Below are 55,925 nucleotides of genomic sequence, written 5' to 3'. Positions count from 1 at the left end.
CATCCTCGTCGGGCTTTCGGCGAAATTCATCCAGCCCGTCCTGCGCGGTGAAGTGGTGAAGCTCTCTGGCCGCGTGCTGCGCGCGTCAGAAAGTGAGATTTTCGTCCGCCTCTTCGCCCATGGCGCCGCGCGCGCGCCGGGAATCATCGGCGAGGCGACGCTGCGCCCTGTCGACAGGACCTCGCCCAGATGATGTTCTCACATTCTCGTCATTGCGAGCGGAGCGAAGCAATCCAGAGCCGCGCCCGCTGCTCTGGATTGCTTCGTCGGCTTCGCCTCCTCGCGATGACGCGTGAGATAGGAACCGGCTTATGACCCCGCGCCTCCTCATCACCGGCGCGTCCTCCGGCATCGGCCGGGCGCTCGCCATCGCCTATGCCAAGGACGGCGCGAGCCTCTATCTGCTCGGCCGGGACGAAGCGCGCTTGCAAGCGACGGCGGAAGCCTGTCGTGCGGCGGGCGCCTCGGAGGTCGAGACCCGCGTTGCGGACGTGCGCGACCGCGAGGCCATGGCGCGCATTGTCGAAACCGCCCACGCCACGCGGCCAATTGACATTCTGGTCGCCAACGCCGGCATCGCGACGGGTCTCTCTCCTGGACAGATTCTCGAGACGCCTGAAGCCGTGCGCGCCACTTTGGCGATCAATGTCGCGGGCGTCTTCAACACGGTGGAGCCCGCCATTCCCTCCATGGCCCGCCGCAAGAAGGGCCAGATCGCCATCGTCGGCTCCATGGCCGGCGTGCGGAGCCTGCCCTATTCGCCCGCTTACTGCGCCGCAAAGGCCAGCGTCCATATGTGGGCCGATTGCCTGCGCGGCCAGCTCGCGCCCCATGGCGTCAAGGTGAGCCTCATCGTGCCGGGCTTCGTGAAGACGCCCATGTCGGCCCGCACCAAATCCTGGCAGCCCAGCGCCATCTCCGACGCGCGCGCGGCCGAGATCATCAAGCGCGGCCTGGAGCGGCGCCGGCCCGTGATCGCCTTCCCGCCATACATGTATTACGCCTTGCGCTTCTTCTCCTTTCTGCCGCCCTCGCTCGTCGACGGCGTGATGCGGCGTTTCCACGTCATCGTGCCCGAATCCCCAGAGCGCGGCGAGGGCATGTGAATCTTGGCGTTTCTCTGAGCTGGATCGCCGCCGTCTATTGGGTGGGCGCCACTACAATCCTGGTCACCTCGGTCGCCGCAACGATCCTGCAGCCATACATCGTGGGCCGCCGCGCGCGCCGGCGCGACCAGCCGCCGGTCTCGATCGTCCTGCCGTTGAAGCTTCTGGAAGACGGCTTCGAGCGCACGCAGGAATCCGCCTTCGCGCAGAATTATCCGCAGTTCGACGTCACCGCCTCAGCGGTCGAGACCGACTCGCCGGCCGTGCGAAAAATCCGCGAGATATTCGGCCGCCACACTGAGAGGCCCACGCGCCTGCTCGCCTCGACGGCGCGTTTTGCGGCGAGCCCCAAGGTCGACAATCTCTACGCGCCCTTCATGCAGGCGGAAAACGACGTAATCTTCATGAAGGACGCCAATGTCCTTCTGGAGCCGGACGCCCTCGCCGAACATGTCCGCCAGCTTGGAGACGACGTCGGGCTGGTCTGCGCCATTCCCTATTGCGCGCGGCTCGAAAACTTTCCCGCCCATGTCGAAGCGGCGATCATCAACGGCCCGCATGCCCGTATCCTGTTTCTCGCTTCGTGCCTGGGGCAAGGACACGGAATAGGAAAGATCATGCTCTTCCGCCGCTCGGACTTCCTCCGGGCCGGCGGCTTCGACGCCATCTCGCATACGGTAGGCGAAGACAATGCGCTGGCCAAGGCCATGCGGCGAATCGGCCAACGTCCTGTTTTTTCTCACCGCCCGGTGCGACAGGAACTCGGCGCGCGTTGCTTTTACGATGTTTATCAACGGCAATTGCGCTGGAGCGTCACGCGCCGCAACGACGAGCTGATCTCCTTCCTGCTCGAGATGAACACCCAAGCTTTTCCGTCACTTGTAGCAGGATGGCTGGCGGCCCCGCTTCTCGGCGTGGCGCCGCTCTGGGGCGTCGCCGTTACCGCGGCCCTCTGGTTCACGCTGGAAACATTGCTTTCCTTGGCGAAAGGATGGCAATTATCCTGGACGGCGCCTGCGGTTTTCATTGTCCGCGAGGCGGTCATGCTCGCAGTCTGGGTGAACGCCTGGATGACCAATCAGGTGGTCTGGGCCAACGGCAAGGTCCACGCGCGTGCGGCGGCGCGGCCCGCGCCTGAAGAAGGATAACCCTTTGCTTATCGGACTCGTCACCTTCCTCGTCGACGCCGTCGCCTATCTTTGCGCCGCAATTCTGGTCGCCATCGGGCTCGGCTATCTCGTCGTCATCGGACGTTTCCTCTACGACTGGCTGCGCGGCGCGCGCGATCCGGACGCGCCGGCGACGCCGGGCGCCGACCTGCCGCATGTGCTGTTGCAAATCCCGGTCTTCAACGAGCCGCTGGTCACCGAGCAATCGCTGCGCTGCGTCGCTCAACTGGATTGGCCGAAGGACAAGCTGCGCATTCAGCTTCTCGACGATTCGACCGACGAGACGACCGAGCGCGCCGAACGCGTGGCGCAGGAGCTGCGCGCGCAGGGCGCAATCATCGACCATGTGCGCCGCACGGATCGCTCGGGCTTCAAGGCCGGCGCCTGCGCCCACGGCCTCACGCTGACGAACGAGCCCTTCATCGCCATGCTGGACGCCGATTTTAGGCCGCCGGCCAATTGGCTCAAGCGCACGGTGCCGTTGTTTCTGACCGACGATCGCGCCGGCTTCGTGCAGTCGCGCTGCGAGTTCCAGAACTTCGAGACCAATTGGCTGACCCGCGCCCAGGGGCTCGTGCAGGACGGCCATTACATGGTCGAGCAGCGCTCGCGCGCCTTGGCCGGCTGGCTCTTCCAGTTCAACGGCACGGGCGGCATCTGGCGCCGCGCCACAGTCGAGGACGCCGGCGGCTGGTCGGATTATTCGCTTTGCGAAGACCTCGACCTTACGGTTCGCGCGGAATTGCGCGGCTGGCATGGGCTCTTCGTCTCCGAGCCGCCGATTCCCGGCCAGGTGCCGGATGGCATCCGCGATTTCCGTCGCCAGCAGCGGCGCTGGTCCAATGGCTTCGTGCAAGTCGCGCAGAAGACGATCCTGCCGATCTGGGAAGCGCCCTGGCCGCTTGCGAAGCGCGTGCTCGCGATCTCGCTGGTCGCCCATCAGGTCTTCTTCCCGGCGGCGGCGATCGGCCTGATCGCCTTCGCGCTCGGCGCGCTGCTGCATGGCTCGCTCGCGCCCTATTGCGGGCTGCTGGAGCTGATTTTAGTCATGACGGCGATGGTGGCGCTCGGCATCACTTTGCCCCCTTACCTCGCCTTGAAGCGCGGCACGGTTGTGGATTTCGCCAAGACGGTCGGCTCGCTCCCGCCGCTGTTCATTTATCTCGCCTTCGCCAATGGCGCGAAGATCCTGCAGACTCTGCGGGGCCGCAAATCGACCTTCAAGCGCACGCCCAAGCAGGAGACCGCAGCGGTCGAAGCGACCCCGGCGGAAGCTGAGTTGGAATAAGCACGCTCGCGCGGATGGCCATCTCACGCCGACGCGCCCTAATTTTCGACCCATGAGCGATAGTAAGCCTCCTTATCGCATTGTCCCGGGCTCTCTTGGACCCCGGCGCGATTTCCGCATTACGGTCGGTTTGCGAGAAGGCTGGGACCCGGAGGGCCGGGTCTATGACATTTCGGAAGCCGTTCGCACGGCGCGCAGTTGGATGCGGCGGCGCGTCGAGGCGGGCAAGCCCGCGCTCTCGGGCATGTTCACCCGCGCGGAAGTGACCTACGCTTGGCCGAAGGACGACGGCACGGCCGGCTCCGATCGTGAGCCCGTCGCGATCTTCAACGGCGAAGCTGTGCACGCCTATCTCGGCCACCTGCCCGAAGACGAGATCGAAGCCATGCTCAACGAGCTGGCGAATGAGCTTGGACATGCGCTCGGGCAGGAGCGCATTTACGTCGCCTTCTGTAGCCGCACCTGGATTTTGAGCTGCGAGCCTGACGGCGCTTGAAAGATGGCTGCGGCGTCCCGATATCCGGCGGGGCGCGGCAAGGAAGCCGGCCTGGCTTCCGCCTTCTTGCGGGTCTCTATGTTAATGTGTATAACATTAACATCGGCCGCCGGGAGACCGGGGCCGACCATCAACTGGAGCCAAACATGAGCTGCGATCGTGATTCCCGCATGCACTCCTCCGCCTGGGGGCGTCAGGGAGGATGCGCGCATTGGAGGCCGTTCGAAGTCGCGGCCATCGTCATCGGCTTTATGATCTTCTGGCCGATCGGTCTCGCCCTGCTGTTCATGAAGCTATGGGGCAAGAGCTTCGGCTATGAGGGCGATCTCTTCTCCTTCGCGGCCGAGCAGGGCGCGAAAGTGCGCAGCGCCTTCGGCGACGTCTCCAAGGAGGCCTCGCGCGGCTGGGCTGGCCCCTCCTTCATGCGCTCGACAGGCAATGTCGCCTTCGACGAATGGCGTGAGGGCGAGCTCGCCCGTCTCGAAGAGGAGCGCCGCAAGCTCGCCGAGGCCGAGCGCGAATTCTCGGAACATATCTCCGAGCTGCGCCGCGCCCGCGACCGCGACGAATTCGAAAGCTTTATGCGCGCCCGCAAGGGAAGCGCACAGTAAGAAATCGAAACTGTAAAACTGCGGCCGGCGGAAACGCCGGCCGCAGCCGTTTGGGGCAGCCGCGCCACACGCCTGGAATATCGCGCTGTTAACTAAACTTTTCGACGCCCGGTTAACGAAGACTTCGTAACCCTAGGCGGCATGCTCCGCCGCGCCACACTCCTCCTGCTTCTGGTCGCCGCAACGCTTGGCGGCTGCTCCGGGCCGTTCAGACCGCAGCGCCCGGCCTGGCGCACGCACGCCGAAAACGCCTGCATCGCGCAGCGCCGCGTGCAGCCGACAGAATTCATCGCTCTGGCGAATGAGCTCGAAGGCCCCGGCATTTGCGGGCTCACCAAGCCGTTCAAAGTGACCGCGCTGCAGGGCGGCGCCGTCGCCTTCAATTCCACGGCGACGCTCGACTGCCCCATGGTGGCGGAGCTCGAATCCTGGGTCGCCGACACGGTGCAACCCGCCGCGCAGGCGCGTTTCGGCCAACGCGTCGTGCGCATCGACTCCATGGGCTCCTACGCCTGCCGCGGCATGAATAATCAGAGCGGCGCGCAGCTTTCCGAACATTCCTTCGGCAATGCGCTCGATATCGGCGGCTTCGTGCTGGAGGACGGCCGCAAGATCACGCTGGTGAGCGATTGGTGGCGCGGCGAGGAGCAGACGCGCGCCTTCCTGATGGACGTGCATCGCGGTTCCTGCGCGCATTTCTCGACAGTGCTGTCGCCGGGCTCCAACGCCTTCCACTACAACCACATCCACGTCGATCTGGCGCAGCACGGCCGCTCCCGCACGATCTGCAAGCCCGCGCCCGAGGAGACCCTGCCGCCGCCCGACCAGTCGCCGCTCGTCGCCATGCGGAACGCCAGGCCCATGGCCGGCGAGGAGACGGATAATGACACGACCGGCCGTCCGCCCGCCGCAGCCTTCGACGGCGGCGACAGCCTCGGGCCGATCAACGCGCCGGATGCGCCGCTGCCGCCGCGACGCTACGATCCGGACGATCTGACCTCGACAATAAGACGGCGATAGACCGATTGGCTTCACCGCGCGGTCGCCGCGCTATCTGGGAAAAGCATGGTCCGTGATACCGTTTCCGTTTGAATAGCTCGCATGGGGACTTGTCATTCCCGGCGGGCTGAAAGCCCGACCGGGAATCCAGAGCCCGAAAAGCGCTGGTGTTATTCAGCGCCCGTCATTGCGAGCGGAGCGAAGCAATCCAGAGCAGCGATGCGGCCCTGGATTGCTTCGTCCGGCTCCGCCTCCTCGCAATGACGGCGGTGATTTCCTCTGTGTCCAAACGACGCGAGCGTCGGGAATGACAGCGAACCAATCAAGCGGATCTCGTACGAGGCTTCGCGGACGAGCAGGGCTTCTGAGAGGCCAGCGCCTACCGCCGCCCGCCCATATTCATCAGCCGCAGCACGAGCCACGCCGGCACCACAAACACCGCGCCCGCCAGCACATAGCTGAAAAGCTCCTTCACAGCGCCCAAGCCCAGCGACGAAATGCGGTCGATAAAAGCCTGCACGCCATGCAGAATGTCGATCGGCCGCAATTCCAGCCACATCAGCAAAGCGCCGACGACAAGCGAGATAAAGAAAAGGCGGACGACCACATTGAGGGGCGAGCCGCCGAGAAAATTTTCGAGCCCGTTATTCGACGCCATGTGCAAGGGTTCCGTAGTGCGTTCCGCTTCGGCTGCGCCGGGGAGGATCAAATATTCGCGCTCGGGGCGCGGCGGTTTCTTATCGAGATGGGGCCAGTTGGAGAAGGGGCTCTCATCGGTCATCGGCGCATGGCTCCTGCGCTCATAGCGCGCCTCCCGTCGGCGCTTCCTCCTTGAAGAGCCGCATTATGCGTCTCAGAAACCGCTCGGTAAAGGAAAGCGCCTTTTCGAACTCCTGTTCATCGGGCAGCGTCGAGGGCCTGCGCGGCGCGACGCCCGCAGCCTTCAGCCGCGTGTTTTCGGCGCGCAGACGCTCGATCTCGGCTTCCAAAGCCGCGCGGTCGTCGGCGCCCATCCGGCAGACGGAAACGCCGTCCTTCACCGAGCAGAAGGAAACCGCGCCCGTGTCCTTGTTCATGCGCAAAAACCCGCCATCGGCGGGCTGGAGCGTGAAGCGTTCGGTTTCCGGCGCGATAATGGACGGCGGAGCGTCGTCGGCGCGCGCGGCAAAGGGCGCAAGGGCCAAAACCAGAAGCGCCGAGCGGACGACAACAGAGGGCATGACGGCGGGGATGCGAGGGCGCATGGCCCGCAGATGGGAAGCGGCAAGGCCCGCGTCAATATCGCGACCTGCGCCCGATGGCGGCGAGGCTCCCATGGTCACGGTAGCAGTCGCCTTCTCGGCTTTTATATTCACGCGAACAAAAAAGGGTATTATGCACTTTACATAACACCGTTGTTCCGGTAGAGTTCTTGTCATTGGAGCTAAACAATGACGAATCTGACCGATCCCATTTTCACTGACGAAGCTGCTGCCCGCGCGCATTTCGAGCGCATCCGCTGGCCAGACGGCAAACCGGTTTGCCCGCACTGCGGCGTTGTGGATCAGGCGACGCGCCTTGAAGGCAAGTCTCATCGCCCCGGCCTGTTCGTTTGCCGCTCGTGCCGAGAGCATTTCACCGTGACGGTTGGGACCGTCATGGAGTCGTCCCACGTCCCGTTGAACAAGTGGGCGCTCGGCTTCCACCTGATGGCGTCCAGCAAGAAGGGCATTTCAGCTCATCAGCTTATGCGCAATCTCGGCTTGGGCTCCTACCGCACGGCTTGGTTTATGGCGCATCGCATCCGCGAGGCGATGGCCGATCGCGACCCTGAGCCGCTTGGCGGTGAGGGCAAGACCGTTGAGGTCGATGAAACTTTCATCAGCAAGCCTGGCCAGCGCTTTGTGACCGGCAAAGGCTGGCAGGGCCATCGCGGCGCCGCGACCAAGCAGAAGGTTTTGACGATGGTTGAGCGTGGCGGGCGCTCTGTCTCAATCAAGGTAGACGATCTGACGATCTTGACGATCAAGAAGGTTCTCGGCGCTCACGTCGTTCTCGACTCGACGCTGAACACCGATGAGGCCCAGCATTACAAGAAGCCCGGAAAGGCGTTCGCCGCGCATGAGTCGGTCAACCACGGCAGCGGCGAGTATGTTCGCGGGGAGACGACCACGAACACCGTTGAAGGCTACTTCGGGATTTTCAAGCGCGGCATGCGCGGGGTGTATCACCACTGCGGCGAGCAGCATTTGCAGGCGTATCTGAACGAATTCGATTTCCGTTATTCGAATCGTTCCGGCCTTGGCGTTGACGATACGGAGCGCACGCATCGCGCCATTCGCGGCGGCGAAGGCAAGCGCCTCAAATATCGTTGACCTAGTTCAACGCGAGCGGGCGAAACGCACTCTTAAGAAGCTTCGCCGCCTTTTGTCTTGGCTTGAGGCTTTTTAGGGGCCTTCCTCGCGGGCGGCTTTTTCACCTTCGGGGGCGCTGGTGTATTGAGCGCGCGGCGAATGGCACCGTCGCGCCGCTTTACGATTTCCTCATCAGATAACTGTTCGTCGGTCATCGCGTCGCTTACTTCGTGACTGGGGTTGATCCGTCCCGCACCTTCTGTAAGGCGGCATTGAAAGCGGCGGTTTTCCTCTCGCGCTCTGCCGCCAGAGCGGGGATGTTGAGCAACTCTAATATCTGCCACGCGGGAATAACGCATCCTGTGCCACTGAGTTCGCTACCGGGGGCGCCCGCCTGCTCAGGGAACCTTCCCCAATAAATCCCCAATAACTTTAGCATGCCGTTGTAGTTAATTGTTCCCCTGGAACCACGCACGCGGCCACTGGTTCGTCCGCCCGGACGCCCAAGATCGTCAACCTGAATCGAATCGATTTGTAAGTCCAGACCATTGATGCTTTCCCCGAATTTTTGCTTCAGGTCGGAACCAAATGTTCTGTAGACGTAAACGGGAGACCCTGAAAATCCAGCCCTTGAGTGGATGTCAATCAAGTAGCTTACGCCGTCATATGTGGTCGGCTGCTTAATTAAGGCCCGCTCATCTGGTAGCATACTGATGTGACCAAAGCGTGCACTTGGTATATTCACGCCTTTTCCGAAATGATCTATAAATAATCCGATCATGAATACGTCTTCACCAATTCCAACATCTGACTTAATGCGCGTCTGAGTGCTCTGCCGGATAACGAAATCTCCTATGTTTACGGCGGAAACGTCGTGAATGCTACTAAATTGCAATCGGACGGCGGCTAAGTCATATCGACCAGGGATGAACTCCCACTGTTCTGGGAATATTTCAATAATGTCTGTGCCGCCATCTTTTGTATTTAGCCTTATAACGGAGCACCCTCCTTCACAGGCGACATGCCAATTCGTCACGCCATAAAACGCCGTCTCGGCCGGGAATAGCGGGCTGTCCGAATAAGCAACTATGAAGCCCGTCCCGCCCGGTCTTTCCCCCGATTTTGCGGATTCAACGCTGTCGTAGAGAAAGAACACGCTATTTGTGACGGAAGGCGGAATCTGCGGCATGCCAACCCTAACCCAATGATTCTGTGGCACCCCGCGTTCTGAAAGGAACGGCAAAGCGATCATTTCAAATTCGAGGTCTCGCCAGTTGACCGAGTGTATCAAACCTAGTTCCTTTCGTCTGTTATGCAAAGTGCATAATTGGGACAAAAAATGAACTTGGCTTCGAGAACAAATCATGCACAATTGCGTCAGAGTTGTTGTTGCCCCCGCCATTGAAATCATGCCAGAAGGGATTTCAGCCGTGAGCCAAGCTAATCTCCGCCTCGTGGAAGGATCGTCCGTGGACAAGACCAAGGCGTTGGACGCCGCCCTGTCGCAGATCGAGCGCGCCTTCGGCAAGGGCTCGATCATGCGGCTCGGCAAAAATCAGAAAGCCGTCGAGATCGAGACCATTTCCACCGGCTCGCTGGGCCTCGACATCGCGCTTGGCGTCGGCGGCCTGCCACGCGGTCGCATCGTCGAAATTTACGGCCCCGAATCCTCGGGCAAAACCACGCTGACCCTGCATGTCATCGCCGAGGCGCAGAAGCTCGGCGGCGTCTGCGCTTTCGTCGACGCCGAACATGCGCTCGATCCGGTCTACGCCCGCAAGCTCGGCGTCAATCTCGACGAGCTGCTGATTTCTCAGCCCGACACGGGCGAGCAGGCGCTGGAGATCACCGACACGCTGGTGCGCTCCGGCGCGGTCGACGTGCTCGTCATCGATTCGGTCGCCGCCTTGACGCCGCGCGCCGAGATCGAAGGCGAAATGGGCGAGGTGCAGCCCGGTCTCCAGGCCCGCCTGATGAGCCAGGCGCTGCGCAAGCTGACCGCCTCCATTGCCCGCTCCAACACGCTCGTCATCTTCATCAACCAGATCCGCATGAAGATCGGCGTCATGTATGGCTCGCCGGAAACGACGACGGGCGGCAATGCGCTGAAATTCTACGCGTCGGTGCGTCTCGACATTCGCCGCATCGGCGCGATCAAGGAGCGCGACGAAACCATCGGCAACCAGACGCGCGTCAAGGTGGTCAAGAACAAGGTCGCCCCGCCTTTCAAACAGGTGGAATTCGACATCATGTATGGCGAAGGCGTCTCGAAGCTCGGCGAACTCATCGATCTTGGCGTGAAGGCCGGCGTTGTCGACAAATCAGGCGCCTGGTTCTCCTACGACAGCCAACGCCTCGGCCAGGGCCGCGAAAACGCCAAAAGCTTTTTGCGCCAGAACCCGGAAGCCGCACAGCGCATCGAGCAAGCGATCCGCGAAAACTCGGGCCTTATCGCCGAGAAAATTCTGGATGCCGGCGACGGCGACGACAAGGAATAGGCGGACTGACCCTCCCTGCTCGTATCTCCCGGTTTTCAAAGGCCCGCCCGCGGGCCTTTTTCATTGCCGAAAAGCTTGCGGACTGGCATATCGCCCGGCGACAGATACGCGCCTCGTAAAGCCGGGGCGGCACGACCCGTCGGACACGCTTTCGTCCGGCTTACCAATCACCATATGATCGGGGGCATCCCGGTCGCGCCCGAGAGAGACGCATAATGAGCAGCGTCAACCAGATACGCTCCACCTTCCTCGATTATTTCGTCCGCAATGGCCATGAGAAGGTCGCGTCCTCTCCGCTCGTTCCCCACAATGACCCCACGTTGATGTTCACCAATGCGGGGATGGTGCAGTTCAAAAACGTCTTCACCGGCGTCGAGAAGCGCCATCAGGCGCGCGCGACATCCGCGCAGAAATGCGTGCGCGCCGGCGGCAAGCATAATGACCTCGACAATGTCGGCTATACTGCCCGGCATCACACCTTCTTCGAAATGCTCGGGAATTTCTCCTTCGGCGATTATTTCAAGGAAGGCGCGATCGAACTCGCCTGGGGGCTGATCAGCCGCGAGTTCCAGCTTCCCATCGACCGCCTCCTCGTCACCGTCTACCATGACGACGACGAGGCCTATGGCCTCTGGAAGAAGATTGCCGGCTTCCACGACAGCCGCATCATCCGCATCTCCAGCTCCGACAATTTCTGGAGCATGGGAGACACAGGCCCCTGCGGGCCCTGCTCCGAAATCTTCTACGATCAGGGCGAAGCCTTGGCCGGCGGCCCCCCCGGCAGCCTAGATGAAGACGGCGACCGCTTTCTGGAATTCTGGAATCTGGTCTTCATGCAATATGATCAGGTTGCGCCGGGCCAACGCGCGCCGCTTCCCCGTCCGTCGATCGACACCGGCATGGGGCTCGAGCGCATCGCCGCCCTGCTCCAGGGCGTCACTTCCAACTATGAGACCGATCTTTTCCGCACGCTAACGGGCGCCGTCGCGGATTTCACCAACGTGCCTGTAAATGGCCCGCAGGCGGCAAGCCACCGCGTCATCGCAGATCATTTGCGCGCCGCCTCCTTCCTCGTCGCCGATGGCGTCACGCCTTCGAATGAAGGGCGCGGCTACGTGCTGCGGCGGATCATGCGCCGCGCGATGCGCCACGCCCAGCTCCTCGGGGCGCAAGAGCCGCTGATGTGGCGCCTTGTGCCGGCGCTCGTGGCGGAAATGGGCCAGGCCTATCCCGAGCTCCTGCGCGCCCAGGCGCTCATCGTCGATACGCTCAAAACCGAAGAAACGCGCTTCCGCGCCACGCTCGCGCGCGGCCTCGCCATTCTCGACGAGGAAACGGCCGGTCTGAACCAGGGCGCGAAATTCTCGGGTGAAACCGCCTTCAAGCTCTACGATACCTATGGCTTCCCGCTCGACCTCACCGAGGACGCCCTGCGGCCGCGCGGCATCGCCGTGGACAAGGAAAGCTTCGACGCCGCCATGGAGCGCCAGCGCGCGGAAGCCCGCAAGGCATGGGCCGGCTCCGGCGAAACCGCGACCGAAACGCTTTGGTTCGCCCTGAAGGAGCGCGTCGGAGCCACGGAGTTCCTCGGCTATGACGCGGAGAAGAGCGAAGGCGTCGTCACCGCGCTCGTCCATGACGGGGCGGAAGCCTTCGTTCTCCAAAAGGGCCAGCGCGGATCGGTGATCCTCAACCAAACGCCCTTCTACGGCGAATCGGGCGGCCAAGTCGGCGACATTGGCGTCATTCGCGGCAAGGGCCTGCGCTTTCGCGTCGAGAACACAGCGAAAAAGCTCGGCGACCTCATTGTCCATGATGGCGTCGTCGAAGAGGGCGAAATCGTCCCCGGGCTCGCGCTGGAGCTCGACGTCGATCACGAACGCCGCAAAGCAACGCGCGCCAATCATTCCGCGACCCATATTCTTCATGAGGCGCTTCGCCAGGTTCTCGGCGATCACGTCGCCCAGAAGGGATCGCTGGTTGCGCCCGAGCGTCTGCGCTTCGATTTCACCCATCCAAAGCCCCTCACGGAGGAAGAGCTTTCCCGGGTCGAAGTCCTCGCCAATGAAATCGTTCAGGACAACGCCCCCGTCGACACCCGCGTCATGGCGCAGGACGAAGCCATTAAATCTGGCGCCCGGGCGCTCTTCGGCGAGAAATATGGCGATGAGGTGCGCGTTATCAGCATGGGTCGGCCCGACCCCGGCGCGACTCACGCTTTCTCGGTGGAGCTCTGCGGCGGCACGCATGTCTCGCGCACCGGCGACATCGGTCTGATTTCGATCATTGCCGAGAGCGCCGTCGCCTCCGGCGTGCGGCGCATCGAGGCGCGCACGGCCGAGGGCGCGCGGACCCATCTCGTCGCCCAGGCGCGTGCGCTCCACGATATCGCGTCCTTGATTCGCGCGCCCATCGACGAAACGCCGAACCGCCTCGCCCAGCTCCTGGAAGACCGCAAGCGCCTCGAACGCGAGCTCGCCGACGCCAAGCGCAAGCTCGCCCTGGGCGGCGGCGGCGGGTCGGCCGCGGCCCCGGAGGCCCGCGACGTCGGCGGGATCAAGCTGCTGACCCGCGCCGTCGAGGGGATCGACGCCAAGGACCTGAAATCCCTCGTCGACGACGCCAAGAAGTCCATCGGATCGGGCGTTGTCGCCTTCGCCAGCGCCTCGCCTGACGGCAAAGCCGGCATCGTCGTCGGCGTCACCGACGATCTGGCGCAGAAATACAGCGCTGTGGAATTCGTTCGGGCCGCGGCCGCCGCGCTCGGCGGCAAAGGCGGCGGCGGCAGGTCGGATCTCGCACAAGCGGGCGGCCCAAATGCGAGGGCGATCGATCAGGCGCTCGCTTGCGTCGAGGAGGCGCTCCGCACGAAGGCCGCGGAATGACGCAGCAAACTCCGCGCGGCTGGTATCACCGGTTGCGCCGGCGCGTGCATCATATTCTCGATGGCGGCGTCAATGATCGCGCGACCCGCTTTGTGCATCGCGCGCTCATTACACTCGTGGCTTTATCCGTCCTCTCGGTCGTTCTCGAATCTGTGCCGGAATATGATCGCCGCTTTCGCGATCTGTTCCTGTCGATCGAGCGGCTTGCCGTGAGCGTCTTCACAGTCGAATATCTGTTGCGGCTATGGTCGGCTCCGGAGCATACGCCTTATTCCGACTGCACCGCGACGCGCGCGCGCCTTGCGTTCATCGCTTCTTGGTTTGCGATCATCGATCTTTTGACGGTTCTGCCTTTTTACCTGTCCTATCTCTTTTCGGCGGACCTGCGAGTCCTGCTGCTGTTGCGCCTTCTGCGCTTTTTTAAACTGGCGCGCTATTCGGCTGGCATCCGCACCCTTATCGCGGTGATGGAGGCTGAGCGGAAGGCGTTGCTGGCGACCGGCATCCTCCTCTTCGGCGCCGTTCTTTTTTCTGCCGCGGCGATCCATCTCGTCGAGCACGACGCCCAGCCGAAAGCATTCGGCTCGATTCCCGCCGCCATGTGGTGGGCGATCGTGACCATTACAACCGTCGGCTATGGCGACGTCGTTCCGATCACCCTCGCCGGGCGCATCATCGCCTCGATCACAATGGTGACGGGCTATGTCATGCTGGGTCTTCCCGTCGGCATCGTCGCATCCGCTTTTGCGGAGGAAATTCACAGGCGCGAATTCGTCGTCACCTGGAGCATGGTGGCGAGCGTGCCGCTGTTCCGCGAGCTCGACGCGAGCGCCATCGCGGAGATCATGCGTTATCTCAACGCGCAGTCAATTCCTGCTGGCGCCTTGATTGTCCGACGCGGCGATATTGCCCAGTCGATGTATTTCATCGCGGAGGGAGAGGTCGAAGTCCAGCTTCCCACACAAGTGGTTCGGCTCGGCGTCGGACAATTTTTCGGCGAGATGGCGATTCTGCATCAGACGCCGCGAACCGCCAATGTGCGCGCCCTGGCGCCGACAAAGCTGTTGATTTTACAGGCCTACGACCTGCAGACGCTCATTGCGCGCAACCCCGTGATCGGGGAATGCATAAGAGAAGTCGCCGCGAAGCGTTCAGAGCTTGCGCCTGAAGAGCCGCACGGCGACATTATCGAAGCTGAATTGGAAGAACATCCCGTTCCGGTGGACGAAACGGCGGAACCTGACCTTACGCCGTAAGCGCGGCGCGCATTTCTTCGAGCTGCGCAAGCTTGTCGCTTGCAGCCAGACGCGCGGCGTCGGTTTTGGCGTCGGACAGATCTTCCTTCGCGTTTTTGATGTCGCCGTCGAGCTTGCCCGCGTCGATCTCCGAAAGCGGAAGAGCCAGCTCGGCGAGGATGGTGAAGCCGGAGGCGTTCACATCGGCGAAACCGCCGCGGACAAAAAGCTTCTCGAGCTTGCCGTCGCCGCCAGCGACCGTCACGACGCCGGCCTTCAGCGTCGTCATCACCGGCGCGTGATCCTTGAGGACCGTGAACTGGCCCTCGGCGCCCGGCGCAACCACGCTTTCGACGTCGCCCGAAAACAGGAGCTTCTCGGGAGAAACGAGTTCGAAGTGGAAAGCGGCCATGTCAGTCTCCGGCGACGCTGATCGTCATAAGCGAATGGCCGGTCTTTGCCCGGCCATCAATTGTTGGGATCGGGCGTGGGACGGCCGCAGGCCGCCCCTCCCGGATTGCTGAAAGCTTACGCAGCTTCCTTGGCGAGCTTGGCAGCCTTTTCGACCGCCTCTTCGATGGAGCCGACCATGTAGAAGGCGGCCTCCGGGAGGTGGTCATATTCGCCTTCGACGAGGCCCTTAAAGCCCTTGATCGTGTCGGCGAGGGCGACGAGCTTGCCCGGCGAGCCGGTGAAGACTTCGGCGACGTGGAAGGGCTGCGACAGGAAGCGCTCGATCTTGCGGGCGCGGGCGACGACCAGCTTATCTTCTTCCGAAAGCTCGTCCATGCCCAGGATCGCAATGATGTCCTGCAGCGACTTGTAGCGCTGAAGGGTCGACTGCACCTTACGGGCGACCTCATAATGCTCCTCGCCGACGATCGCCGGGGAGAGCATGCGCGAGGTCGAGTCGAGCGGATCGACGGCCGGATAGATGCCCTTCTCCGCGATCGAGCGCGACAGAACGGTCGTCGCGTCCAAGTGGGCGAAGGAGGTGGCCGGCGCCGGGTCGGTCAAGTCGTCGGCCGGCACGTAAATGGCCTGCACCGAGGTGATCGAGCCCTTGGTGGTGGTGGTGATGCGCTCCTGCAGGGCGCCCATGTCGGTCGCCAGCGTCGGCTGATAGCCCACCGCCGAGGGAATGCGGCCGAGAAGCGCGGACACTTCCGAGCCCGCCTGGGTGAAGCGGAAGATGTTGTCGACGAAGAACAGCACGTCCTGGCCCTTGTCGCGGAAATCTTCGGCGACGGTGAGGCCGGTCAGCGCGACGCGGGCGCGGGCGCCCGGCGGCTCGTTCATCTGGCCATACACCAGGGCGCATTTGGAGCCAGCGGTCGAGCCGTTCTCGGGCTTCTTGTTGACGTTGCCCTCGATCATTTCGTGATAGAGGTCATTGCCTTCGCGGGTGCGCTCGCCGACGCCGGCGAACACCGAATAACCGCCGTGCGCCTTGGCGACGTTGTTGATGAGCTCCATGATGAGCACGGTCTTGCCGACGCCCGCGCCGCCGAACAGGCCGATCTTGCCGCCCTTGGCGTAAGGCGCGAGAAGGTCGACGACCTTGATGCCCGTCTCGAGAATCTGCGCTTCCGTGGCCTGCTCCGAATAGGACGGGGCCGGCTGGTGGATGGCGCGCGTCCCGCTGGACTTCACCGGGCCGGCTTCGTCGACCGGCTCGCCAATGACGTTGATGATGCGGCCGAGCAGCTCTTCGCCGACCGGAACCGTGATCGGCGCGCCGGTGTCCGTGACTTCCTGGCCGCGGGTCAGGCCCTCGGAGGTGTCCATGGCGATGGTGCGCACGGAGTTCTCGCCGAGGTGCTGCGCGACTTCGAGAACGAGGCGCTGGCCCTGGTTCGTCGTCTCGAGCGCGTTGAGAATCTCGGGCAGGTGGCCGTCGAACTTAACGTCGACGACGGCGCCGATGACTTGGGTGATGCGGCCCGTGGGCTTGTTGGCGGCCATTTTACGTCCTCGTCTATTTTAGCGGATCAGAGCGCTTCGGCGCCCGAGATGATTTCGATGAGTTCCTTGGTGATCATCGCCTGGCGCGACCGGTTGTAGAGGGTCGTCTGCTTTTTGATCATGTCGCCGGCGTTGCGCGTGGCGTTGTCCATCGCGCTCATGCGCGCGCCCTGCTCCGAGGCGGCGTTTTCGAGGAGCGCGCGGAACACCTGCACCGAGATGTTGCGCGGCAGGAGCTCGGAGAGAATCTCGTCCTGGCCGGGCTCATATTCATAGGACGGCTGCGGGCCGTCGACGGCCGGGGCATTCTCATTCGCGGCGATCTGCGCCGGAATGAGCTGCTGCGCCGTCGGGATCTGCGCGATCACCGACTTGAACTTCGAGAAGAACAGCGTGGCGACGTCGAATTCGCCGGCCTCGAACATGGCGATGATCTTCTTGCCGATCTCATCCGCATTGTCGAAGCCGATGTTCTTGAGGCCGCGCAGCTCGATGAGCTCCACGATCTCTTTCTCGAACTGGCGGCGAAGCTGGTCGTAGCCCTTCTTGCCGACGCAGAGAATTTTGACCGTCTTGCCCTGTCCCTGCAGGCGCAGGATATGCTCGCGGGCGAGGCGCACGATCGAGGAATTGAACGCGCCGCAAAGGCCGCGCTCGGCGGTGGCGACGACGAGGAGATGCACGTCATCCCTGCCATTGCCAGCGAGAAGCTGCGGACCGCCGGTGGAGACGCCGGCGGCGAGATTGGCGAGGACGGATTCCATGCGCTCGGCGTAGGGACGCGCGGCCTCGGCCGCCGTCTGCGCGCGACGCAGCTTGGCCGCCGCGACCATCTGCATGGCCTTGGTGATCTTCTGCGTCGCCTTGACGGAAGAAATCCGGTTTCGAAGATCCTTCAACGAGGGCATTGGCGTGCTTCTTGTCTCGAGGTCGCCGCGCGCCCGCTACCGAGCGCGCGATCCGTCATTGTCGGCTCAGGCGAAGGACTTCGCGAAAGTCTCCACGACGCTCTTGAGCTTCGCCGCGGAGTCGTCCGAGAGATCCTTCGACGACCGGATGGCGTCGAGAAGGTCGGCGTGCTGCGAGCGGAGCACGGCGAGCAGGCCGTCTTCGAAGGCGCGCACGCGATTGACCGGCAGCGGATCGAGATAGCCGTTGACGCCGGCGTAGATCACGCAGGTCTGCTCTTCCATCTTCAGCGGCGAGAACTGCGGCTGCTTCAGGAGTTCGGTGAGACGGGCGCCGCGGTTGAGCAGACGCTGCGTCACCGCGTCGAGGTCGGAGCCGAACTGCGCGAAGGCGGCCATTTCGCGATACTGGGCAAGCTCGCCCTTGATCTTGCCGGCGACCTTCTTCGTCGCCTTGGTCTGCGCGGACGAGCCGACGCGCGACACGGAGAGGCCGACGTTAACGGCGGGACGGATGCCCTGGTAGAAGAGGTCCGTCTCGAGGAAGATCTGGCCGTCGGTGATCGAGATCACGTTGGTCGGAATATAGGCCGACACGTCGTTGGCCTGCGTCTCGATGACCGGCAGAGCGGTCAGCGAACCGGCGCCGCGATCGTCGTTGAGCTTGGCGGCGCGCTCGAGGAGACGGGAGTGCAGATAGAAGACGTCGCCCGGATAGGCTTCGCGGCCCGGCGGACGGCGGAGCAGCAGCGACATCTGGCGGTAGGCGACGGCCTGCTTGGAAAGGTCGTCATAGATGATGACCGCATGCATGCCGTTGTCGCGGAAGAATTCGCCCATGGCGCAGCCGGCGAAGGGCGCCAGGAACTGCATCGGGGCCGGGTCCGAAGCGGTGGCCGCGACGACGATGGAATATTCCAGCGCGCCGCGCTCTTCGAGCACCTTCACGAATTGCGCGACCGTCGAGCGCTTCTGGCCGATGGCGACGTAGACGCAGTAGAGCTTCGCCTTCTCGTCGTCGCCGTCGTTGAGCGACTTCTGGTTCAGGATCGTGTCGAGCGCGATCGCGGTCTTGCCGGTCTGGCGATCGCCGATGATCAGCTCGCGCTGGCCGCGGCCGATCGGGATCAGAGCGTCGACGGCCTTCAGGCCAGTCGCCATCGGCTCATGCACCGACTTACGCGGAATAATGCCGGGGGCCTTCACGTCGACGCGGGCGCGACGCGTGGCGTTGATCGGGCCCTTGCCGTCGATCGGATTGCCGAGAGCGTCCACGACGCGGCCGAGCAGCTCCTTGCCGACGGGAACGTCGACGATCGCGCCGGTGCGCTTGACCGTCTGGCCTTCCTTAATGTCGCGGTCGGAACCGAAAATAACGATGCCGACGTTGTCGCTTTCGAGGTTGAGGGCCATGCCGCGCACGCCGTTCTCGAACTCGACCGTCTCACCGGCCTGGACATTGTCGAGGCCGTAGACGCGGGCGATGCCGTCGCCGACCGACAGAACCTGGCCGACCTCGGTGACCTCGGCCTCATTGCCGAAGTTGGCGATCTCGTTCTTCAGGATCGCGGAAATTTCTGCGGCGCGGATATCCATCAGCCGACCTCTTTCATGCGTGTGCGGATTGAATTGAGCTTGGTGCGAACGGAAGCGTCGACCATGCGCGAACCGAGTTTGACGACGATGCCGCCGATGATCGACGGATCGGTCTTGACGTTGAGGCTGACCGACTTGCCGCCGGTGACGCCGGCGAGCGCCTGGCGCAGCGCCGTTTCATGATCCGGCTTCAGCGGCGCGGCGACGGTCACGTCGGCGCGGACCAGACCACGGGCCTTGTCGTGAAGGCTCTGATAGGCGGCGATCATGTCCGGGAGAACGAAGAGGCGGCGCTTGGAGGCCACCAGGCGGATGAAATTGCCGGCGACGCCGGAAATGCCCGCTTTCTTGAGGATGGCGTCGAGCGCCTTGACCTGCTCCTGCGCGGAGAAGACGGGGCTTCTCACCAGACGCTGGAGGTCGGGACTTTCATTGATGAGGCCCTGAAACGCGGCGAGCGCCGTAGCGACCTCGTCCGTGGCGCTCTTTTCCGACGCCAGTTCGTAAAGGGCGGAGGCGTAACGTCCTGCGACGCCGGAAAGCGAAACTCCGTCTTGAGCCACTTGGATCGCTCGTCAAATTCGCATCGCTCGAAACGACGCCCACGCGAAAATGCGTTCGCGCCTTTGGCGGTCGGCTTCGTAGCGACGGATGCTGCAGGGGCAAGGAACTAAGAGCGGCAACGCCCCAGTCCCAAGGCGATGGGTCCCTAACACAGTGAATTTTGCGGCGCAACCCTGTCCGGCGCCCAGATTTCGTTCGCGCCTTCGCACTAGGCACGCGGAAAGCCATCGAGACTGCAACGCTGGGGCCTCGCGGCGCGGGGAAAACTCGGCGGTTCGCGGCGAATTTATGCGGCGCGCCTGCGGAGGCGCCGGCATGGCCTGGGGAAAATATCTGCCTTAATTTTGACCTTCCGCATTTCGTCGAAACCGGGCGAGCATCGGCGCCGCAGGACAGTGACGCGCCGCACCATTCAGGCTCTGTCGCGCTTTGCCTCGCGCCTCGCCGGACGATAAGTTTACGTGCGCGTCCCATCTACGGGCCCGCGCGATCTGGGAAAATGGGGGATGCGCATGGCGCGCGCGGTTGTCGGAATTATCGGCGGATCCGGGGTTTATGATCTTCCGGGAGAGCAGGACGTCAGGCGCGAGCGCGTCGCCACCCCTTGGGGCGAGCCCTCGGACGAGCTCGTCTTCGGCGAGGTCGGCGGCACGCAGGCGGTCTTTTTGCCGCGCCATGGACGCGGGCATAGGCTCTCGCCGTCGACGATCAACTATCGCGCCAATATCGACGCAATGAAGCGCGTCGGCGTGACCGACATTATTTCGGTCTCGGCCTGCGGATCGTTCAAATCGCAGTTTTTCCCGGGGCTGTTCGTGCTGGTCGACCAGTTCGTCGATCGCACCTTCGCGCGTCAGTCGTCCTTCTTCGGCGACGGCTGCGTGGCGCATGTGTCGATGGCGCACCCCATCGCCCCGAAATTATCCGCCCGCATCGCGAAGGCGGCGCGCGACGAAGCGATCGAGATCGCCGTCGGCGGCACCTACGTCTGCATGGAAGGTCCGCAATTTTCGAGCTACGCCGAATCGCTCGCCTATAAGGCGTCGGGCTTCGATCTCATCGGCATGACCGCCATGCCCGAGGCCAAGCTCGCGCGCGAGGCCGAGATTTCCTACGCCACCGTCGCCATGGTGACGGATTTCGACTGCTGGCACCCCGAGCACGACCATGTGGACGTCGCCTCGGTGATCGCGATTGTGCGCGAGAACTCGGCCAAGGCCGCGCGGCTCGTGGCGCGCGTGCTGAGGGATTTCCCGCGCGAGCACGAGGCTTGCCCGGTGGGCTCCGACCGCGCGCTCGACAGCGCCATTCTCACGGCGCCCGAGGCGCGCGACCCCGAATTGCTGAAGAAGCTCGACGCGGTGATGTCGCGGCTGAACGGCGCGGCCGCTCAGTAATACCACTGGCCGTTGCGCCACTGCCCCTGGATGCGCTTGGGCGGCGCGACGGGCAGCGTCACATTGCCGCCGTTGGGGTCGTAGTCGCCGACATAGGCGCAGCCGTAGCAGCCGTAGCCGCGGCCATGGCCGCCGCCGGGGCCGTAACCGCCGTAACCGGTTCCTGGCGGCATAGGCTGGGCCGGCCCGTAGCCGCCCATCGCCCCGCCTTGAACCGGGGGAGGAACAACATGGTAATTTTGGGCCTGGACCACGCCGGGGAGGCTAAAGGCAAGCGCGAAGGCAAGGCGGGTGAGGGCGTGCATGGAGCGAAATCCTTGGAGGGAACGCAGGTTGAGTGTAAAGAGCTTGGCTGCGCGCGCCAGCGCCAAATCAGCCTATGGTTGAATGTTTTCTAAAACGCCAGGACAAGCCATGTCGCTTCGCGCCGCCATCCGCACCATTCCAGACTTTCCCAAGAAAGGCATTCTCTTCCGCGACATCACCACGCTGCTCGGCGACGCCAGGGCCTTTCGCAAGGCGGTCGACGAGCTCGTCCAGCCCTGGGCCGGAACGAAGATCGACAAGGTCGCGGGAATTGAAGCGCGCGGCTTTATCCTCGGCGGCGCGGTCGCGCATCAGCTCTCGGCCGGCTTCGTGCCGATCCGCAAGAAGGGCAAGCTGCCGCATGAAACCGTCTCCATGTCCTACACGCTGGAATATGGGACCGACGAGATCGAGATGCATGTGGACGCCGTCGCGCAAGGCGAGCGTGTCATTCTGGTCGACGATCTGATTGCGACCGGCGGCACGGCGGAAGGCGCGGTCCGGCTTCTGCAGAAAATGGGCGCGGAAATCGTGGCGGCCTGTTTCGTCATCGACCTCCCCGATCTCGGCGGCGCAAGCAAGATCGAAGCGCTGGGCGTCCCGGTTCGCACGCTGGTCGCCTTCGACGGGCACTGACGCGGGCTTGCCGGACTTTCAACTGCGTCGCTAGGGTTAGACTGCTGTCTTTATGAAGCTTCGTTCGACCCATCTGTTGTTTGCCGTCGTCGTCCTCGCCGCCATCGCCGCGGGGACGGGAGTGCTTTATTTTATGCCGAGCCTCGGCGGGCGGGAGGCAACGGCCTCGAGGAGCGCGCAGCGCGGCGACCCGACGCATCTTGCCGGCGGAAGCATCATGCCCGGCCTCAGACGGGCGATTGCGCCGCCGGCTGAGGCGCCGGCGGAAGCGAAACTTTCGGAGAGCCCTCCGCCCGCTCTCATCGCCGCCGCGCCGCCGCCAGCCTCTCCAGCCGCCGAGGCGCCGCCTGCGGTCGATGAGCTGCAGGCGTCCGACGTCGAAGGCGCAGTCTCCTTCCCGCCAGTCGCGCCAACGCCTCCGGCTCGGCCAGCCGATTTGCCGAGCGCGCAAGCTGGAGCGCCATTGCCGCCGATACGGCCCGCCGATCTCGCCGCCTTGCAGGCGCCGCCGGAGCCGCCAGCGGCCAGCCAGCCTGTCGCGGTCCCGCCCCAAGCTGCTCAACCCCCATCCGCCCAACCGCAAGCCGCCTCGCAGCAACCCGCGCCAGCGTCGTCCTGGTCTTTCCCGCATTGGCCGCAGGCCGCGCAGCCGACGCCCGAGGCGCAACAGGCCAGCGCCGCCCCCGCGCCCATTTACGTCGACGCGCCGCTGCCGCCCACCCGTCCGGCCGACCTCGACAAGAATGCCGTCGCCCCCGGTAAAGCGACGACAGTCGCTTCCGCCACGCCGGAGAGTTCCCAGACGCCCGCGCCTGCCGGCGCCCAGCAGACGGCGCGGCTAGAGGAGCCCGCGTTGCGGCCAGCGCCAGACGACGCCTTCCAGGCGCCGCCGCCGAAATTCGGCATGGGCGATCCGGTCTTCGTGCGCATCTTCAAGCAGGAAGGGCAGCTCGAATTATGGCTGAAGAAGAACGGCCGCTATGCGCTGTATCGGACCTTCCCGATCTGCAAATGGTCGGGCCGTCTGGGGCCGAAGCTCAAGGAAGCTGATTATCAATCGCCCGAGGGCTTCTACAGCGTCTCCGCCAAGCAGCTTCATCCGCATTCCAACTACCATCGCGCCTTCAACGTCGGCTATCCTAACGCTTTCGATCGCCAGAACGGCCGCACCGGCGGGCTCGTGATGGTGCACGGGTCGTGCAAGTCGGTCGGCTGCTTCGCCATGACCGACCAGGGCATCGAAGAAATTTACGGTTTCGTCGAAGCCGCGCTGCGGGCGGGGCAGAAGGAAATTCCCGTCCATATTTTTCCGTTCCGCATGACGGAAGCCAATATCGCGCGCGAGACGGGCGGAGGCGGCGGCTGGCTCTCCTTCGTCGGGAGCGGCGGCGGTTATCACCAATGGGTCGATTTCTGGAAGAATCTCAAGCAAGGCTACGACAAATTCGAACAAGCCGGCGAGCCGCCGGTGGCCTTCGCCTGCGGCGACCATTACGAGTTCGACGGCGGCTCCGCCTCCTGCCGGCGCGTCGCCGGCTGGTAGGGATATTCCATTTGAATTGCTCGCATGGGGCGCGTCATTCACGGGGGACCGTCATTGCGAGGAGCGCAGCGACGAAGCAATCCAGGAGCGTCACCGCGGCTCTGGATTGCTTCGCTCCGCTCGCAATGACAGCGAACCAGCCAAGCGGATCTCGTACGAGCCTTAAAGCGAAGCGGCGAGCTTGCGCGCCGTAGCATGCAACTCATCGAGCGTGAGGAGCTTATCCTGCTCCGGCTCGTGAATGATCGCGCCGAATTTATCCGCAAGCGCCGCGCAGACCGCGACGGCGGCGAATTGCTCGCGCGGATCGCCGCCCCAGCGAAATTTCATGGCGACGTCGCGCCCGTTGAGCGCCGCCGAGAGAATGTCGGTGGGTGACTCCACTTCGCCGAAGCGCAGGTCGAAGCCAGCGTCTTCGCCATCATAAGTGCAGGGCAGATAGCCTTTGGTCTCGAACGGCGCATAGGCGTCGTCGAGCGTCAGCTTGAAGCCCAGCTCATTGAGCGCAGTCTGCAGCGCTTTACGCGCGGGAACCTCCGCGCGATTGAGATAGGCCGTTTGCGCGCGCGCCATTTTTGCCCTCACTTTATTGTTTATTGAACGGCTCGCATGGGGTCGTGTCATTCCCGGCGGGCTGAAAGCCCGACCGGGAATCCAGAGCCAAATTAGCCGTGGCTGCTCTGGATTCCCGATCGCTCGCTTCGCGAGCGTCGGGAATGACACCGAACCAATCGAGCGGATCTCACTCACAGATCGACGAAGATGAATTTATTGGCCTTGAGCGCCGGATAGTTCTCCCGCAGCGCTTTCGCGATTTTTCCGACGAGGTTTTTGTCGCCGGCGGCCGAGGGCCCGACGAAATCGGTTCCCGCCATCCATGTTTCGAGAAAACAATGCAGCGCAGCGTCGTAGTCGACGCCGGTCGGATGCGCGGTCTTATCGGCGAGATCGGCGACGCCATCGGCGTCGACCTCTAGGCGCCAGTCGCGGTCGTCGGTCACCGAGCCGATGAGCGCCGCAATATCCGCGTCCGTCCAATCTTTCTTAAGGTCCACGGCCATGAGTGTCGGTCTCCAGACAATGTTCGATTGGCTAGCGACGAAGCACGTGGCGGGCCAGACGAGGCTCACGCATCGATCGGCGCGCGTTGCTTGGCGATCAGGCGGCTGTTGGCTTCGAGCGAAAACTCCCGCCACGCCGCGCCGATGTCTCGCAACGTCGCGGAGACATAGTCCTTCGCCGGCTTATGCTCCTGCGGGAAATTCGACAGTGCGCAGGATGTGCGGTTGAAGTCGATGATCGCATCGAGCAGCGCCTGAATGAAACCCTCGAAGGCCGCCTGCACTTTCGGCGTAAGATCGGAGCGTCCGCGCTCGACGGCGACGCCCGCATGGTCGAACGGCAGTTCGTCGATCATCGACAGCGCGTCGGCGAAAATCGCCTCCATGGCGCCGAGCATGGCGCGCTGCGTGAGCTGCTCGCGTTCACCGTGGGACAGCGCAAAATTGAGCCGCTGCCGATAGGCGGCGAACGCCGGCGCGCGCCGTGACGCCACCCATTCATGGAACAGTTCGAGGCAACGCTGATTGCGCTCGGCGGTCGATCCCGCGACATCCGGCATCGTCATGGGCGTCTCCTGTTGCGGCAAGATGTGCCGGGCGATCCGCAGGGCGGCGTTGATCGCGCCCTCGACATAGCCGCCGCCCTCCCGCGCCGTTTCCGAGCTTCCGAAAAAGAGCTTGCCGTTCCAGAGCGGTTGGCTGAAGGCGCGCGCGCCGTAGTCGGGATGGGCGCCGCCTGTGGCGCGATCGGCCTGCGTGCAGGTGAAATTCTCTGTCGCCCAATCCTGCAAGTGCAATTCGCCCGCGTCGAGCGAGGGGCCGAAGAGCTGGGCGAACTGGCTTTTCGCGAGCGTCGGCAGACCGTTGCGGAACGCCTCGCGCGTGTCGGGCGGAAGCGCGAAGAAGCCGCCGAGCGCGCCGCATTCGCCTCCGGCGTCGCAGGCGTCGAAGATTTCGCCCAACACAGCCTGATCGTGAACCACGAAGGCGTTGCCGGAATGACCGAAGGCCCGCCAGATCGGCGGATCGGCAAGCCCGATGACCGCCTTGGCGCTCGCCGCCATCCATGTCGGCGTGTCGCGCATGGCCGCCGATACAAAGTCGGGCAGCGGCGGCGCGAAAGCGACGTCGCGATCGAGCAGGCGCGGCGGAACGGCGAGCGCGACCTGACGGGCGACGATTTTAACTTCGCCCTCGCCCGTCTCGAAGCAAAGCTCGACGGCTTCCCCACAATCGCGCGCGGCGCGAAGAACATGGCCGAAATGGAGAGTCTGCGGATCGAGATCGGCGGCGAGCGCCGCGACGAGCGCGGCCATGCCGCCCTTCAGCCGTTGCGCGCCGCCGTGGAGGCCCGGCGCCGACTGCACGGCGGGCGCTTTCTCGGGATCGGTCATCAGCAGCGCTGTGCCGGGATCGTGCTGATCGAAAGGCTCCAGCCCCAATTCGCCGACGAGGCGGGTTATGGCGCCTTGAGTCTGCGGCCAGAACCAGGTGGGTCCGAGATCGAGGCGCAGGCCGCTTGTCGGGTTCTCGACAGTCAGAACGCGCCCGCCAAGCCGATCGCGCGCCTCGAACAGCGCATAGGAAAGGCCTTTCGCAGCAAGGCTGCGCGCCAGCGCGAGACCGCAGATTCCGCCACCGACAATTGCGACATCCAGCATGGGACGCATTCCTTTGGGATGGACGGGAGCAAGGGGTGTGCCGGGGGGCCGTCGAGGTAAGCTTGGCAGATTGTTATCGTGGCGCCGCCCCCTCCCTGTCCCTCCCCCGCTTTGCGGGAGAGGGGACGCTCACGATCGGCGCTCTGGATGAAACGACGATTTGCTCCCTCTCCCGCGAAGCGGGGGAGGGTTGGGGAGGGGGCCATCCAGCGCCAAACTCCCCGCCGCCGATTCCCGACGCAGGGCGATACAGGAAGCCGGGACGCCCCGGCCCCGTTCGGCCGGTAGCGTGAATAGAAATGCGCGTCGGAACCTGAGGCGTCCCGGCTGCGGTCTTTCTCCGCGACGCACCTTTCCAGCCGGGGTTCACGTCATCCTGTGACGTTTCGCCCGCCCGGCGCCGCCCTCAGGCGAGGGCCGCTTCTTTCCCGGAGGCGCAAAACCTCCGGGCGCGTCGCAAGGGTTTTGACTACGCCGCCGTCGGCCGAGGGTGTTTTCCCGTTTCGGTAGTCGTCCCCAGCGTGCGGCCCCAACTGCTATGCCCAGCCTTTTCGCGGAAACATCCGCCCTCCACGCATCGGGAGGAAGCCCGGCAAGCGGCGCAAAACCCACACAAGGCGAGGGTCGCCGCCTTGCGTTTAACCGGCCCCGCCGGCACCGCCGACCCGACGGCGCCCCTGCAAGATGGCGAAGCGGGGGAAGCATAAAGCAGGTTTTGGGGGTGGGGATAAAATAACTAAGCGGCGTCGCGAACAGCGGCGATTGCCTGTGCTTCCGCCGATTCAATCGCCGAGGCCGCCGCATCGGGGCCGAGCGAAAGACCTTCGGCGCGCACGAAGGAGATGTCCGTCAGTCCGAGGAATCCCAGCACGGCTTCGAGATAGGTCTCTTGATAATCCCACGCCCTTCTCGGGCCCTCGGTGAAAACGCCGCCCCGCGCCGAAACGACGATGACTTTCTTGCCGGCGGGCGCCAGGCCGACTGGCCCCGACTCCGTGTATCGGAAGGTGCGCCCGGCGCGCACGATATGATCGATCCACGCTTTCAGCGCCGACGGAATCCCGAGATTATACATGGGCGCGCCGATGACGATGGCGTCCGCGCCTAAGAATTCATCGACCGCAATATCGGAGAGCTGGACGGCTTGCGAGAGCGCCGCGTCGCGCTCTTCGGGGGCGGTGAAAAACCCACCGATGGTCGAGGCGTCGAGATGCGGCAAAGGGTTTTTCGACAGATCACGCTCGATCACCTTGGCGCCCGGCCGCTTGGCCACGAGCTCCGCAACGACCTTCGCGGTCAGCTTGCGCGAAACAGAACCTTCTCCCAAGGGGCTGCTATCGACCCGCAGAATCGTAAATGACATTCGTCGTCTCCGATGGTTACAAATACATACTGTGATGATAATCAGGAACCAGGTTCAAAAGAAGACGGAACATTCAAGTTAGAGAGTTACATGAAAGTAACCCACGCCCGGTTTTGTGAGCGCGCGATGGGTCTCCAGTGCGAGCCAAATGGCTCTTTTGACGTTTCTTTTTGTGTCATAGGATCGCTCGGATAACGCGGGGATGCGTCTTGAAATCTCGAAAAAACGCCGCTCAGATCGACTTTATCTCCCATCGCGAAGCATGCCCTTTCGTGCGCGACGTGCTGAACCGCGTCGGCGACAAATGGAGCGTGCTGGTCATTATGCTGCTGGGCGACGGCACGAAGCGATTCAGCGAGTTGAAGCGGCTGATCGACGGCGTCTCGCAGAGAATGCTGACGCTCACATTGCGCGGACTCGAACGCGACGGGCTTGTGTTTCGCAAGGTTTTTCCGACTGTCCCGCCGCGAGTCGAATATACGCTCACGCCGCTCGGCAAGACGCTTCTGAAGACCGTTTCTTCGCTGGCGATTTGGGGGATCGACAACCGCGAGGAAATCGAGCGCGCCCGCGACGAGTTCGATAATCGGGAGAGCTTTTGAGGGGGCGCGGGGCGAACGTCGAGGCGGCCTCGTTTTTCGAGACGAAATCCGATTTGATTGCTTCGGTGTCATTCCCGACGCTCGCAAGGCGAGCGATCGGGAATCCAGAGCAAACCAGCGTTTTTGTGGCTCTGGATTCCCGGTCGGGCTTTCAGCCCGCCGGGAATGACAAAAGCCCCAATGCGAGCTGTGCAACCGGAAATGGTATGAGACGCGAGCGTCGCTCGCTCCTCAGGATGCGGCCTAAGTGTTTGTTGCAGAAGTCCCTCATGCTGAGGAGGCTGCGCAGCAGCCGTCTCGAAGCACGAGGGGCGTCAACGGCGCTTTGTCAGCAATGGGGCGATCTCATCTATGACGCGCCGCCGCTCGCGCCCGCCGTCGACGCGCAGCCACAAAATCTCGCCAGTGTCCTTCGCCATCTGCGCCTGCAGCACCGCGCGCGTCGCGTCGGAGACGTCATTGACCCGCATGTCGACGCGCGCCAGTCTTTGCACGAGATCGACGTCGAGCCACACGCCCATGAACGGAACGCCGGCTTCGCGCGCCGCGCTTTCGATTGCGGCGCGGTCCTGCGGGCGGTCGAATACGGCGTCGACGACGACCGGCCAGCCGATCTTTGCGACCCGCTTCGCCGCGTCGAACATCTCGGCGTAGACCTTCGCTGAGACCTCGCTTTTATAGGCTTCGGGCGGAAGCCGCTCGGTCGCTTCGACGCCGAAGAGGCGTTTGCGCAGGCGATCACTGTTGAAAATGCGCGCGCCCGGCGCGGGCGCGATGCGCGGGGCGAGCGCCGCTGCGACGCTCGATTTGCCGGAGCCGCTGAAGCCGCCGATCGCGACGATGGCGCCTTGCGCCGGCTGTAACAGATCGCGCGAAAGGTCGAAAAAGCCGCGCGCTGTCTCTCCATTGCCTTGCGAAGCCTCGACATGGGCGCGGATCGTCGCACGTAGCGACATGAAAAAGGGGAGGAGCGGCAGCCCGTCTTCCTCGGATTGCGCGCGCGCGTCGAGATAGCGGTTGAGCGCGAGATTGGAAAAGTCGCACAGCCCGACGCGCCACAGATCCATCAACAGAAAGGCGAGATCGTACAAAACGTCGATGGTCGAGATGTCGTCCGAAAACTCGAGGCAATCGAAGGGCGTCGGCTCGCCTTCGAACAGGCAAATGTTGCGCAGATTGAGATCGCCGTGGCAGGGCCGCACCTTCCCCTGCGCTTGTCGCGCGTCGATCAATGCGGCGTTTGTCGCGAGCGCGCGCCGCAGATTGTCGAGATGCGCCTCTACCTCGTCACTCGGCGCAGGCGCCGCCGCGCGCAGGCTCGCGTCCATGCTGTCGATGATCTGACGCATGGAGGCCGCGCCGCCGCGCGCATGATCGGCAATCGCCGCGTCATGGGCTTTCGCGATGCGGCGCGCGAGCGTCTCGATCATCTCCTTGGTGAGCCGGCCCTCGCGCGCCATGCAATCGAACAAAGCGTCGTCCGGGAAGCGCCGCATCTCGACAACGGCGTCGAGAGAGGCGCCCTCGCCGTCGAGCGCCAGCTTTCCGTCGCTCTCCCGCGTGATCCGCCGCATGCCGAGATAAAGCGCGGGCGAAAACGCCCGGTTGAGCGCAACCTCACGCGCGCACATGTCGAGGCGCAGGGCCGGCGTCGAGAAGTCGAGATAGGGCAAACGCACGGGGCGCTTGAGCTTAAAAACGCGATCGCGCCCGAGCAGCACGGTCGAAATATGCGTCGTCACGATCTTGGGCGCGCCGAGCAGGCCGGAAAGATAAGCGATGATCTCCGCTTGCTCGTCGCTCACATCGTCTCCTCCTTGCGGAACGGCAATTCGGCCTCCTGCGCCGCCATCATCTCGTCGAGCGCCGCGCGCTCCCGCTCGCAATAATCCGCGACGGCCGCCCGCAGCCCCGCGTCGTCGAAATCATGCGCCGACCATGTGACGACCGGACGATAGCCGCGCGCGATCTTGTGCTCGCCCTGCGCGCCGGCTTCGACGCGCGTGTAGCCATGCGCAATGGCGTAGTCGATCGCCTGATAATAGCAGATCTCGAAATGCAGGAAGGGCCGTTCGATCAGCGCGCCCCAGTTGCGGCCGTAGATCGCGTCGTCGCCCAGGAAATTGATCGCGCCCGCGACATACTCCGCGCCTTGCTTCGCCATCACCAGCAGAATGCGATCCGCCATGGCGTCGCCGATGAGGTCGAAGAAGGCGCGCGTGAGATAGGGCCGCCCCCATTTGCGCGCGCCCGTATCCATGTAAAAGGCGAAGAAGGACTCCCAATGCTCGGGGCGGATCTCCGCGCCTCTGAGACGCTCGATCGTGACGTCATCGCCCAGCGCCTCGCGCCTTTCCCGTTTTATGCCTTTGCGTTTGCGCGACGACAGCGCGCCGAGGAAATCCTCGAAGCTCGCATAGCCCTCATTGACGAAGTGAAACTGCTCGCCGGCGCGCAGAATGAAGCCCGCCTCGCCAAGCGCCTGCGCCTCCTGCGGCGTTGGAAAGGTCACATGGAGCGAGGAGGCCTTGAGCGCCTGACGCAGTCCACGCAAGGCCCCGATCAACGCATCGCGCGCGCCAGCCGGCGCATCGCCTGCAACGAGAAGCCGCCGCCCCGTCGCCGGCGTGAAGGGCGCGGCGACTTGGAGCTTCGGGTAGTATTTGCCGCCGGCCCGCTCATAGGCCTGCGCCCAGCTCTGGTCGAAGACATATTCGCCGAGACTATGCGCCTTGAGATAGGCGGGCGCGCAGGCGACGAGGCGCCCGCTTTCGTCCTCGACCAGCGCATGCACCGGTGACCAACCCGTCCGCGCGCCGACCGAGCCAGAGCGCTCCAACGCGGAGAGGAAGGCGTAAGTGATGAAGGGATTGAAGCGCTCGCCATCGGCTTGCGTCAATGTCGGCGGATTGGCGCAGGCGTCCCATGCCGCGGCCTCCACCTTTTCCAGCGATTGAACGAAACGCGCCGTGAATTTTGCAGCCATAAGCGGCTAGTAAATAGGAAAAGCCCGGCATAGCGCCAGCACTTCCTGACGCGTCGCGTCGATTGTACGAAGATCAGACGGATTGCGCACAATGCGGGCAATCCATGCGCCGATGCGCTGGAACTCCGCGACGCCGAAGCCGCGCGTCGTTCCGGCGTTGCTGGAAAGACGCAGGCCAGAGGGCGCCTCCGGCGGGCGCGGATCGAAGGGGATCATATTCTTGTTGACCGCCAGCCCCGCCTTCTCCAGCGCCTTGGCCGCGACGTCGCCGGTCACGCCCGTCGATGAGAGATCGACGAGCATGAGGCCGGTATCGGTTCCACCGGTCACGATGCGCAGGCCCGCGCCCGCAAGCGCTGCGGCAAGCCCGCGGGCGTTTTGGAGCACGGCTTCATTATAGGCGCGAAACGCCGGCTGCAGCGCCTCGCCGAGACACGCCGCCTTGCCCGCGACGGCGTGCAGCATCACCGAGCCCTGCACGCCGGGAAATATGCCGGCGTCGATACGTTTCGAGAGCGCTTCGTCATTCCACAAAACCATGCCGCCACGCGCGCCGCGCAGGGATTTATAGGTCGTCGTCGTCACCACATGCGCATGCGGAAAGGGATGCGGATAAAGCCCGCAAGCCACGAGCCCGGCGACATGCGCCATATCGACGAGAAGATAGGCGCCGACCTCATCGGCGATGGCGCGCAGCCCCGCGAAGTCGATGGCGCGCGGATAGGCCGAGCCGCCAGCGACGATCATTTTCGGCCGCGTCGCGCGCGCGAGATCACGCAGCGAGTCTAAGTCGATCAATTCGCTCTCGCGGTTCACGCCATATTGCGTGATCGAATAGTCACGCCCGGTCAGCGTCGCCGGATGGCCGTGGCTGATATGGCCGCCCGCCGCGACATTCATGGAGAGAATGGGCTCGCCGAGCTTCAACAGGCCGAGAAACACGCCGGCATTGGCGTTGGAGCCCGAATGCGGCTGCACATTGGCGAAACGGCAGTTGAACAGCTTCTTCGCGCGGTCGATGACGAGCGCTTCGATCGCGTCGGCAAATGCCGCCCCGCCGTAATAGCGGGCGTAAGCGGCGCCCTCGACGGTCTTATTGGTGAGCACGGAGCCCTGCGCCGCGAGGACGAGGCGGGAGACGATGTTTTCGGAAGCGATCAGCTCGATCCCGTCGCGCTGGCGCATGAGCTCGCCATTGATGGCGGCGTCGAGCTCCGGGTCGGCTTCGAGGCCGCGCGTGAAATAGCCCGAGGGCGGCTGGGGCATGAAATGGGCTCCTATATCTTGGTGGTCGTTCCGTTCAAGCAGCGGTCGTCATCCCCGACGGGCCGAAGGCCCGATCGGGGATCCAGAGCCAAATCAGCGCCCAAAGAGAAGCATATCGGCGAGCAAGCGCGAAAGAGCGCTGCGTTGCCCCCTCCCCAACCCTCCCCCGCTTCGCGGGAGAGGGAGCAGATTGTCGCCTTCATGACAGCGCCGATCATGAGCGTCCCCTCTCCCGCTTGCGGGGGAGGGACAGGGAGGGGGCCGCGCAACGCCGCCGTGCGCTTGCCGCTGCGGGTTGATCGCCCTCGGGCTTTGCTCATATGAATAAAGCAATTCGCCGCACCGGCCTCCGCAACTCTTCCCATGGTTTCTCACAATGCGCTTCACCTCCTCCGCCACATTTTCACCCGCGGACGCCGCCGCGGGCCTTTCCGAAACCCTGCCCGAGTGGAACCTCGCTGACCTCTACGAGGGCACGGATTCACCCCGGCTCAAGGCCGATCTGGCGCGCGTCGCCGAGGAGGTGACGCAATTCGGCAAGGATTATCGCGGCAAGCTTTCCGAGCTTGCGACGGACGCCCAGGCCAGCGCGACGCTCGGCGAGGCGGTCGCGCGCTATGAAGTTCTGCAGGATTTGCTCGGCCGGCTCATGTCCTTCGCCGGGCTGCTCTACAGCGGCGACACCACCGATCCGACGCGCGCCAAATTCTACGGCGACGTGCAGGAGAAGATCACCAACGCCTCGGCGCAGTTGCTCTTCTTTCAGCTCGAGCTCAATCGTCTCGACGACGCGGTGCTGATGGCGGCGGCGGGCACGGCGCCGCTCTCGCGCTGGAAGCCCTGGCTCGAAGATATCCGCAAAGAGAAGCCTTACGAGCTTGAGGACAAGCTCGAGGAGCTGTTCCACGAAAAATACATCTCGGGCGCGGCCGCCTGGAACCGTCTCTTCGACGAGACCATCGCCTCGCTGCGCTTCAAGGTCGGCGCCGAAGAGCTGGCGATCGAGCCGGTCCTCAATCTCATGCAGGACCCGAACGAAGACAAACGCCGCGAGGCGGCGCAGGCGATCGGCGTGACGCTGAAGGGCAATCTGCGCACCTTCTCGCTGATCACCAACACGCTCGCCAAGGACAAGGAAATCTCCGACCGCTGGCGCGGCTTCAAGGACGTCGCCGATTCACGCCATCTGTCCAACCGGGTCGAGGGCGAGGTGGTGGAGGCTTTGGCCAAGGCGGTGACGCAAGCGCATCCGCGCCTGTCGCATCGCTATTACAAGCTGAAGGCCAAATGGTTCGGCAAGGATGCGCTCGATTATTGGGACCGCAGCGCGCCGCTGCCGGCGACGCCCTCCAAGCGCTATTCCTGGGAGGAGGCGCGCGGCATCGTGCTCGACGCCTACAAAGGCTTCGCGCCGCGCATGGCCGAGATCGCAGGCGATTTCTTCGACAAGCGCTGGATCGACGCCCCGGTGCGGCCGGGCAAGGCGCCCGGCGCCTTCTCGCATCCGACCGTCCCCTCGGCGCATCCTTACGTGCTGCTCAATTACCAGGGCCGGACGCGCGACGTGATGACGCTCGCCCATGAGCTGGGCCATGGCGTGCATCAGGTGCTGGCGGCGCCGCAGGGCGCGCTGATGGCCCCGACGCCTTTGACGCTCGCGGAGACGGCGTCGGTCTTCGGCGAAATGCTGACCTTCCGTTCGTTGCTGGCGCAGGCCCCCGATACGACGCAGCGGCGCGCGCTGCTCGCCTCCAAGGTCGAGGATATGCTCAACACGGTGGTGCGCCAGATGGCCTTCTACGCCTTCGAGCGCAAGGTCCACACCGAGCGCCGCAATGGCGAGCTCACAGCCGACCAGATTTGCGAGATTTGGATGAGCGTGCAGGGCGACAGCCTCGGGCCGTCGATCCGCCTTGGGCCGGGCTACGAGACCTTTTGGGCCTATATCCCGCATTTCATCCATTCGCCCTTCTATGTCTACGCCTATGCCTTCGGCGACTGCCTGGTGAACTCGCTCTATGGCGTCTACCAAAAGGCGCACGAAGGCTTCGCCGAGCGCTATTTCGCGCTGCTGGAGGCGGGCGGCGCCAAGCCTTACGACGAGCTGTTGAAGCCCTTCGGCCTCGACGCGCGCGATCCGGCGTTCTGGGGGATCGGGCTGGAGATGATCGAGGGGCTGATCGGCGAGCTGGAGGCGATGGAGGGGGCGTGAGCCCGCTACCCTACCCCTCCCTCGTCATGGCCGGGCTCGTCCCGGCCATCCACGCCGCGCAGGCGCCAAAGCGTATCGAGCGGATGAGTTTACTATCTGGCGAAACCTCGTCCCGTCCCTTGGTAGGCCATGCCCCTCGGCGTGGATGGCCGGGACAAGCCCGGCCATGACGGTCGGGGAGGTTGGGGCGCCAGAAGAAATCGCTTGGAAGCTCAACACTTTTTAAAAATTAAAACGCCGGCCAACGGCCGGCGTTTGGTTCCCTCTTTATCGAGAGCTTATTGCACGCCAGCGCGGATCGAGAACTTCTCGCTGCCGCACTGAACCGGGCCCTCGAAGACCTTGCCGGATTCATTCGGCTTGCCGGTCCAAACGCAGTCCTTCTTGCCGTCGGTGCGGTCGTTGAGGTTCAGCTTGTAGACGCCGCCCTCGACCTTGCCGTCGAGCTTATAGGTAATGACCGAGCCGTTATCGAGCTGCATGTCGGCGGAACCGGCAACCTTGTCGCCTTCCGTGGTCAGCTTCCACGTGCCATTGGCGCGCTTGATGCCCGAAGAGGAGATTTCCGTCACGCTGTAGCTGGCGGCGAAGGCCGAGGCGCTGAAAGCCACGACGGCGACGGCCGTGGTCAAAGCAAGCTTGATCATCTGTTTCGCTCCCATAGATTTCGGCTTGGCGCGCCGGCTCGGCCACAGGGAGACTGAGGCGCGAGATAGGGCCATCAAGCCTTCCCTGTTCCGCCGCATGTCGCGAGCGAGAACCGCGGCACTTCGCACGAAGCGCTGTTCGAGGTCAAATGGTTTCGAGTTTTGGGGTTGTTCGAGAGAAGAGGCGCAGCCATGACCAATGAATGGAAAATCGTAGATGATTATATTTCCGACCGTTTGATTCCGCCGGCCGACCGGCAGGGCGCGACGCTGGAGGCCAACCGGGCGTCCGGCCTCCCGGCCATCGACGTCTCCGCCCCGCAGGGCAAGCTGCTGCATCTGCTCGCGGCCTCGATCGGCGCGCGGCGCATTCTGGAGATCGGAACGCTGGGCGGCTATTCGACCATATGGCTGGCGCGCGCGCTCGCCGATGGCGGCAGGGTCGTCACCATCGAGTTCGACCCGCGCCACGCCGAGGTCGCCAGGCAAAATATCGCGCGCGAGGGGGTGGCCGAGAAGGTCGATCTGCGCGTGGGCGCCGCGCTGGATATTCTGCCCAAGATCGAAACCGAAGGCGGCGCGCCTTTCGATCTTGCCTTCATCGACGCCGACAAGGCCAACAACGCCGCCTATTTTGGGTGGGCGCTCAAACTGTCGCGGCCGGGGTCGCTCATTATCGTCGACAATGTGGTGCGCGACGGCGCGGTCGCCGATCCCCATACGACCGACGACGGCGGCCTGGGCGGCCGAAAGCTCTTCGATCACGTCGCGGCCGAGCCGCGGGTGACGGCGACCGCCATTCAGACGGTCGGCTCGAAAGGCTGGGACGGATTTTTGATCGCCCGGGTAAGGTGAGGCCTTGTCATTCCCGACGGGCCGAAGCCCCGATCGGGAATCCAGGGCCGCAAGAGCATCGGTTTTGCTCTGGATTCCCGATCGCTCGCTTTGCGAGCGTCGGGAATGACAGTAGGCAACCGGCGGGCGCGCGAGGGGGGCGACGCGTCTTAGGCTTCCGCCGGCAATTTGTGAGGGCGCTCGATCAGCGCGCCGTCCACGCCGAAAAAGGCCGCCTCGACGCGCCGACCCTCGTCGTCGTAGCGCCAGGCGATGCGCGCGGCGCCGACGTCCTTGGGGGCGGTCGGCTTGCCCTCGGCGGTGTAATAGGCCTCCTCGACCTGATTGCCCCGGGCGTCATAGGCCCGCGAGACGCGCGCGGCGCCGACGCTCTTGCGTTTGATCGGGCGCCCGGAGGCGTCGAAATACATCTCCATCACCTCGAGGCGGCCTTTCGCCGGCGCCTCAGTGGTTTCATGCGCGAGGCGGATGGAGCCTTCGACCGCTTTGCTGAGCTTGCCGTTCTGCGAGCAGCGATGCTCGCGGGCGGAGACGCGGGGGACAGTTTTGGTCGGCTTTCGCGTGGGTTGGGTTTTCTGTTCCATTGATCCGAAGTCGCTGAACGCGCTCCAGCCGGCCATGACACGCCGCCGGGCCCTCCGACCCGCGAAGTGATGCGTGAGATGGCGATGGAGTCGCTTGCCTGAGAAGAGCCGCCCGTTGAGAGAGCGGATCGTTCGACGCCGCTGGCTGCGGCGGGCTTCAGATCAGGACGGGGGGCGCGCGCGAGCCGAGCGGCGGAGTGGCCGCCTCGGCGTTGGGCAAGGCGTGGCCGAAGGCGAGCCGCGCCGCGACATAGGAGAGCGCCGGCGGGGTCTCGCCGATGAAGGGCGAGGGAGCCGCCGCGCCGCCGAAGGAGGCCATCTGGACGACGCAGCAGGCGTCGCCATGGCGGCTGGGGCGGATCGGGGCGCCAGGGGCGCTGTCGAGCGCGCCGGAGGCTTTGCTTTGGCAGATGGCGTCGGCGAAGAGCGCCGCGCCGCGGGCGCTGGTGACCGTGCCCGCCGCGAGACCCTGCAGGATAAGCAAATAGGTGACGAGCAGCGTCGCCGCTGTCGAGCCGAAGTGCCTATGTTTGTCGCTGCAGGAGCTCATAATCTATAATAGCTAGTGAGCCACCTTGTTAAGGTCAATGGCGCGAGGGTGCGGCTCAAGGTCGCCATTCGGCGGGTTCGGCCTCGACCTTCTCCTGCGTCTTCGACGCGTCGATCGCCGCGCTGACGGCGCGCAGGACCTCGGTGACGCCAGCTCCGGAGGCGGAAGACAGCGCCAGCAGGGGCCCGCGCGCCTCGGGCTCCGGGCCGGCGCTGGCGATAGCGCGCTTCAAGCGCTCCCGCTGCTTCTTGAGCTGCTCGGGCTCGACCGCGTCGACCTTGGAGAGCGCGACGATCTCCAGCTTCTCGTCGAGCCCCGCGCCATAGGCGGCAAGCTCGCCGCGCACGGTCTTATAGTCCTTGCCGGCGTGCTCGCCCGTGGCGTCCACCAGATGCAGCAGGACGCGGCAGCGCTCGACATGGCCGAGGAAGCGATCGCCCAGGCCATGGCCCTCATGCGCGCCCTCGATGAGGCCGGGGATGTCCGCAAGCACGAACTCCCGCCCGTCGCGGCGCACCACGCCCAGACCCGGGTACAAGGTGGTAAAGGGGTAATCCGCGATCTTGGGCTTCGCCGCCGTCACACTCGCAAGAAAGGTCGATTTGCCGGCGTTCGGCAGGCCGACGAGGCCGGCGTCGGCGATGAGCTTGAGGCGCAGGATGATGGTGCGCTCCTCGCCCTGCTGGCCGGGATTGGCGCGGCGGGGCGCGCGATTGGTCGAGGTGGTGAAATAGGCGTTGCCGAAGCCGCCATTGCCGCCCTTGCAGATGACGACCCGCTGGCCGACCTCGGTGAGATCGGCGATCAACGTCTCCTCGTCTTCCTCGAAGATCTGCGTGCCCACCGGCACTTTCAGCACGGCGTCGGCGCCGCGCCCGCCGGCGCGGTTCTTGCCCATGCCGTGCATGCCGGTCTTGGCCTTGAAATGCTGCTGATAGCGATAGTCGATGAGCGTATTCAGCCCGTCGACGCATTCGGCCACGACGTCGCCGCCGCGGCCGCCGTCGCCGCCGTCCGGCCCGCCGAATTCGATGAACTTCTCGCGCCGGAACGAGACGCAACCCGCGCCGCCGTCGCCCGAACGCACATAGACCTTGGCTTGATCCAGAAACTTCATGTCACGCTCATGTGGAGGTCAATTTAGGGCGCCGGGCGCCGAAGGCGGTATGGGCGGCGCCGCGCGAGAGCCGCATCCGCACGACCTTGACCCGCCCGCCGCGCGCCGGGGCGTCGGCCTCGATCTCGCCGAGGCTGGTGAAGCCGAGCTTCTCCTGCACCCGCCGCGACGCGGCATTGCCCGGCAGCGAATCGCAGACGATTTCCCCCAGCGACGAGACGCCATAGATCAGGTCGACGAAGCCGCGCGCGGCCTCCGTCATCAGCCCCTGCCCCCAGAAATCCCGTCCCAGCCAATAGCCCAGATACGCGGTGCCGCGGAAGGCGGAGCCATGCGCGCCGATCACGCCGATCGGATCGTTCGGCTCTTTCTTGAACGACAGGGCCAGGACGAGTCCCCTCCCCGATTCGTTTTCGGCGCGGGCGCGGCGCACGAATTCCTCGGCGTCGCCGATATTATAAGGATGGGGAATGGTCGCGGTCTGCTTGGAGACCTCCAGATCGCCGGCGCGTTTCGCCAAGGCGACCGCATCGGCGAGCCGCGGCCAGCGCAGCCACAGCCGCTCGGTTTCCAGCCTGAAAACGTCGTCTTGGGTAATCTCGGGAAACATAAAAGGCTCCAAGCGAAAGACCGAATGTGGCCCCGGAACGAACAAGGGGAAAGCGTCGGCCGCTTCCCCCTAGAGGCCCTTTGGGCCTTTTTCCGGACATTTCGCTCGGGAGCTTTGCTCCCTACCGGGTCGAGACGACCTGTCCGCCGGGGAAAGACCGGCGGCGGGTCGCTTGACGATCCGTCCGCCTTACTCTGCGGCCTCAACAGCCGGTACGACCGATACGCTGGCGCGGCCGCGGGTGGATTTGAACTCCACGACGCCGTTGACGAGCGCAAAGAGCGTATGATCCTTGCCCATGCCGATGTTGCGGCCGGGATGCCATTTCGTGCCGCGCTGGCGAATGATGATATTGCCGGCGAGCACCGATTCGCCGCCGAATTTCTTGACGCCGAGGCGCCGGCCGTCCGAGTCGCGGCCGTTGCGCGACGAGCCGCCCGCTTTCTTATGAGCCATTGTCCTGCTCCGACTTGTTCCTGTGTGGCGGCGTCAGGGCCGCCTGTGAATGCCGTTGCCGAGAAGCGCAGCCCGCAAATCGTTTTGCGGTCGCATGCGCTCCAGAGTTCGACCCGGCGCGATCTCTATTCGCCCGCATGATGCCATGCGAGCGAAGCGTGCGCTAGATCGAAAGGATCTTGACCAGCGTCAAATCCTGGCGATGGCCGCGCTTGCGCTTGGAGTTCTGGCGCCGACGCTTCTTGAAGGCGATCGACTTGGGGCTGCGGGCCTGCTCGACGATCTCGCCGGCGACGCTCGCGCCTGCAATCGTGGGGGCGCCGACCTTGGGGGCGTCGCCCCCGATCATCAGCACCTCGTCGAAGGTGACCTTGTCGCCCGGCGCGCCATCGAGCGCCATGACCGTGATAATATCGCCAGCGGACACGCTATATTGCTTGCCGCCGGTTCTGATGACTGCGAACATCGTTTTTTCCTGTGTTCGAGCCCGGCTCTCGCATGGCGATTAGGCCTGCGGGCCGGCTTTTTGCAGTAGGACCGGTTGCGCTTCGTTTCCGAAAAACGAAAAACGCGGCGAAGCCGCCGCGACGAAGCATTGGGTTCCCTAACGTGCCGGCGGGGCGCCTGTCAAGGAAATCCCGCGCGTTCCAGCGTCATGGCCGCGCTTGTCGCGGCCATCCACGCCGCGCCGACACGGAAAGGTGAGAACATGAGCGGGAGCAACGCGCTTCTTCTCTCCGCTTGTCGCAATGTCTTGGCGTGGATGCCCGCGACAAGCGCGGGCATGACGAGGCTGCGGAGGGTTTGTTAACCTGAATTGCGAGCCCTGCCGCCCCGGGCGGACCGCCTCACGGAACCAGCACCGCCGCTCCCTGCAAGCGCCCGTCGCGCAGATCGCTCAACGCCTCATTGGCCTGCGCGAGCGGATAAGGCGTCGCATGCATCTTCAGCGGCAGGGTCGGCGCGAGCGACAGAAACTCCCGGGCATCCTCGCGCGTGAGATTGGCGACCGACTGCAACCGGCGCTCGCCCCAGAGCAGCGCATAGGGAAAGCTCGGAATGTCGCTCATATGGATGCCGCCGCAAACAACGGCGCCCCCCTTCTTCACGCTGGCGAGCGCGCGGGGAACCAGCCCGCCGACGGGCGCGAAGATCAGCGCGGCGTCGAGCGGCTCGGGCGTGGGCGCATCCGACCCTTGCGCGCTCGCCGCGCCGAGCGAGAGCGCAAATTGCGCCGCCGCGTCGTCGCCGGGACGCACGAAGGCGTGCACGCGCTTGCCCTGCAGGATCGCGACCTGGGCGATGATATGGGCGGCGGCGCCGAAGCCATAGACGCCGAGCGTCTCGGCCGGCCCCGCCATTTTGAGGGTTCGCCAGCCGATGAGCCCCGCGCAAAGCAGCGGCGCCAAAGTCGCGGCGTCGCCCGTCTCGGGCAGAGCGAAACAGAAGGAGGCGTCGGCGATGGCGTGGGTGGCGTAGCCGCCGTCGCGCGTATAGCCGGTGAAGAGCGGATCATCGCAAAGATTTTCGCGCATGGTGACGCAATAGGGGCAATGGCCGCATGTGTGGCCGAGCCAGGGCGCTCCAACGCGCTGACCAATCGCAAAGCCCGAGACGCCGGCTCCCATGGCCTCGACGCGGCCGACGATTTCATGGCCGGGGGTGATGGGGAGCTTGGGGTCCGGCAGCTCGCCGTCGACGACATGGAGATCGGTGCGGCACACGCCGCAGGCCTCGACGCGCAGACGCAGCTCGCCGGGCCCGGGCGCGGGCAGCGGACGCTCTTCCATCACGAGTGGCGTGTTGGGGCGCCGCAGGACCATGGCTTTCATGGTTTCGGTCATTGCTCCCCTCCAGCATGAGATCTTCACGCCGCCGCCAGCGTCATGGCCGGGCTCGTCCCGGCCACCCACGCCGAGGGGCGTAACCCTACTATGGTCGAAGATACGCAGGCCTCCCGCGACTTCCAACCTATGTCGAAATTCGCTTGCGCCGCGAACGTCCACCCAGCGCTGCCGCATCGGCATGGCGTGGGTGGCCGGGACGAGCCCGGCCATGACGCGGGGGAAGGTGGGCGGCGTGTGAAGGACGAGAAAGTTTCCCCGATCGCCCGCCCTCTTGCTTGCCAGGGAGCCGGCGGCTAGACCTCGGGCTTCAACACGACAAAAGCAGCGGACGCGTGGAGCAGCAAGCCCAAGAATTCGACAAGCAGCCCTGCCTCGAAGGCGCGCGCGTGTGTCTGCGGCCGCTCGATCGCGCCGATTTCGGCGCGCTCTACGCCGTGGCGTCCGACCAGCAGCTTTGGGCGCAGCATCCGGCCTCGGACCGCTATCAGGAGCCCGTTTTCCGCAAGCTGTTCGATGAGTCCATCGCCTCCGGCGGCGCCCTGGTCGTGATCGACAAGGCGACGGGACGGATCATCGGATCCTCGCGCTACAACGTCCCGGAGCCGGGAGCGAGAAGAGCGGAGATCGGCTGGTCTTTTCTCGCCCGCGCTTTTTGGGGCGGCGCCTATAACGCCGAGGTGAAGGCCCTCATGCTGCGTCACGCCTTCCGTTTCGTCGACGCTGTGTATTTCAGGGTCGGCGAGAGCAACGCCCGGTCGCGCCGCGCCATGGAGAAAATCGGCGGACGGTTGAGCGAGCGGACGGAAGCGATCACCCTGCCCAGCGGCGTTCCCGCGCTTCACGTGATCTACGAAATTTCCAAAGAGGATTTTTTCTCGCCCGCGAGCCCCTTGCTCAAGTAAATCCGCTGCGCGCCCGGCGGGAAATCCGCGATCTCCCCGCAACGAAGATAGCCCAGCCGCTCGTAGAACCCCGCGACCGCCGGATCGAAGGTGTCGATATAGGCGCCGATCGCGCCGCGGGCGCGCGCCTCGCGCTCGGCGGCGGCAATAAGCCTTTTTGCAAATCCCTGGCTGCGCCATGCGGGCGCCACCCAGAGATGTCTTATATAAAGCCAGCGCCAATGGATGACGCCGTTGAGCCCGCCCTGAAGCGCGCCTCCCGCATCGCGGAGGACGAGGGAAAGCGGCGCCTCCTCGCGCGGGCCGAAACGCGCCGCGATCTCGGCGCCGAGATTGGCGGCGACTTCGGCCGACTCCGCCGCCTCGACGACGAGGCTCAGCTTATCGAACTCAGGCATTCTGACACCGCGCTGATGAAAACCGCTCTCTCCGCCCTTCTATTTTGCGCAAGCCTCTCCGCCGCCGCAACGGCATGGGCGGAAGGTGATTGCGGCCCGGCGGCGATCGCCCCCCTGGCCGGCGCGACCGGCGCGCGCGTGCAGGGCTATGAGTCGATCTTCGAGAGTTGCGTGAAGGACGGCGAAACGCGCCTCGCCACGCGCCGCTTTCGCGTCGACGGCGAGAAGCTGCTGCTGACGGTCGATCCGCAGTCGCTGAAAACAACGCTGGAGCGCGCCGCCTGCTGGCGCTGCGAGGAGACGCGCGACGCCGAACAGGCGGAAACCCGCTTCCTGCAGGCCGTGCGTCCGCCGCAAGACCCCGACCGGCCGCCGGCTTTGGTCAATGCCGGGCTCATCCATGGCAAGGGCGCGGGGGCTTTCATCACCGGCGATCTCTGCCCGAGCCACAAGCCGCTCGACCGCGGCTTTATCGAGGAAGTCGCCGCGCAGGGGCCGGAAACGCCGCTGACCCTCTCGGTCTCCGGCGCCTGGATCGCGCAACATGGGGAAGATTTCGCCTGGCTGCAGGAGAAGGCGCGCTCGGGGGCGCTCGACATTAGCTGGGCCGATCACTCCTATTCGCACCCCTATATTCCGGGGCTGAGGGATGCGCAGAACTATCTGCTGCGGCCCGGCGTGGACCTCGACCGCGAGATTTTCGAAACGGAGAAAATCCTCATCGCCCATGGCGAGACGCCGTCGGTCTTCTTCCGCTTTCCCGGCCTCGTGTCCGACGGCGCCCTGCTGGAGAGACTGAAGGAGCGCCATCTCGTGGCGCTGGGGGCGGATAGCTGGCTCGCGCTCGGCCCGCCGCCGAAGCCGGGCTCCATCGTGCTGGTGCATCCCAACGGCAACGAGCCGGGCGGGTTGCAGATTTTTTCGCGGCTGTTGAAGAGCGGGCGGATGCCGAAGCCATTTCGGGCGATCAACGAGGCGCCGTAGCTTCGGCGTTGACAGCGCCGCGCCCTCCTCAGAATGCTAAGAGGGTCGGGAGCCGTCATGGCCGGGCTTGTCCCGGCCACCCACGCCCAGGGGCACAGCCCAACAAGACGCATTATCGCTATGGATAAAGTTCATGGAGGGCGAGGCTTGTTCCTCTCGCCAACGCAAGCCCAGCATTAGCTGCTTATTGCTCGGCGTGGATGGCCGGGACAAGCCCGGCCATGACGAGGGGCGCCAGTTCAGCGAACCGAACAAGAGGATGCGCTTGATGCCGATACCCATGGATGTCCAACATGCCTCGGAACAATTCGAGAGCTTCCTCGCCGATGCCCGCGACATCTCTGGTCTTGCGACCCGTAATCAGACCTACACGATGGTCCAGGGCGTGCTCCAAGTGTTTCGCCGTCGTCTCTCACTCGCCGATGCGATCCGGTTCGCGGGCGCACTGCCGCCAATCCTGAGGGCGATCTTCGTCTCCGACTGGGACACCGACGAGATTCGGGCGCCCTTTGGCGATCTTGCGTCGATGGCCCAGGAGGCCCAGGCGTTACGTCGCGATCACAATTTTGCCCCTCCGTCCTGTATCGGCGATGTCGCGGCCGCCTTGCGCAAACATGTCGACGCAGCCGATTTCGAACGGGTTTTGGCGTCGCTGCCGGACGGCGCGGCGGAATTTTGGCGCATCTCGTGACTAGCCTGACCGACGCCTTTTGTCGGTAATCTGAAAGCGACAGCCGCCTCTTCGCCTCTTTAGGAACAACCTTCCCGCCCGGACGTTTGTTCGCTTTGGGAGTGCGTTTTCATGCCGGCGCGAGACCAAAGCTTTGCCAGAGAGATCGGCGCGGTTCTGATTGCGAAGGGATTGGCGCTCGCCTTTCTCTATCTGGCGTTTTTCGCCTCCGCGCCCCATGTGCCGCGCGCGGCGGCGTGGCTTTTCGGGGCGCCGTGATGGACGTCGCCGAGCTTTCACGACTGCAATTCGCCCTCACCGCGCTTTATCATTTTCTCTTCGTTCCCTTGACGCTCGGGCTCTCGGTGCTCCTCGCCATCATGGAGAGCGTCTATGTCATGACCGGCCTGCGCGTCTGGCGCGACATGACGATCTTCTGGGGCATTTTATTCGGCATCAATTTCGCCATGGGCGTCGCGACGGGCATTACGATGGAATTCCAGTTCGGCACGAACTGGTCCTATTACTCCCAATATGTCGGCGATGTTTTCGGCGCGCCGCTCGCCATCGAAGGGCTGATGGCCTTCTTTCTCGAAGCAACCTTCATCGGCCTGTTTTTCTTCGGCTGGGACCGTCTTAGCAAGCCGGGCCATCTCGCCGTCACCTGGTGCGTGGCGCTGGGCTCCAATTTCTCGGCGCTGTGGATTCTCGTCGCCAACGCCTGGATGCAAAATCCGGTCGGCAGCCGTTTCAATCCCGACACCATCCGAATGGAAGTCACCGACTTCATGGCGGTGCTGTTCAATCCGGTCGCGCAATCGAAATTCGTGCATACGGTGGCCGCCGGCTATGTCACGGGCGCGATTTTCGTTCTCGCCATCGGCGCGTGGTATTTGCTGAAAGGGCGCCATCGCGCTTTCGCGCGACGCTCGATGACTGTCGCCGCCTCTTTCGGGCTAGCCTCCGCCCTGTCGGTCGTCGTGCTCGGCGACGAGAGCGGTTACGTCACGACCGAAAATCAAAAGGTAAAGCTCGCGGCGATGGAGGGCCTGTGGCGCGCCGAGCCGCCGCCCGCCGCTTTCACGATTTTCGGCATTCCCGATCCAGAGCGGCGCGAGACGCGCTACGCCATCCAGGCGCCGTGGATGCTCGGGCTGATCGCGACGCGATCGCTGACTACCGTCATCCCCGGAATTTACGAGCTGGTGGACGCGGCCAAGACGCGCATCGGCCGCGGCGTCGAGGCCTATGGCGCGATGCGCAGCCTCACCAGCGCCGAGCCGTCGTCGGATATGCGCAAGACGATCGAGGAGCGGCAGGGCGATCTCGGCTACGCCTTGCTGCTGCGCCGCTATACGGACGAACCCGCAAAGGCGACGCCGGAGCAGATCGAGCGGGCGGCCTGGGACACGATCCCCAATGTGCCCGTCATCTTCTGGTCCTTCCGCGTGATGGTGGCGCTGGGCTTCTATTTCATCGCCCTCTTCGCGGTGATGTTCTACGTCTCGTCGCGGCGCGCCTTCGAGCGGCGGCGCTGGCTGCTGCGCCTCGCCTTCTGGTCCCTGCCCTTGCCATGGATCGCGGCGGAGCTCGGCTGGATCGTCGCCGAATATGGGCGCCAGCCCTGGATCATCGAAGGCGTGCTGCCGACCTTTCTCGCGGCCTCGCCGATCCCGGCGGCCAACGTATGGTTGAGCCTCGTCGGCTTTTTTATCTTCTACTCCGCGCTGCTCGTCGTCGATCTTTTCCTGATGGCGAAATATGTGCGGCTCGGCCCGGCCGAGACCTGGGAGATCCCCGACCTCGCGACCCGGCAGGCGCCGCCCGGCGGCGTCGCGCTGGACGACGTTGCGCATGGCTAACGCCTTCGACCCCTGGGGGCTGAGATGCATGTCCCGATCGACTACGACACGCTGCGCGTCATCTGGTGGGCGCTGCTCGGCCTATTGCTGATCGGCTTCGCCGTGTTCGACGGCTTCGATCTTGGAACCGCGATCCTGCTGCCGTTTCTCGGGCGCAGCGACATGGAGCGGCGCATTCTCATCAACTCCATCGGCCCGGTGTGGGAGGGAAACCAGGTCTGGTTCATTCTCGGCGGCGGCGCGTCCTTCGCCGCCTGGCCGCCGGTCTACGCGGCCTCTTTCTCCGGCTTCTATGTCGCGATGTTCGTCACCTTGCTGGCGCTGATCCTGCGGCCCGTGGCGTTCAAATTCCGCGGCAAGGTCGACAATGCGCTGTGGCGCTCGGTGTGGGATTGGGCGCTGTTCTTCGGCGGCCTTGCGCCGGCGCTCATCTTCGGCGTCGCCTTCGGCAATCTTCTGCAGGGCGTGCCGTTTCGCTTCGATGCGGAGCTGCGCGCGGTCTACACGGGGGGCTTCTTCCAGCTCCTCAATCCCTTCGCGCTGCTGTGCGGGCTTGTGAGCGTCGCCATGCTGGTCATGCACGGCGCGGCCTATGTTCAGGCAAAGACGATCGAGCCGATCGCCGGCCGGGCGCGGCGCGCCGGCATGATCGCGAGCATCGCGACTCTTGCGCTGTTCGCGCTCGGCGGCGTTTACGCCTATTGGATGCTGGACGGCTATGCGATCACGAGCCAGGTCGCCGCCAATGCGCCCTCCAATCCGCTCCGCAAGACCGTCGAGGTCGCCGCGGGCGCCTGGATGCGCAACTATGAGCGTTTGCCGTGGTCGCCGGCGGCGCCGCTCCTGGGTCTCGTCGGCGCCTTGCTGGCCGCGGTGATGTTTGCCTTGCGCCGAGAGGTCGCCGCCTTCGTCATGAGCGCCGCTTCCGTCGTCGGCATCGTGGCGACGCCGGGCCTCGCCATGTTTCCTTTCATCATGCCCTCGTCCAGCGAGCCGAACGCGAGCCTCACCGCCTGGGACGCCTCGTCGAGCCATCTGACATTGTATGTGATGCTCATCGCGGTCGTGATCTTCCTGCCGATCGTTCTGGCTTATACGGCGTGGGTCTATCGCGTGCTGCGCGGGAAGGTGCCGTCACATATTTTCGAGCCCGGGGGGCATGCTTATTGAAGGTGAGAATACTCCCACGGGGAATTGGGCAACGCTGGGCGTGAGCTTATCCCTCCCCTTTACGGGGAGGGTGGCCCCGCGTAAGCGGGGTCGGGTGGGGTAAAGCCCCAACGACGGTTGTAGCGGCGCGAACCCCACCCGGCGGCCTTTGGCCGCCGACCTCCCCGTAAAGGGGAGGTATTCGTGGCTAACGAAGCCGGCCGCGATTTGCTCGACCGCCGCAAAATGCGCCGCTACCCCTTACATTGACAAGGGTCCCCCACCCTCTTATCTCTCCGGCGGAAATGCCGCGTCGACCCTGACGTCCGGTGTGCCGGTCGCTGTCGCAAGCGGTTGCTTTTCCAAGACATTTGCGTGCTGCGCCCCGCCCGCCGACAAACGGCGCAAGCGTAGAGCGACGGCGCGCCACAGAAAGGTTCGTGGGAATGCTCGGCGCCCTCGCCAAGAAGATTTTCGGCACGGCCAACGACCGCCGTCTCAAGACCTACACGCCGAAAGTCAATGCGATCAATGCGCTGGAGCCCCAGCTCGCCGCCCTTTCGGACGAGGAGCTGCGCGCCCGGACAGTCGCCTTCCGCGAGCAGATCGCCGCCGGCGCCGCGCTCGACAGCCTGCTCGTTCCCGCCTTCGCCACCGTCCGCGAGGCGGCCAAGCGCACGCTCGGCCAGCGCCATTTCGACGTGCAGCTCATCGGCGGCATGGTGCTGCACGAAGGCGCCATCTCGGAGATGCGCACCGGCGAAGGCAAGACCCTCGTCGCGACGCTCGCCGTCTATCTCAACGCGCTCGCCGGCAAGGGCGTGCATGTCGTCACGGTAAACGACTATCTCGCCAAGCGCGACAGCGAGTGGATGGGCCGCATCTATCGCTTCCTCGGCATGAGCGTGGGCTGCGTGATCCACGACCTCCCCGACGACGAGCGCGCGGCCGCCTACGCCTGCGACATCACCTATGGCACCAATAACGAATTCGGCTTCGACTATCTGCGCGACAATATGAAATATGAGTTCGCGCAGATGGTGCAGCGCGGACATCATTTCGCGATCGTCGACGAGGTGGACTCCATTCTCATCGACGAAGCGCGCACGCCGCTCATCATCTCCGGCGCCGTCGACGACAAGTCCGACCTCTACAACACCATCGACCGCCTCATGCCGAAGCTCGCGGCGGAGGACTATGAGCTCGATGAGAAGCAGCGCACGGTGCATCTCACCGACGCCGGCAATGAGCATATGGAAGAGCTGCTGGCGGAAGTCGGCGCGCTGACCGAAGGCGCGCTCTACGAAGCGCATAACGTCACGCTCGTCCATCACATCAATCAGGCGCTGCGCGCCCATAAGCTGTTCCAGAAGGATAAAGACTATATCGTCCGCAAGGGCGAGGTGGTCATCATCGACGAATTCACCGGCCGCATGATGCCGGGCCGCCGCTATTCGGAAGGTCTGCATCAGGCTCTGGAAGCCAAGGAGCGCGTGCAGGTTCAGCCTGAGAACGTCACGCTCGCGTCGATCACCTTCCAGAACTATTTCCGTCTCTACGAGAAGCTCGGCGGCATGACCGGCACGGCGTCGACGGAAGCGAACGAATTCGCCGAGATCTACAAGCTCGACGTCGTCGAAATTCCGACGAACCGTCCGGTCCAGCGCCGCGACGACGACGACGAGGTCTATCGCACGGCGAAAGAGAAGCTCAACGCCATCCTCGAAGAGGTCAAGGACGCGAATGCGCGGATGCAGCCGCTGCTCGTCGGCACGACCTCGATCGAAAAATCCGAGCAGCTCGCGGACTTCCTGATCCAGCAGGGCTACAAGATGATCGACTTCGCCGATCCGAAGGGATTGTCGAAGCTCTATGAGTCGGCGCGCGCCGGCCAGCCCTCGAAAATGCTCGCCGTCCTCAACGCGCGCTTCCACGAGCAGGAAGCCTATATCGTCGCGGAAGCGGGCGTGCCGGGCGCGATCACCATCGCCACCAATATGGCCGGCCGCGGCACCGACATTCAGCTCGGCGGCAACGTCGATATGCGCGTCGAGCATGAATGCGCCGAGCTGGAGGGCGATGCGCGCGCGGCCAAGGAAGCCGAAATCCGCGAGGAGGTCGCCCGCTTCAAGGAGCAGGCGCTCGCCGCCGGCGGCCTCTACATCATCGGCACGGAGCGCCACGAGAGCCGCCGCATCGACAATCAGCTCCGCGGCCGCTCGGGCCGCCAGGGCGATCCCGGCCGCTCCAAGTTCTTCCTGTCGCTGCAGGATGACCTGATGCGCATCTTCGGCTCCGAGCGCATGGACTCCATGCTCGTGAAGCTCGGCCTGCAGGAGGGCGAGGCGATCGTCCATCCCTGGATCAACAAGGCGATCGAGAAGGCGCAGCATAAGGTCGAAGCCCGCAACTTCGACATCCGCAAGAATATCCTCAAGTTCGACAACGTCATGAACGACCAGCGCAAGGTCATCTTCGAGCGCCGGCGCGAGATCATGGGGGAGGAGAGCGTCGAGGAGCAGGTCTCCGACATGCGCGCCGAAGTCGTCGACACGCTGGTCTCGACGCATATTCCGTCGGACGCCTATGCCGAGGCCTGGGATGTCGCGGGCCTTGCCGAGGACGTTCACGCCAAGCTCAATATCGACGCGCCGGTCGCGGATTGGGCGAAGGAAGAAGGCATCGCCGACGAGGAGCTCAAGGAGCGCCTGCTAGAGGCCGCCGACAAAGCCTATGAGGAGCGCGTCGAACGCAGCACGCCGCCGCTGATGCGCATGATCGAGAAGCAGGTCGTGCTGCAGTCGCTCGATACGCTGTGGCGCGAGCATCTGATCGCGCTCGACCATTTGCGTCAGGTCATCGGCTGGCGCGGCATGGCGCAGCGCGATCCGCTCAATGAATATAAGTCGGAGGCGCTCGATCTCTTCCGCAGCCTGATGAGCCGCTGGGACGAGACCGTCACCGCGCAGCTCATGCGCGTCGAGGTGAGCTTCGAGGCGCCGCCTTCCGCGCCGCCGGAGCTGCCGCCGATGGAAATGTCGCACCCCAATCCGGTGGCGCTCTCGGCCGGCGTCAGCGTCGAGCAGACGGCGCTGGAGGATTTGAACGCCCGCCTCGCCGCCATGGATTTCTCATCACAGGCGGCGGAGCCGGCGGCGGCGCGCGACCCTTCCGATCCCACGAGCTGGGGCAAGGTCGGCCGCAACGAGCAATGCCCCTGCGGCTCCGGCAAGAAATACAAGCACTGCCACGGGCAGTTGGTTTAAGGGCGGCCTGCTGGACCGCGGGCCTTCGGGCCCGCAGGCGCGCTTGTCTGTCGGCAAACTTCCGAGGCGGCCTCGTCCTTCGAGACGGGCGCCTCGCGCCCTCCTCAGGATGAGGCCTAAGCGTTTGGGCGGATGCAGAAGCCCCTCATGCTGAGGAGCCTGCGTAGCAGGCGTCTCGAAGCATTAGGGGCGTCAACGCCCGCCTTCTCGGTCTAAGCGCGCCTGAAGGCGCGCGGTCCAATTAGGCCGCGACCTTCATCTCAGCGTCGCCCAGTCGTCGCAAAAGCTTTCACGGAAACCGCTACCTCTTCGAGCGTCCGCTCACCTATGGAGGCAGAAAATGGACGGTTTCATTATCCCCGCGGCGATGCTTCTGATCGTTATCGGCGGCGGCATCTATATCGCCCGCACCAGCCGCAACGTGAATTCCTGATCTATTAGCTTTACCTCTGGGAAAACTTGCCCCTCCGCGCCTGCGCGAGGGGCCTTTTATACCGTTTCCGTTTGAACAGCTCCGATTGCCATTCGAATCCAGAGCCACAAGAGCGCTAGTTTTGCCCAGCGCCCGTCATTGCGAGCGAAGCGAAGCAATCCAGGGCGGCGATGCGGCCCTGGATTGCTTCGTCGGCTCCGCCTCCTCGCAATGACGACGGTGATTTCCTGTGTGTCCAAACTGCGCGAGCGTCGGGAATGGCGCCGACCCAATCGAGCGGATCTCTCGTATTTCCGCTCGGGCGCGCATAAAAGCGCTCAGCGCAGCGCCGGCCGGCGGCCTTCCTTGCGCCCGAAGATTTCAAAATGCGCCAAGGGATTGACGCCGTCCGCGGCGACGTCGGGATTTCGGGCGAGATATTTGCGGCTCGAAAAAAAGGGTCCCGGGTCGCGCCCTTGCGCGGCGCCCCCGAGGAGATAATCCAGCGCGGGGTCGCGGGCCGCGCCATAGCTCTCGATGTAATGCAGCGGATCGAAAAAGATCGAACGGCTGATCGCGAGATATTGCCTGACGAGAAAGAGGTCCCGCCGGCGCGCCAGCAGCGCCAGCGCGCGCGCGCCAACGACAAGAGGGTTCCTGCCCGTCAGGCTGCTATGAAAGCGCTCCAGAATGTCGAGCTGGCAGTCGCTTTTTGCGACGCTCCAATCCTCTCGCACGATGGCGCGCAACTGCGCTTCACGCGCGGCGTAGTATTCCTCGGTCTCGGCCGGCGAGAAGGTCGTATAGCCGACAAGCCGCAGATGCGCGACGAAATCGGACTGGCCTGTGTCGGTCGCCGCTTCGACGACGAATGGCGATAATCCGAGGAAAAACAGATCGGAAAGCAGGAGACGGAAGCTCGCCGGCGTGAAGGTCCAGCAATGCACGTCATGATAATTCGGATCATTGGCCGTCCGCATGCCCTCCCAGGCGTCGAAGGCCTCGCGGAGCCGGCGCTCGGGAACGATCTTCTCGAGCTTTTCGTCGAGCAGGAAGCAGACGAGCGACCTTTCTCCATCGACGAAGCGCGCCATTTGGGCGTTTTGCTCAAAAATCTGGCGGTAGGTCGGCCGGCTCCGGCCATCGTGAAAGGCCTCGATCATCGCGCCCAGACCTGTCAACGGGCGGTAGAAGTCGAAACAGGCGCGCTTGTCCGGGAGCGCCATGGAGAGCGCGCCGCCCGGCTTCAGAACCCGCCCGCAGGCCTGAAGAAAAGCGATCGGGTTGGGGAAATGCTCGAAATTGTGAGACGAGAGAATATAGTCCAGCGCACCGGCGACGCCGGCGGCGCGGCAAAGCGTGTCGATGTCGGTCGCGCTTCCGACGAGGTCGACGGGTTCGATCAGATCGACCGCCCCCTCGGGCAGGCTCGCGTCTAGCCGCGCCCGATGCTTGACCGCTTCCGTGTCGAAGACGTCGAGGGATAGGCAGTTGTAGCCCTCGCGCTTGGGCGCCAGCGGCGAGAAATAGGGGCCGATCTCGATCCCGCGCGCCTCTTTTGACACATGCTTCAGAAGTTCCTTTTTGCGATCCATTAATCCCACCGGACGAAAGACCTGGGGCTACAAAAGCTTCCGGCCGCCCTGGGCGCAGGCGGTTCGGCCCGGCGCCGCTTATATAGAAATGACGCGTCTTTGGTAATAAGACTGGCGCCGCGCGGCGGACGCCCCTCTCTTTGGGAGGGTTCCGCGTTCAAATCCGCGCCGGGCTCCTTTCCCGCCGCCCGGCTTCGCGGATCGCCGGCCGTCGCCGTCCCTCACGGGGAGGCGCGAACAACGCAGCATTGGGACAGGAGCCTCGCGTGTCGTCCATCGATTTTTCCAAAGTGGTCGTCGCACAGGGCGGCGGACCGACCGCCGTCATCAACCAGTCGCTCGTCGGAGCAGTGCTGGAAGCGCGCAAATTTCGCGAGGTCGAACGCGTCTATGGCGCCTTCCACGGCGTGCGCGGCATCGTCAACGAGGATTTCGTCGATCTCACCCAGGAGACGACCCATAATCTCGAGATGGTGGCGAATACGCCTTCTTCGGCGCTCGGCTCCACCCGCGACAAGCCGGACCTGAAGTATTGCCAGGAAATCTTCAAGGTGCTGCGCGCCCATGGCGTCGGCTGCTTCTTCTACATCGGCGGCAACGACTCCTCGGATACGGTCCGCATCGTCTCGGAGGAGGCGAAGAAATCAGGCTATCCGCTGCGCGCCATGCATATCCCCAAGACCATCGACAATGATCTGATGGTCAACGACCATACGCCGGGCTTCCCCTCGGCGGCGCGCTGGGTGGCCCAGGCCTTTGCCGGCGCCAATCTCGACAATTGGGCGCTGCCGGGCGTCTATATCGCGGTCGTCATGGGCCGCCATGCGGGCTTTCTGACCGCCGCCTCGGCGCTCGGCAAGAAATTCCCCGATGACGGCCCGCATCTCATCTACATTCCCGAGCGCGCCTTCGTCATCGAGAAGTTCTTGGCCGACGTAAAGGCGACCATGGACAAATATGGCCGCTGCGTCGTCGCCATCTCCGAGGGCGTGAGCGACGAGAACCATGTGCCGATCGCCGAGAAGCTCGCCGAGCAGGTGGAGCGCGACGCCCATGGCAATGTGCATCTGGGCGGCGGCGGCCTCGCCGACGAGCTGACCGAGCTGGTCAAGAAGCGGCTCGGCTATAAGCGCGTTCGGGCGGACACTTTCGGCTATGTCCAAAGGAGCTTCGTGGGCTGCGTCTCGGACGTCGACCAGCGCGAAGCCCGCGAAGTGGGCGAAAAGGCTGTCCAATACGCCATTTGGGGCGATCGTGACGGGTCAGTGACAATCCATCGCACCGGCTTTTATTCGGTCGACTATCAGCTCACGCCACTTGAACAAATCGCCGCAAAAACAAAAGTGATGCCCGATGAGTTCATCAGCCCCTGCGGCACGGACGTGACCGACGCTTTCCGTCTGTATCTGCGGCCCCTGCTCGGCAGCGGCATGCCGGACGCCTACCGGCTGCGGCTCAACCGCGTGCCCAAGATACTGACCTAAAAGGGGATTTAACAGGCTGCGGCCGGGGTCGCCCCGGCCGTGCGACCGTAGGCGCAGCGGGGGCGCGAATCTTGCTAACCAACAGAGTTGCGGCAAGGTTGCAATTCCGGGCGCGCCTCAAATAAAATAGGGCCGCGCGGAGGAGCGAGCGGCCCGCGCGGCTCGGAGGGCGTGCGTATTGCGCCGAGGGCCTACCTCGAGAGTGGGAGAGACGCGCGACAAGCGCTCTCCACCTTTTGTTAGGCCGGAGCCGGTACCTAATTTGTGTTTTGGATCGATTCGCGCCATGGATCGGTTCATCGGGAGAACATCATGAGCAAGGTCGGCGGCGGCGATTCGAAGAATACGCTTTACTGCTCGTTTTGCGGCAAGAGCCAGCATGAAGTCCGCAAACTCATCGCCGGCCCTACTGTCTTCATCTGCGACGAGTGCGTCGAGCTTTGCATGGACATCATCCGCGAGGAGAACAAATCCTCGCTGGTGAAGCAGCGCGACGGCATTCCGACGCCCCGCGAAATCTGCAAGGTCCTCGATGATTATGTGATCGGCCAGGCGCAAGCCAAGCGCGTGCTGTCGGTCGCGGTCCATAATCATTACAAGCGCTTGAACCACGCCACGAAGCATGGCGACGTCGAGCTCGCCAAGTCCAACATCCTGCTGATCGGCCCCACCGGCGTCGGCAAGACGATGCTGGCGCAGACGCTCGCCCGCATTCTGGACGTGCCCTTCACCATGGCCGACGCCACGACCCTCACCGAGGCGGGCTATGTCGGCGAGGACGTCGAGAACATCATCCTCAAGCTGCTGCAGGCCTCCGACTATAATGTCGAGCGCGCCCAGCGCGGCATCGTCTATGTCGACGAAATCGACAAGATCTCCCGCAAGAGCGACAACCCCTCGATCACCCGCGACGTGTCGGGCGAGGGCGTCCAGCAGGCCCTGCTCAAGATCATGGAAGGCACCGTCGCCTCCGTGCCGCCGCAGGGCGGGCGCAAGCATCCGCAGCAGGAGTTCCTGCAGGTCGACACGACCAACATCCTCTTCATCTGCGGCGGCGCCTTCGCCGGGCTGGAGAAGATCATTTCGTCGCGCGGCCGGAGCACGTCGATCGGCTTCGGCGCCAGCGTCCAGGCGCCCGATGAGCGCCGCACCGGCGACATCTTCCGCCAGGTGCAGCCCGAGGATCTGCTGAAGTTCGGCCTCATCCCCGAGTTCGTCGGCCGCCTGCCGGTGATCGCGACGCTCGAGGATCTCGACGAGGACGCGCTCAAGAAGATCCTCACCGAGCCCAAGAACGCTCTGGTCAAGCAGTATCAGCGCCTCTTCGAGATGGAGAATGTCGAGCTCACCTTCCAGGACGACGCGCTCTCCTCCGTCGCCCGCAAGGCGATCGAGCGCCATACCGGCGCCCGCGGCCTGCGCTCCATCATGGAAGGCATTCTGCTCGACACTATGTTCGACCTCCCGGGTCTGGAGGGCGTCGAGCAGGTCGTGATCGGTCCGGAAGTCGTTGAAGGCAAAGCGAGACCGCTGTACATCTACGCAGAGCGTAGCGAAAAAAGCGGCGCCAGCGCTTAAAGCGCGCGCCGTCTGTCGCCAAAGGGCGCGCCGGGCCCGAGCCCGGCCCCCGTTTCACCTCTCCTTGAATCGGCGATTTGCGTTTCCCATTTCTGCGTTGACGGGGCTATTCGGGCGTTTCGCCGCGGCTTCGTTAGGCGTGCAGGCGCGAGAGCGAGTGTTTGTGCGGCCAAGTCCTACTAGAAAGTCGGCCGGCATTGCGGCCCAAGTCTTGCTAGTTTAGACAAACTCTAAGTTCGCTCGTAATTTTCGCATTGCCGCCGGGCGGGGTGC

53 protein-coding genes (1 of these 53 cut by a window edge) are annotated in these 55,925 nt (G+C 64.2%); 26 read left to right on the top strand and 27 right to left on the bottom strand.

Translation table 11 applies throughout. The annotated features are described in order from the left end of the window. From JJT62_RS03350 to JJT62_RS03320, 7 genes are all read left to right on the top strand, one after another. On the top strand, positions 1-193 hold the 3' end of the coding sequence (locus tag JJT62_RS03350; protein ID WP_202071245.1) for a MaoC family dehydratase. It extends 221 nt beyond the left edge of the window; the window shows 193 of its 414 coding nt (coding positions 222-414); its start codon lies beyond the left edge, outside the window; the stop codon is at positions 191-193. A 118-nt stretch (positions 194-311) separates the two neighbouring features. After that, positions 312-1,106 (top strand): SDR family oxidoreductase, encoded by a 795-nt coding sequence (locus tag JJT62_RS03345; RefSeq protein WP_202071244.1) that lies wholly within the window; start codon positions 312-314, stop codon positions 1,104-1,106. Further along, positions 1,103-2,254: a glycosyltransferase gene (locus JJT62_RS03340; protein WP_202071243.1), complete on the top strand. Its 1,152-nt coding sequence runs from the start codon at positions 1,103-1,105 to the stop codon at positions 2,252-2,254. The genes JJT62_RS03345 and JJT62_RS03340 overlap by 4 nt, the downstream gene beginning before the upstream one ends. Positions 2,255-2,258: 4 nt before the next feature. Beyond that, positions 2,259-3,563, top strand: a complete 1,305-nt coding sequence (locus JJT62_RS03335; protein WP_246744663.1) for a glycosyltransferase family 2 protein — start codon at positions 2,259-2,261, stop codon at positions 3,561-3,563. A 52-nt stretch (positions 3,564-3,615) separates the two neighbouring features. Then, entirely contained in the window at positions 3,616-4,059 is a 444-nt protein-coding gene (locus JJT62_RS03330) for a hypothetical protein (RefSeq protein ID WP_202071242.1), read from the top strand. Between the two features lie 146 nt (positions 4,060-4,205). Continuing rightward, positions 4,206-4,670 (top strand): DUF2852 domain-containing protein, encoded by a 465-nt coding sequence (locus JJT62_RS03325; protein WP_202071241.1) that lies wholly within the window; start codon positions 4,206-4,208, stop codon positions 4,668-4,670. Between the two features lie 141 nt (positions 4,671-4,811). Next, positions 4,812-5,690, top strand: coding sequence for an extensin family protein (locus tag JJT62_RS03320; protein ID WP_202071240.1), 879 nt, complete (start codon positions 4,812-4,814; stop codon positions 5,688-5,690). Between the two features lie 358 nt (positions 5,691-6,048). On the opposite strand, the gene JJT62_RS03315 is transcribed toward JJT62_RS03320, so the two are convergent. Both JJT62_RS03315 and JJT62_RS03310 read right to left on the bottom strand, forming a co-directional pair. Beyond that, positions 6,049-6,450: a DUF6460 domain-containing protein gene (locus tag JJT62_RS03315; protein WP_202071239.1), complete on the bottom strand. Its 402-nt coding sequence runs from the start codon at positions 6,448-6,450 to the stop codon at positions 6,049-6,051. A gap of 19 nt (positions 6,451-6,469) precedes the next feature. Beyond that, the gene (locus JJT62_RS03310; protein WP_246744719.1) at positions 6,470-6,985 is read right to left on the bottom strand and encodes a hypothetical protein; all 516 of its coding nucleotides are present in this window, start codon (positions 6,983-6,985) and stop codon (positions 6,470-6,472) included. Between the two features lie 114 nt (positions 6,986-7,099). On the opposite strand from JJT62_RS03310, the gene JJT62_RS03305 reads away from it, so the two are divergent. Beyond that, the gene (locus tag JJT62_RS03305; protein WP_202071238.1) at positions 7,100-8,023 is read left to right on the top strand and encodes an IS1595 family transposase; all 924 of its coding nucleotides are present in this window, start codon (positions 7,100-7,102) and stop codon (positions 8,021-8,023) included. 32 nt (positions 8,024-8,055) lie between these two features. Here JJT62_RS03305 and JJT62_RS03300 read toward each other — a convergent pair whose 3' ends face one another. After that, positions 8,056-8,217, bottom strand: coding sequence for a hypothetical protein (locus JJT62_RS03300; RefSeq protein WP_202071237.1), 162 nt, complete (start codon positions 8,215-8,217; stop codon positions 8,056-8,058). 8 nt (positions 8,218-8,225) lie between these two features. Continuing rightward, positions 8,226-9,254, bottom strand: a complete 1,029-nt coding sequence (locus JJT62_RS03295) for a serine protease (protein ID WP_202071236.1) — start codon at positions 9,252-9,254, stop codon at positions 8,226-8,228. Positions 9,255-9,432: 178 nt separating this feature from the next. Between JJT62_RS03295 and recA the strand changes: the two genes are divergently transcribed. The 3 genes from recA (at position 9,433) to JJT62_RS03280 (ending at position 14,641) form a co-directional block, all read left to right on the top strand. Next, complete coding sequence (gene recA, locus JJT62_RS03290) at positions 9,433-10,500, top strand: recombinase RecA (protein ID WP_202071235.1); 1,068 nt, start codon at positions 9,433-9,435, stop codon at positions 10,498-10,500. A gap of 215 nt (positions 10,501-10,715) precedes the next feature. Beyond that, positions 10,716-13,385 (top strand): alanine--tRNA ligase, encoded by a 2,670-nt coding sequence (gene alaS, locus JJT62_RS03285; protein WP_202071234.1) that lies wholly within the window; start codon positions 10,716-10,718, stop codon positions 13,383-13,385. Further along, positions 13,382-14,641 carry a cyclic nucleotide-gated ion channel gene (locus tag JJT62_RS03280; RefSeq protein ID WP_202071233.1) on the top strand — a complete coding sequence of 420 codons (1,260 nt, stop codon included), beginning with the start codon at positions 13,382-13,384 and terminating at the stop codon, positions 14,639-14,641. Before alaS ends, JJT62_RS03280 begins: the two co-directional genes overlap by 4 nt. On the opposite strand, the gene JJT62_RS03275 is transcribed toward JJT62_RS03280, so the two are convergent. The 5 genes from JJT62_RS03275 to JJT62_RS03255 form a co-directional block, all read right to left on the bottom strand. Continuing rightward, positions 14,631-15,032: a F0F1 ATP synthase subunit epsilon gene (locus JJT62_RS03275; RefSeq protein WP_202071232.1), complete on the bottom strand. Its 402-nt coding sequence runs from the start codon at positions 15,030-15,032 to the stop codon at positions 14,631-14,633. The genes JJT62_RS03280 and JJT62_RS03275 overlap by 11 nt on opposite strands. Positions 15,033-15,148: 116 nt before the next feature. After that, positions 15,149-16,585 (bottom strand): F0F1 ATP synthase subunit beta, encoded by a 1,437-nt coding sequence (gene atpD / locus JJT62_RS03270; RefSeq protein ID WP_202071231.1) that lies wholly within the window; start codon positions 16,583-16,585, stop codon positions 15,149-15,151. Positions 16,586-16,611: 26 nt separating this feature from the next. Continuing rightward, the gene (locus JJT62_RS03265) at positions 16,612-17,493 is read right to left on the bottom strand and encodes a F0F1 ATP synthase subunit gamma (protein ID WP_202071230.1); all 882 of its coding nucleotides are present in this window, start codon (positions 17,491-17,493) and stop codon (positions 16,612-16,614) included. 66 nt (positions 17,494-17,559) lie between these two features. Then, on the bottom strand, positions 17,560-19,089 hold the full coding sequence (atpA, locus tag JJT62_RS03260) for a F0F1 ATP synthase subunit alpha (protein WP_165052280.1): 1,530 nt from the start codon (positions 19,087-19,089) through the stop codon (positions 17,560-17,562). Beyond that, positions 19,089-19,652, bottom strand: coding sequence for a F0F1 ATP synthase subunit delta (locus JJT62_RS03255; protein ID WP_202071229.1), 564 nt, complete (start codon positions 19,650-19,652; stop codon positions 19,089-19,091). The genes atpA and JJT62_RS03255 overlap by 1 nt, the downstream gene beginning before the upstream one ends. Positions 19,653-20,165: 513 nt before the next feature. Between JJT62_RS03255 and JJT62_RS03250 the strand changes: the two genes are divergently transcribed. Continuing rightward, positions 20,166-21,050: an S-methyl-5'-thioadenosine phosphorylase gene (locus JJT62_RS03250; RefSeq protein ID WP_202071228.1), complete on the top strand. Its 885-nt coding sequence runs from the start codon at positions 20,166-20,168 to the stop codon at positions 21,048-21,050. Here the strand turns inward: JJT62_RS03250 and JJT62_RS03245 are convergent. Beyond that, the gene (locus JJT62_RS03245) at positions 21,044-21,355 is read right to left on the bottom strand and encodes a hypothetical protein (protein ID WP_202071227.1); all 312 of its coding nucleotides are present in this window, start codon (positions 21,353-21,355) and stop codon (positions 21,044-21,046) included. The two genes, JJT62_RS03250 and JJT62_RS03245, sit on opposite strands and share 7 nt — an antisense overlap. A 109-nt stretch (positions 21,356-21,464) precedes the next feature. Here JJT62_RS03245 and JJT62_RS03240 point away from each other — a divergent pair, with 109 nt between their 5' ends. Both JJT62_RS03240 and JJT62_RS03235 read left to right on the top strand, forming a co-directional pair. Then, on the top strand, positions 21,465-21,992 hold the full coding sequence (locus JJT62_RS03240) for an adenine phosphoribosyltransferase (RefSeq protein WP_202071226.1): 528 nt from the start codon (positions 21,465-21,467) through the stop codon (positions 21,990-21,992). A 52-nt stretch (positions 21,993-22,044) separates the two neighbouring features. Next, complete coding sequence (locus tag JJT62_RS03235; protein WP_202071225.1) at positions 22,045-23,535, top strand: murein L,D-transpeptidase family protein; 1,491 nt, start codon at positions 22,045-22,047, stop codon at positions 23,533-23,535. Positions 23,536-23,697: 162 nt separating this feature from the next. Here JJT62_RS03235 and JJT62_RS03230 read toward each other — a convergent pair whose 3' ends face one another. The 4 genes from JJT62_RS03230 to JJT62_RS03215 all read right to left on the bottom strand — a co-directional run bounded on the left by JJT62_RS03230 (position 23,698) and on the right by JJT62_RS03215 (position 27,620). Continuing rightward, positions 23,698-24,108 (bottom strand): hypothetical protein, encoded by a 411-nt coding sequence (locus JJT62_RS03230; RefSeq protein ID WP_202071224.1) that lies wholly within the window; start codon positions 24,106-24,108, stop codon positions 23,698-23,700. Positions 24,109-24,281: 173 nt separating this feature from the next. Then, positions 24,282-24,596: a hypothetical protein gene (locus JJT62_RS03225; RefSeq protein ID WP_202071223.1), complete on the bottom strand. Its 315-nt coding sequence runs from the start codon at positions 24,594-24,596 to the stop codon at positions 24,282-24,284. 65 nt (positions 24,597-24,661) lie between these two features. After that, the gene (locus JJT62_RS03220; RefSeq protein ID WP_202071222.1) at positions 24,662-26,257 is read right to left on the bottom strand and encodes an FAD-dependent oxidoreductase; all 1,596 of its coding nucleotides are present in this window, start codon (positions 26,255-26,257) and stop codon (positions 24,662-24,664) included. Between the two features lie 736 nt (positions 26,258-26,993). Then, on the bottom strand, positions 26,994-27,620 hold the full coding sequence (locus JJT62_RS03215) for an FMN-dependent NADH-azoreductase (RefSeq protein WP_202071221.1): 627 nt from the start codon (positions 27,618-27,620) through the stop codon (positions 26,994-26,996). A gap of 209 nt (positions 27,621-27,829) precedes the next feature. On the opposite strand from JJT62_RS03215, the gene JJT62_RS03210 reads away from it, so the two are divergent. Then, positions 27,830-28,222 (top strand): winged helix-turn-helix transcriptional regulator, encoded by a 393-nt coding sequence (locus JJT62_RS03210; RefSeq protein WP_370568473.1) that lies wholly within the window; start codon positions 27,830-27,832, stop codon positions 28,220-28,222. Positions 28,223-28,536: 314 nt separating this feature from the next. Here the strand turns inward: JJT62_RS03210 and JJT62_RS03205 are convergent, their stop codons facing one another. Genes JJT62_RS03205 through glyA form a run of 3 tightly spaced genes read right to left on the bottom strand, consistent with a single transcriptional unit; the run spans position 28,537 to position 32,474 of the window. Then, positions 28,537-30,027 carry a bifunctional aminoglycoside phosphotransferase/ATP-binding protein gene (locus JJT62_RS03205; protein ID WP_202071220.1) on the bottom strand — a complete coding sequence of 497 codons (1,491 nt, stop codon included), beginning with the start codon at positions 30,025-30,027 and terminating at the stop codon, positions 28,537-28,539. After that, positions 30,024-31,208 (bottom strand): GNAT family N-acetyltransferase, encoded by a 1,185-nt coding sequence (locus JJT62_RS03200; RefSeq protein ID WP_202071219.1) that lies wholly within the window; start codon positions 31,206-31,208, stop codon positions 30,024-30,026. The genes JJT62_RS03205 and JJT62_RS03200 overlap by 4 nt, the downstream gene beginning before the upstream one ends. Before the next feature lie 6 nt (positions 31,209-31,214). After that, positions 31,215-32,474: a serine hydroxymethyltransferase gene (glyA, locus tag JJT62_RS03195; RefSeq protein ID WP_202071218.1), complete on the bottom strand. Its 1,260-nt coding sequence runs from the start codon at positions 32,472-32,474 to the stop codon at positions 31,215-31,217. A 376-nt stretch (positions 32,475-32,850) separates the two neighbouring features. On the opposite strand from glyA, the gene JJT62_RS03190 reads away from it, so the two are divergent. Continuing rightward, positions 32,851-34,686: a M3 family oligoendopeptidase gene (locus JJT62_RS03190; RefSeq protein WP_202071217.1), complete on the top strand. Its 1,836-nt coding sequence runs from the start codon at positions 32,851-32,853 to the stop codon at positions 34,684-34,686. A gap of 278 nt (positions 34,687-34,964) precedes the next feature. Here the strand turns inward: JJT62_RS03190 and JJT62_RS03185 are convergent, their stop codons facing one another. Further along, on the bottom strand, positions 34,965-35,333 hold the full coding sequence (locus JJT62_RS03185) for a hypothetical protein (RefSeq protein WP_202071216.1): 369 nt from the start codon (positions 35,331-35,333) through the stop codon (positions 34,965-34,967). Between the two features lie 192 nt (positions 35,334-35,525). Here JJT62_RS03185 and JJT62_RS03180 point away from each other — a divergent pair, with 192 nt between their 5' ends. Further along, positions 35,526-36,188 carry an O-methyltransferase gene (locus JJT62_RS03180; protein WP_202071215.1) on the top strand — a complete coding sequence of 221 codons (663 nt, stop codon included), beginning with the start codon at positions 35,526-35,528 and terminating at the stop codon, positions 36,186-36,188. Positions 36,189-36,337: 149 nt separating this feature from the next. On the opposite strand, the gene JJT62_RS03175 is transcribed toward JJT62_RS03180, so the two are convergent. The 7 genes from JJT62_RS03175 to JJT62_RS03145 form a co-directional block, all read right to left on the bottom strand. After that, entirely contained in the window at positions 36,338-36,772 is a 435-nt protein-coding gene (locus JJT62_RS03175) for a hypothetical protein (protein WP_202071214.1), read from the bottom strand. 157 nt (positions 36,773-36,929) lie between these two features. Continuing rightward, positions 36,930-37,322, bottom strand: a complete 393-nt coding sequence (locus JJT62_RS03170) for a DUF2946 family protein (protein WP_202071213.1) — start codon at positions 37,320-37,322, stop codon at positions 36,930-36,932. Positions 37,323-37,377: 55 nt separating this feature from the next. Beyond that, on the bottom strand, positions 37,378-38,439 hold the full coding sequence (obgE, locus tag JJT62_RS03165) for a GTPase ObgE (protein WP_202071212.1): 1,062 nt from the start codon (positions 38,437-38,439) through the stop codon (positions 37,378-37,380). Positions 38,440-38,446: 7 nt separating this feature from the next. Then, positions 38,447-39,049, bottom strand: a complete 603-nt coding sequence (locus JJT62_RS03160; protein WP_202071211.1) for a GNAT family N-acetyltransferase — start codon at positions 39,047-39,049, stop codon at positions 38,447-38,449. 189 nt (positions 39,050-39,238) lie between these two features. After that, a complete protein-coding gene (gene rpmA, locus JJT62_RS03155; protein WP_202071210.1) occupies positions 39,239-39,505 on the bottom strand; it encodes a 50S ribosomal protein L27 in 267 nt (88 codons plus the stop codon). Between the two features lie 163 nt (positions 39,506-39,668). Then, on the bottom strand, positions 39,669-39,971 hold the full coding sequence (rplU, locus tag JJT62_RS03150; RefSeq protein ID WP_202071209.1) for a 50S ribosomal protein L21: 303 nt from the start codon (positions 39,969-39,971) through the stop codon (positions 39,669-39,671). A gap of 382 nt (positions 39,972-40,353) precedes the next feature. After that, positions 40,354-41,337, bottom strand: a complete 984-nt coding sequence (locus JJT62_RS03145; protein ID WP_370568481.1) for a zinc-dependent alcohol dehydrogenase family protein — start codon at positions 41,335-41,337, stop codon at positions 40,354-40,356. Between the two features lie 347 nt (positions 41,338-41,684). Between JJT62_RS03145 and JJT62_RS03140 the strand changes: the two genes are divergently transcribed. Next, positions 41,685-42,254, top strand: a complete 570-nt coding sequence (locus JJT62_RS03140) for a GNAT family N-acetyltransferase (RefSeq protein ID WP_202071207.1) — start codon at positions 41,685-41,687, stop codon at positions 42,252-42,254. On the opposite strand, the gene JJT62_RS03135 is transcribed toward JJT62_RS03140, so the two are convergent. Further along, positions 42,200-42,652, bottom strand: a complete 453-nt coding sequence (locus JJT62_RS03135) for a GNAT family N-acetyltransferase (protein ID WP_202071206.1) — start codon at positions 42,650-42,652, stop codon at positions 42,200-42,202. The two genes, JJT62_RS03140 and JJT62_RS03135, sit on opposite strands and share 55 nt — an antisense overlap. Before the next feature lie 15 nt (positions 42,653-42,667). Here JJT62_RS03135 and JJT62_RS03130 point away from each other — a divergent pair, with 15 nt between their 5' ends. The 6 genes from JJT62_RS03130 (at position 42,668) to secA (ending at position 50,583) form a co-directional block, all read left to right on the top strand. Beyond that, complete coding sequence (locus JJT62_RS03130; protein ID WP_202071205.1) at positions 42,668-43,636, top strand: polysaccharide deacetylase; 969 nt, start codon at positions 42,668-42,670, stop codon at positions 43,634-43,636. A 259-nt stretch (positions 43,637-43,895) separates the two neighbouring features. Then, positions 43,896-44,327, top strand: a complete 432-nt coding sequence (locus JJT62_RS03125) for a DUF2267 domain-containing protein (protein WP_202071524.1) — start codon at positions 43,896-43,898, stop codon at positions 44,325-44,327. A 111-nt stretch (positions 44,328-44,438) separates the two neighbouring features. Continuing rightward, entirely contained in the window at positions 44,439-44,585 is a 147-nt protein-coding gene (locus tag JJT62_RS03120) for a hypothetical protein (protein WP_202071204.1), read from the top strand. Next, positions 44,585-46,168: a cytochrome ubiquinol oxidase subunit I gene (locus JJT62_RS03115; protein WP_202071203.1), complete on the top strand. Its 1,584-nt coding sequence runs from the start codon at positions 44,585-44,587 to the stop codon at positions 46,166-46,168. Before JJT62_RS03120 ends, JJT62_RS03115 begins: the two co-directional genes overlap by 1 nt. Before the next feature lie 24 nt (positions 46,169-46,192). Next, entirely contained in the window at positions 46,193-47,338 is a 1,146-nt protein-coding gene (gene cydB, locus JJT62_RS03110) for a cytochrome d ubiquinol oxidase subunit II (protein WP_202071202.1), read from the top strand. Between the two features lie 425 nt (positions 47,339-47,763). Then, the gene (secA, locus tag JJT62_RS03105; protein ID WP_202071201.1) at positions 47,764-50,583 is read left to right on the top strand and encodes a preprotein translocase subunit SecA; all 2,820 of its coding nucleotides are present in this window, start codon (positions 47,764-47,766) and stop codon (positions 50,581-50,583) included. A 750-nt stretch (positions 50,584-51,333) separates the two neighbouring features. On the opposite strand, the gene JJT62_RS03100 is transcribed toward secA, so the two are convergent. After that, on the bottom strand, positions 51,334-52,590 hold the full coding sequence (locus JJT62_RS03100) for a methyltransferase domain-containing protein (protein ID WP_202071200.1): 1,257 nt from the start codon (positions 52,588-52,590) through the stop codon (positions 51,334-51,336). Between the two features lie 266 nt (positions 52,591-52,856). On the opposite strand from JJT62_RS03100, the gene JJT62_RS03095 reads away from it, so the two are divergent. Then, complete coding sequence (locus JJT62_RS03095; RefSeq protein ID WP_202071199.1) at positions 52,857-54,074, top strand: 6-phosphofructokinase; 1,218 nt, start codon at positions 52,857-52,859, stop codon at positions 54,072-54,074. A 312-nt stretch (positions 54,075-54,386) separates the two neighbouring features. Then, positions 54,387-55,652 (top strand): ATP-dependent Clp protease ATP-binding subunit ClpX, encoded by a 1,266-nt coding sequence (clpX, locus tag JJT62_RS03090; protein WP_165052215.1) that lies wholly within the window; start codon positions 54,387-54,389, stop codon positions 55,650-55,652. Positions 55,653-55,925 lie beyond the last annotated feature (273 nt).

This window comes from Methylocystis sp. Sn-Cys (genome assembly GCF_016745395.1).
Taxonomy (GTDB): Bacteria; Pseudomonadota; Alphaproteobacteria; order Rhizobiales; family Beijerinckiaceae; genus Methylocystis; species Methylocystis iwaonis.
The sequence above is the reverse complement of the archived record's forward strand: the minus strand, read 5'-3'. Positions and strand labels throughout refer to the sequence as shown.

Excerpts from the sequence above, each read along its gene's own strand:
- JJT62_RS03345 (WP_202071244.1), top strand. The coding sequence starts at position 312 with ATGACCCCGCGCCTCCTCATCACCGGCGCGTCCTCCGGCATCGGCCGG.
- JJT62_RS03330 (WP_202071242.1), top strand. The coding sequence starts at position 3,616 with ATGAGCGATAGTAAGCCTCCTTATCGCATTGTCCCGGGCTCTCTTGGA.
- JJT62_RS03325 (WP_202071241.1), top strand. The coding sequence starts at position 4,206 with ATGAGCTGCGATCGTGATTCCCGCATGCACTCCTCCGCCTGGGGGCGT.
- JJT62_RS03320 (WP_202071240.1), top strand. The coding sequence starts at position 4,812 with ATGCTCCGCCGCGCCACACTCCTCCTGCTTCTGGTCGCCGCAACGCTT.
- JJT62_RS03315 (WP_202071239.1), bottom strand. The coding sequence starts at position 6,450 with ATGACCGATGAGAGCCCCTTCTCCAACTGGCCCCATCTCGATAAGAAA.
- JJT62_RS03310 (WP_246744719.1), bottom strand. The coding sequence starts at position 6,985 with ATGGGAGCCTCGCCGCCATCGGGCGCAGGTCGCGATATTGACGCGGGC.
- JJT62_RS03305 (WP_202071238.1), top strand. The coding sequence starts at position 7,100 with ATGACGAATCTGACCGATCCCATTTTCACTGACGAAGCTGCTGCCCGC.
- JJT62_RS03300 (WP_202071237.1), bottom strand. The coding sequence starts at position 8,217 with ATGACCGACGAACAGTTATCTGATGAGGAAATCGTAAAGCGGCGCGAC.
- JJT62_RS03295 (WP_202071236.1), bottom strand. The coding sequence starts at position 9,254 with ATGATCGCTTTGCCGTTCCTTTCAGAACGCGGGGTGCCACAGAATCAT.
- alaS (WP_202071234.1), top strand. The coding sequence starts at position 10,716 with ATGAGCAGCGTCAACCAGATACGCTCCACCTTCCTCGATTATTTCGTC.
- JJT62_RS03280 (WP_202071233.1), top strand. The coding sequence starts at position 13,382 with ATGACGCAGCAAACTCCGCGCGGCTGGTATCACCGGTTGCGCCGGCGC.
- JJT62_RS03275 (WP_202071232.1), bottom strand. The coding sequence starts at position 15,032 with ATGGCCGCTTTCCACTTCGAACTCGTTTCTCCCGAGAAGCTCCTGTTT.
- atpD (WP_202071231.1), bottom strand. The coding sequence starts at position 16,585 with ATGGCCGCCAACAAGCCCACGGGCCGCATCACCCAAGTCATCGGCGCC.
- JJT62_RS03265 (WP_202071230.1), bottom strand. The coding sequence starts at position 17,493 with ATGCCCTCGTTGAAGGATCTTCGAAACCGGATTTCTTCCGTCAAGGCG.
- atpA (WP_165052280.1), bottom strand. The coding sequence starts at position 19,089 with ATGGATATCCGCGCCGCAGAAATTTCCGCGATCCTGAAGAACGAGATC.
- JJT62_RS03250 (WP_202071228.1), top strand. The coding sequence starts at position 20,166 with ATGGCGCGCGCGGTTGTCGGAATTATCGGCGGATCCGGGGTTTATGAT.
- JJT62_RS03245 (WP_202071227.1), bottom strand. The coding sequence starts at position 21,355 with ATGCACGCCCTCACCCGCCTTGCCTTCGCGCTTGCCTTTAGCCTCCCC.
- JJT62_RS03240 (WP_202071226.1), top strand. The coding sequence starts at position 21,465 with ATGTCGCTTCGCGCCGCCATCCGCACCATTCCAGACTTTCCCAAGAAA.
- JJT62_RS03235 (WP_202071225.1), top strand. The coding sequence starts at position 22,045 with ATGAAGCTTCGTTCGACCCATCTGTTGTTTGCCGTCGTCGTCCTCGCC.
- JJT62_RS03230 (WP_202071224.1), bottom strand. The coding sequence starts at position 24,108 with ATGGCGCGCGCGCAAACGGCCTATCTCAATCGCGCGGAGGTTCCCGCG.
- JJT62_RS03225 (WP_202071223.1), bottom strand. The coding sequence starts at position 24,596 with ATGGCCGTGGACCTTAAGAAAGATTGGACGGACGCGGATATTGCGGCG.
- JJT62_RS03220 (WP_202071222.1), bottom strand. The coding sequence starts at position 26,257 with ATGCTGGATGTCGCAATTGTCGGTGGCGGAATCTGCGGTCTCGCGCTG.
- JJT62_RS03215 (WP_202071221.1), bottom strand. The coding sequence starts at position 27,620 with ATGTCATTTACGATTCTGCGGGTCGATAGCAGCCCCTTGGGAGAAGGT.
- JJT62_RS03200 (WP_202071219.1), bottom strand. The coding sequence starts at position 31,208 with ATGGCTGCAAAATTCACGGCGCGTTTCGTTCAATCGCTGGAAAAGGTG.
- glyA (WP_202071218.1), bottom strand. The coding sequence starts at position 32,474 with ATGCCCCAGCCGCCCTCGGGCTATTTCACGCGCGGCCTCGAAGCCGAC.
- JJT62_RS03190 (WP_202071217.1), top strand. The coding sequence starts at position 32,851 with ATGCGCTTCACCTCCTCCGCCACATTTTCACCCGCGGACGCCGCCGCG.
- JJT62_RS03185 (WP_202071216.1), bottom strand. The coding sequence starts at position 35,333 with ATGATCAAGCTTGCTTTGACCACGGCCGTCGCCGTCGTGGCTTTCAGC.
- JJT62_RS03180 (WP_202071215.1), top strand. The coding sequence starts at position 35,526 with ATGACCAATGAATGGAAAATCGTAGATGATTATATTTCCGACCGTTTG.
- JJT62_RS03175 (WP_202071214.1), bottom strand. The coding sequence starts at position 36,772 with ATGGAACAGAAAACCCAACCCACGCGAAAGCCGACCAAAACTGTCCCC.
- JJT62_RS03170 (WP_202071213.1), bottom strand. The coding sequence starts at position 37,322 with ATGAGCTCCTGCAGCGACAAACATAGGCACTTCGGCTCGACAGCGGCG.
- obgE (WP_202071212.1), bottom strand. The coding sequence starts at position 38,439 with ATGAAGTTTCTGGATCAAGCCAAGGTCTATGTGCGTTCGGGCGACGGC.
- JJT62_RS03160 (WP_202071211.1), bottom strand. The coding sequence starts at position 39,049 with ATGTTTCCCGAGATTACCCAAGACGACGTTTTCAGGCTGGAAACCGAG.
- rpmA (WP_202071210.1), bottom strand. The coding sequence starts at position 39,505 with ATGGCTCATAAGAAAGCGGGCGGCTCGTCGCGCAACGGCCGCGACTCG.
- rplU (WP_202071209.1), bottom strand. The coding sequence starts at position 39,971 with ATGTTCGCAGTCATCAGAACCGGCGGCAAGCAATATAGCGTGTCCGCT.
- JJT62_RS03145 (WP_370568481.1), bottom strand. The coding sequence starts at position 41,337 with ATGAAAGCCATGGTCCTGCGGCGCCCCAACACGCCACTCGTGATGGAA.
- JJT62_RS03135 (WP_202071206.1), bottom strand. The coding sequence starts at position 42,652 with ATGCCTGAGTTCGATAAGCTGAGCCTCGTCGTCGAGGCGGCGGAGTCG.
- JJT62_RS03130 (WP_202071205.1), top strand. The coding sequence starts at position 42,668 with ATGAAAACCGCTCTCTCCGCCCTTCTATTTTGCGCAAGCCTCTCCGCC.
- JJT62_RS03125 (WP_202071524.1), top strand. The coding sequence starts at position 43,896 with ATGCGCTTGATGCCGATACCCATGGATGTCCAACATGCCTCGGAACAA.
- JJT62_RS03120 (WP_202071204.1), top strand. The coding sequence starts at position 44,439 with ATGCCGGCGCGAGACCAAAGCTTTGCCAGAGAGATCGGCGCGGTTCTG.
- JJT62_RS03115 (WP_202071203.1), top strand. The coding sequence starts at position 44,585 with ATGGACGTCGCCGAGCTTTCACGACTGCAATTCGCCCTCACCGCGCTT.
- cydB (WP_202071202.1), top strand. The coding sequence starts at position 46,193 with ATGCATGTCCCGATCGACTACGACACGCTGCGCGTCATCTGGTGGGCG.
- secA (WP_202071201.1), top strand. The coding sequence starts at position 47,764 with ATGCTCGGCGCCCTCGCCAAGAAGATTTTCGGCACGGCCAACGACCGC.
- JJT62_RS03100 (WP_202071200.1), bottom strand. The coding sequence starts at position 52,590 with ATGGATCGCAAAAAGGAACTTCTGAAGCATGTGTCAAAAGAGGCGCGC.
- clpX (WP_165052215.1), top strand. The coding sequence starts at position 54,387 with ATGAGCAAGGTCGGCGGCGGCGATTCGAAGAATACGCTTTACTGCTCG.